Genomic DNA, 55,933 nt, shown 5'->3' with positions numbered 1-55,933 from the left:
TGCGCTCAAACGCCAGATCATCCTCGGGCGAGATCACCACGCGGAAATAGGCCATGGCATCGCGGATTTCCAACCGCTCGTAAAAGCGCGGACCGCCAATGACGCGGTAGGGCAGACCAATGGTCAGAAACCGGTCCTCAAAGGCGCGCATCTGATGCGAGGCGCGCACGAGGATCGCCATTTCATTGAGGCCATACTGGCGCATACCACGGGTGCCGCGCTGCATCGCCTCGATTTCTTCACCGATCCAGCGGGCCTCTTCCTCGCCGTCCCAATGGCCGATCAGGCGGACCTTTTCGCCGCCGTCGGCTTCGGTCCAGAGTTCCTTGCCCAAGCGGCCCTCATTGCCGCGAATGACGCCGGAGGCGGCGGAGAGGATATGTTTGGTGGAGCGGTAGTTTTGCTCCAGCCGGATTACCTTGGCGCCGGAGAAATCCTTTTCAAACCGCAGGATATTGCCCACCTCAGCGCCGCGCCAGCCGTAGATCGACTGGTCGTCATCACCGACGCAGCAGATGTTTTTGTGCCCCGAGGCCAAGAGCCGCAGCCAGAGGTATTGGGCGACGTTGGTATCCTGATACTCGTCCACGAGGATGTAGCGGAACCAGCGGTGGTATTGCGCCAGAAGATCCGGGTTGTTCTGGAAAATCTCAACGCAGTGCAGCAGGAGGTCGCCAAAATCGACCGCGTTCAGCTCTTTGAGGCGGGTCTGATACTGGTCATAGAACTCGGTGCCACGATGATTATAGGCCGCCGCATCCCCCGCGGGCACCTTGGCAGGCGTCAGCGCGCGGTTTTTCCAGTCGTCGATGATGTTGGCGAGCATCCGCGCGGGCCAGCGCTTGTCGTCGATGCCTGCCGCAGAGATGAGCTGTTTCAGCAGGCGGATCTGGTCGTCGGTATCCAGAATGGTGAAGTTGGATTTCAACCCCACCAGTTCCGCGTGACGGCGCAGGAGCTTGACGCAGATCGAGTGGAAGGTGCCGAGCCAGGGCATGCCCTCGGCGGGCTGACCAAGCATGCGGCCCACGCGTTCCTTCATTTCGCGGGCGGCCTTGTTGGTGAAGGTCACCGCGAGGATCTCGTTGGTGCGCGCCCTGTTGGTGGTCAACAGATGCACGATACGGGTGGTCAGCGCCTTGGTCTTGCCAGTGCCCGCGCCCGCCAGCATCAGCACCGGGCCGTCCAGCGTTTCCACCGCCTCGCGTTGGGCGTCGTTCAGACCGTCCATATAGCGTGTGGAGCCTGCGGCCATGGCGCGGGCGGACAGCGATGCGCCCTCAAAGGCGTCCATTTCGTCAAATGTGCTCATGCGGCGATCCTAACCTGTTTCACAGTGGACGGGAAGAGGTCTGTTCATGCTCCGTTCCGCGCAAATTCCGATACGGCCTTATGGTGCTGCGCCCCCGGCTCCGTAAGGCGCATAACAGCACGGGGGTGCGAAATAAAGCGGGGCCATGTCCCGCCATCGCGGCATGCAGATGGTCCAAAGGATAGGTAATCTGAGCCAAAGCAGCGCGCGCTGTTCCCATGCCAGAGTCAAGTGACGGCAAACACCGCCTATACTGAACGCACCACCACAAAGGTGTAAAACAGGCGGAGAACGCACGCCATGCGCAGAATAATGTACCTAAGCCGCGCCAGCAGCACCATGACAGCAGAAAAAGCCGCTGCCATTGCTGAAAAGTCGCGCCGCAAGAACGAAAGCCTCGGCATCACCGGGGTTTTGGCGCTTGAGGATGGGGTGTTTCTGCAAATCCTCGAAGGGCCGGACATGGCGGTGGCTCAGCGCTTTGACGCGATCCGCGGGGATTTCCGCCATCAGGCGTTTATTACGCTGTCGGACGGGCCGGTCCAGTCGCGCTGTTATCCGGGCCAGCCGATGCAAATTGTGGTATCGGAGGCGTTGCCACAAGTAGCGCGGGAGGCGCTGCTGTCGCTTTATGATCTGGCGCCGAAAGCGCCGCCCAAAACCCTGAGGCAGCTTCTGCCCTCGTTCACCCAGTGAGCTTTGCCAGTCATCTTATCCAGTGATCGGAGCTCCGCGCGGCCAGTTCTTTTTGCCCATCCCTTTGCCAGTCCTCTAATACCCGCGTCAGATGCGCAACCGCTGGACATGCGCAGTATTCTGGGAACAATGGCCGCATGAATTTGGATCAACGTTTCCCCGGCCTTGATGATCTGCGCGCCAAGGCCCGCGCGCGCCTGCCCCGCTTTGTTTGGGAGTATCTCGACAGCGCCACCGGGCGAGAAGCCACGCAGGCGCGCAATCGCCGCTGCCTTGACCGGATCGGGCTGATGCCTGCGATCCTGGGTGGCCCGCAGGAGATGGACCTGAGCACCACGCTGTTTGGCACCAGACTGCCGCGCCCCTTTGGCATTGCGCCGGTGGGGATGTCGGGGCTGATCTGGCCCGACGCCGAAGGTCATCTGGCCCGTCATGCGGCGGCAACCCAGATCCCCTATGGGCTCTCGACAGTGGCGAGCCAAAGCCCCGAGGATCTGGCCCCGCATCTGGGCGAACAGGGTTGGTTTCAGATGTATCCGCCCAAGGATGAGGGCATCCGCAAGGATATGCTGGCACGCGCCCGCGCGGCCGGGTTCAAGGTCCTGGTGCTGACAGTCGATGTGCCGGTGGCCTCGCGCCGGGAACGGCAGGTGCGGTCGGGGCTGACACAACCACCCCGGCTGACCCCGCGCCTGCTGGCACAGGTGGCGATGCGCCCTACATGGGCGCTGGGGATGGCGCGGCAACATCGCGGCGATGGCGGCATGCCGCATATGCGCACGCTGGACAAATACATCGAGGGCGCGGCCTCGGCGCTGTCGTCGACCGCGCATATTGGCTATTTGCTGCGCACCGCGCCCGATTGGGATTACTTGCAGTGGCTGCGCGACCATTGGGAGGGGCCTTTGGTGGTCAAGGGCGTGCTGGATGCGCGCGACGTGCCCCGGCTGGAGGCGGCAGGGGTTGATGCGATCTGGATCTCTAACCACGCGGGCCGTCAGTTTGATGCGGCCCCTGCCCCGATTGAGGTGCTGGAAGAGATGCGCGCCGCCACCCACCTGCCGCTGATCCTCGATAGCGGCATTGAGGGCGGGCTGGATATCCTGCGCGCCATGGCGCTGGGGGCGGATTTTGTGATGCTGGGGCGGGCGTGGCACTATGCGCTTGCAGCATTGGGGGCCGCGGGACCGGCGCATCTGCATGACATCCTGAGCAAGGATCTGAGCGCCAATATGGGACAGCTGGGCATCAGCACGCTGGCAGAGCTGCGCGACCTCAGGCGCCTGCATCTGGACTAAGCGCCAATAAGTTAAGGCGCGATCCTCGCCCAAGGACCGCGCCTCCCCCGCCTATCCCCCCGGGTCAGACTGGTTGTTATGGGTGTCGCGCTGACGCGCCCGATCTTAGGCCGCCAGCAATTGTTTAAAGCTGGCCAGGAAGTCGCGCACCACTTGGCGCACCGTCAGATCGCGACCACGCAGGGCGCTGTTGATCGGCAGCAAGGCACGCAGCGGGGCGATATTCTCGCCGCCCAGTAGCGGCAGTGCCTCGGGTGTCTCATGCACAAAAACCCAGTCTTTGAAGGCGCGCATCTGAATGTCGCGGGCTTGCAGCACCTCGAAATCGCGGTGGCGCGGATCGTCCTGAATTTTCTGGGCGCGGCGGCGGATTGCGGTCTCGTCGCCTTCGAGAATGTGCAGGAACCGGCCCTGATGCGCCACCAGCATGCCAGTTAACCCGGCCTTGCGGTTGTTGCGATGACACGCCCCCGCGATATCCGCGATCTGCTGCGCGGAGAGATCCTGAGAAGCGGTGCTGACAAAAACGAAGCGGTACATCTTTTGGGTTCCTTGGTGTGGTAGAACGAAGACCCTGCTTTGCGGTGGTCGTTGAGGATCGCGTTTTGCTGATCCGGTGCTGTTGATTAAAATTTATCCGAAATTCGCAAGAACAGAAGCACTATCCTAAAGAGTGGTTAACGCGCCAAAAGCTCAGGTTGAAAATGCTGCACTGCAAAAAAATGCGTGCGCTGGAGCCGTGGGGTGGCTACAACATCGCCAGCCCGCCTTCCCAAACGGCTTTCCGTGGCGGCAAAAACCGGGAGGTCCCGGCCAATGTTTCGCATTTCGGCAGCCTCATGCGCCGAAATTCAAGAATAAGGGACGCAAGTGAGCGCAATCATGCCGCAGATACCCAGAACCACGGATGGTCTGCGTGTCATACAGCCGTTACCACGTGCCCAACCTAGCAAGACCTCGGGGGAGAGATGACTGAGTTCAACAAAATCCTGATTGCCAACCGTGGTGAGATCGCCATCCGTGTGATGCGCGCCGCCAACGAGATGGGCAAACGTACCGTTGCTGTCTATGCGGAGGAGGACAAACTGGGCCTGCACCGCTTTAAGGCGGATGAAGCCTACCGCATCGGCGAGGGCCTCGGCCCGGTTGCCGCTTACCTGTCGATTGATGAGATCATTCGCGTCGCCAAGGAATGCGGCGCGGATGCGATCCATCCGGGCTATGGCCTGTTGTCGGAAAACCCCGATTTTGTGGATGCCTGCGCGCGCAACGGCATCACCTTTATCGGCCCCAAGGCCGAGACCATGCGCGCCTTGGGCGACAAGGCCAGCGCGCGCCGCGTGGCGGTAGAGGCCGGTGTTCCGGTCATTCCCGCCACCGAGGTGCTGGGCGATGACATGGACGCGATCCGCAAGGAAGCGGCTGAGGTCGGCTATCCGCTGATGCTCAAGGCGAGCTGGGGGGGCGGCGGACGCGGCATGCGTCCGATCCACTCGGAAGACGAGCTGGAAGAGAAGGTTCTGGAAGGTCGCCGCGAGGCCGAAGCCGCCTTTGGCAATGGCGAGGGGTATCTCGAAAAGATGATCACCCGCGCCCGTCACGTCGAGGTGCAGATCCTCGGCGACAAGCACGGCGAGATCTACCACCTGTTTGAGCGCGACTGCTCCGTGCAGCGGCGCAACCAGAAGGTCGTGGAACGCGCGCCTGCGCCCTATCTGACGGATGCACAACGGACCGAGATCTGCGATCTGGGCCGCAAGATCTGCCAACATGTGAACTATGAATGTGCGGGCACCGTCGAATTCCTGATGGATATGGAGACGGAGAAGTTCTACTTCATCGAGGTCAACCCGCGGGTGCAGGTGGAACACACCGTCACCGAAGAAGTCACCGGCATCGACATCGTGCAGGCGCAGATCCTGATTGCCGAGGGCAAGACCCTCGCAGAGGCCACCGGCAAGGCCAGCCAGGACGAGATCACCCTCAACGGTCACGCGCTGCAGACACGCGTCACCACCGAGGATCCGCTCAACAACTTCATCCCCGACTATGGCCGCATCACGGCCTATCGCTCTGCCACCGGCATGGGCATCCGTCTGGATGGCGGCACCGCCTATGCGGGCGGGGTGATCACGCGGTACTATGACAGCCTGCTGACCAAGGTGACGGCCAAAGCGCCGACACCGGAAAAGGCGATCGCCCGTATGGACCGCGCCCTGCGTGAATTCCGCGTGCGCGGTGTCAGCACCAACATCGCCTTTGTCGAGAACCTGCTGAAGCATCCGACCTTCCTGTCGAATGAATACACCACCAAGTTCATCGACGAGACGCCGGAGCTGTTCCAGTTCGCCAAGCGCCGTGACCGCGGCACCAAGGTGCTGACCTATATCGCGGATATCTCCGTCAACGGTCACCCGGAAACCGAAGGCCGCGCCGCCCCGCATCCCGACCTGAAAGAGCCGCGCGCCCCCAAGGTCGACAAGGGCAACACCCCCTATGGCGCTCGTAACCTGTTGGAACAAAAGGGTGCCAAGGCCGTCGCGGACTGGATGAAGGCGCAGCGGCAACTGCTGCTCACCGACACCACGATGCGTGACGGGCACCAGTCCCTGCTGGCCACCCGCATGCGCAGCCATGACATGATCAAGGTGGCGCCGGCCTATGCGCAGAACCTCAGCCAGCTGTTCTCGGTTGAATGCTGGGGCGGGGCGACGTTTGACGTGGCCTATCGCTTCTTGCAGGAATGCCCGTGGCAACGTCTGCGTGACCTGCGCGAGGCAATGCCGAACCTGATGACGCAGATGCTGCTGCGCGCCTCCAACGGGGTGGGTTACACCAACTATCCCGACAATGTGGTGCAGTTCTTTGTCAAGGAAGCCGCCAAAGGCATCGACGTCTTCCGCGTGTTTGACAGCCTCAACTGGGTCGAGAACATGCGCGTCGCCATGGACGCGGTGGTCGAGAGCGGCAAGATCTGCGAAGGCACCATCTGCTATACCGGCGACATCCTTGACCCTGAGCGCGCCAAATATGACGTGAAATACTACGTCGGCATGGCCAAGGAGTTGGAAACGGCGGGCGCCCATGTGCTGGGCCTGAAGGACATGGCGGGGCTGTTGAAACCGGCCTCTGCCAAACTGCTGATCAAGGCGCTGAAGGAAGAGGTCGGCCTGCCGATCCACTTCCACACCCATGACACCTCTGGCATTGCGGGCGCGACCATTCTGGCGGCTGCGGATGCGGGCGTCGATGCGGTGGATGCGGCAATGGATGCCTTCTCTGGCGGCACCTCGCAGCCCTGTCTGGGGTCGATCGTGGAAGCGCTGAAAAACACCGACCGCGACACCGGGCTGGACATCGGCAACATCCGCGAAATCTCGGAATACTGGGAAAACGTGCGCGCGCAATATGCAGCCTTCGAGAGCGGCCTGATGGCCCCGGCCTCCGAGGTCTATCTGCACGAGATGCCCGGCGGCCAGTTCACCAACCTCAAGGCACAGGCGCGCAGCCTTGGTCTGGAGGAGCGCTGGCACGAGGTCGCCCAGACCTATGCCGATGTGAACCAGATGTTTGGTGACATCGTCAAAGTGACCCCCTCCTCCAAGGTGGTTGGCGACATGGCGCTGATGATGGTCTCTCAGGGCCTGACCCGCGCGCAGGTCGAGGACCCGAAATCCGACGTCTCCTTCCCCGACTCTGTGGTGGACATGATGCGCGGCAACCTCGGCCAGCCTCCGGGCGGGTTCCCCGAAGGCATCGTCAAGAAGGTGCTGAAGGGCGAGGCCCCCAATCTTGAACGCCCCGGCGCGCATCTGGAGCCTGTCGACATTGAAAGCACCCGCGCGGAGCTGTCCAAAGAGCTCGAAGGCTTCAAGGTCGATGACGAGGATCTGAACGGCTATCTGATGTATCCCAAGGTGTTCCTGGATTACATGGGGCGCCACCGCCAGTATGGCCCGGTGCGGTCCCTGCCAACACGGACGTTCTTTTACGGCATGGAGCCGGGTGACGAGATCACCGCCGAGATCGACCCCGGCAAGACGCTGGAAATCCGCCTGCAAGCCATCGGCGAGACCGATGAACAGGGCGAGGTGAAGGTGTTCTTTGAACTGAACGGCCAGCCGCGTGTCATCCGGGTGCCCAACCGTCTGGTGAAATCCTCCACCGCGCAGCGCCCCAAGGCCGAAGTGGGCAATGCCAACCACATCGGCGCGCCGATGCCCGGTGTCGTGGCCTCCATTGGGGTGCAGGTGGGCCAGCAGGTGCATGAGGGCGACCTTCTGCTGACCATCGAGGCGATGAAGATGGAAACCGGCCTGCATGCTGAGCGCGACGCGGTGGTGAAGGCCGTGCACGTCCAGCCCGGCGGTCAGATCGACGCCAAGGATCTGCTGGTCGAGCTGGAGTAAACCAGCGCGTCTGCATCCAGACACAGACCACTGATACAAAATGCAAAGAGGGGCGGCCAAAGACCGCCCCTCTTCTATTAAGCGCGTGTACCGATCAGAACCGGTAGGACGCGCGCAATTGAACTTTGTCCGTATCAAGATCTGCGCCCGCGACGCCGCCGGCATCGCTGAAGTCGCTCTTGGTGTATTCAAGACCCACGCTGAACCGTTCGCTGACGAGGTATTCCGCGCCCACACCATAGGTGAACCCGTTCTCAGAAATATCTGCGCCACCCGAGGCAAGCGACAGATGCGACACACCTGCGGTCACGTAGGGCATGAACCGTCCCAGATCCATACCAGCGCGGGCGCGCAGCGAGGTCAGATCGCCATCACCGCCATTGTCGCCGCTGATGTCGTTATACATCAACTCACCGCCAAGCACGTAGCGGCCGAAGTCGTGGTTATAGCCGCCGTGCACACCAAAGGCGTCGAAATCCTCAGATGCAGAGGCACCGCCCAGCGACAGATCCGCTTCGCCCTGACCATATTGCAGACCGCCGTAAAAGCCGGTCCAGTCAGTATCTGGTGCAGCCGCAACCACAGGTGCGGGCGGGGTCGGCACGGGTTCGACGACCGGTTCTTCCAGATTGCCCGCCACAGCAGCGGAGGCCGAGATCGACAGGGTAGATGCTAGAATGATGCGCTTCATGATGTTGTCTCCATTTTATTGCAGCCTTTCGCTGTGTGCAGAACATGGTCTGCCGCCGGGCGGGGACAACCACTGCGCCCGTTCTTCCTGACCCCGAGCGCAAAGCCGGTATAAAATTGCCATTTTCCCAGATCTGCCTGTGCATATTCCTGCCGTTCACGCAGCTGTGTGCGCATCCCTATGGAACCTTTTGGCCCACCGCTTATCGCCAGCTGCATTCCAGCAAACCGCCGTGAGATGCGCTGAAATTGCCCCGCCTCGCATTTTCCGCTTGCAGCCTGCGACGAGATTTCCTAAATCCCGCTCACTGAATGGCAGCGCGGGCGTAGCTCAGGGGTAGAGCATAACCTTGCCAAGGTTAGGGTCGGGCGTTCGAATCGCCTCGCCCGCTCCATTCGGAACCGAAAAGGCCGCATCTTCGGATGCGGCCTTTCGCTTTTCCCTCTGGCCGCCTGCGCTCCGCACCAAGACCCAGAGGCGTGCCAATAAATTCACCCAATTCTCAATTTTTCTCTTGCAGCCTGTGACGGGATTGCCTAAATCACGCCTCACCGAATGGCAGCGCGGGCGTAGCTCAGGGGTAGAGCATAACCTTGCCAAGGTTAGGGTCGGGCGTTCGAATCGCCTCGCCCGCTCCATTCGAAATCGAAAAGGCCGCATCTTCGGATGTGGCCTTTCGCTTTTCTTGCTCCTCATCCCCGTCCTCCGCCCCTGACGAGACACAGAAGTTTTTGCCGTGATGCGCAAATTTTCCGCTTGCAGCCTCTGACAGGATTGCCTAAATCACGGCTCACCGAATGGCAGCGCGGGCGTAGCTCAGGGGTAGAGCATAACCTTGCCAAGGTTAGGGTCGGGCGTTCGAATCGCCTCGCCCGCTCCATTTGGAACCGAAAAGGCCGCATCATCCGATGCGGCTTTTCGCTTTTCAGAACAGGCGCTTGTAATTTTTGATCAAAATCCTTTGACTGGCTCTCAAATGCGCGCCAATCCTTGTCCCAACCTGTGACAGCAAAGGATTGGCCAGATGGCGAGCGTGATCTACCCGACGACGAATTTCACCGCGACGGAGCAGCTCTGCATCACCCATGGTGAGGGGATCTACGTCTATGATGACAGCGGCAAGGAATACATCGAAGGGCTCGCGGGCCTGTGGTGTACCTCGCTGGGCTATTCCAACACCGAGGTGGTGGAGGCGATCACCGAACAGCTGAACCGCCTGCCCTTCCAGCACACCTTCGGCGGCAAGACCCACGCGCCGGTGATGCAACTGGCCGAGAAGCTCAAGGCGATGGTGCCGGTGGAGGATGCTTATTTCTTCTTTGGCAACTCCGGCTCCGATGCCAATGACAGCCACTACAAGATGCTGCGCTATTACTTCAATGCGATCGGCAAGCCGCAAAAGCGCAAGATCATCACCCGAGAGCGCGGCTATCACGGCGTGACCGTGGCGGCGGGCTCGCTGACCTCCCTGCCCGCCAACCTGGCCCATTTCGACGCACCGCTGGAGGCACTGTCGATCCTGCGCGCCGATGCGCCGCATTACTACACCGGCCGTCAGGGCAATGAGACCGAGGCGCAGTTTGTCGAACGCATCCTGCAAAACCTCGAAGACCAGATCCTCGCCGAGGACCCGGAGACCATCGCCGCGATGATCGTAGAGCCGATCACCGGGGCCTCCGGCGTGATCGTCCCTCCCGAGGGCTACTACGAGGGGCTACAGGCGCTTTTGCGCAAACATGACATCCTGATCTGGGCGGATGAGGTCATCTGCGGCTTTGGCCGCACAGGTGCCGATTTCGGCTGCACCACCATGGGGATCAAACCGGATCTGATGACCTTCGCCAAACAACTGTCCTCGGCCTATTTCCCGATCTCCGCCTCGGTCATTCCCGGCTGGATGTATAAGGCGATGGTGGATCAGACCAATGAGGTCGGCGTCTTTGGCCACGGCTATACCTACTCCGGTCACCCCGCCGCCTGTGCCGCGGCCCTGAAAACGCTGGAAATCTACGAGCGCGACAAGATCTTTGACCATGCCGCCGAGGTGGGCGCATACATGCAAGCGCAGCTGCGCGAGATCTTCACCGATCACCCGCTGGTGGGCGAGGTGCGTGGCAAAGGTCTGATCGCGGCGTTGGAGCTGGTCTCCAACAAGACCACCGGCGCAACAATTGCTGGCGGCAAAGGTGGTGCTGCAGCTGTCAAAGCCTGCCAGGACGCGGGCCTGATCCTGCGCGCTGTGGCCGGAAACGCGCTGGCCTTCTGCCCGCCGCTGATCATCACAAAGGCTGAGGTGGACGAGATGCTCAAACGCACCAAGGTCGGCGTCGACACCGCCTATGAGTCCTTAAAATCCGAAGGCCTCCTGAACAGCTGACCTAAAACAAAAGGCGCCCCGACCAAAACGGGCGCCTTTCCTCTTCTAACTCTAAATATCCCGGAGCGCGAGGCAGCGCCTCGCAACAGGCTTTTCCCACAGGGAAAAGCGCACCCTGCGCGCCGCAAGGCGCTCTTTTTGGCAATCCTCAGAAGACCTTGAACGTCATTGTCGTCAGCGACCGTTCGATATTGGGGATCTGCAACAGGTGGTCATTGATATATTTGCCCACATCCTCGCCCGAGGGGATGTAGAGCTTCATCAGCAGATCATATTCCCCGCTGGTGGAATAAAGCTCCGAGTGGATCTCATGCAGCGCAATATCCTCGGCCACCTTATAGGTGGTGCCGGGTTTGCAGCGGATCTGGATAAAGACGCAGGTGGACATATCTCGCCTCAGCTTCTGTCAGGTCTGGTTGCCCGGCAACCTCGCACGCAGCGCGAAAAAGGGCAATCCCACCCCTGAGCGCCACTGATGCGCCACGAAGGCACTGCAGGGGCACAGCAATCCTGCGATCCCCCTTGAGCCTGCGCCACCCCGCACCCTATAAGCCTAGGCGACAGATTGAGGATTTCACCATGCGCACAGCCCAGGTTTCCCGCTCCACCGCCGAGACGGAGATCTCCGTCTCCGTCAACCTCGACGGCAGCGGCACATATGACAATCAAACCGGCGTTGGCTTTTTTGACCACATGCTGGACCAGCTGTCGCGCCACTCGCTGATCGACATGACCATCCGCGCCAAGGGCGATTACCACATCGACGACCACCACACCGTCGAGGACACCGGCATCGCGCTGGGTCAGGCGCTGGTGCAGGCGCTTGGTGACAAGAAAGGTATCAACCGCTACGGCGCGTGCCACTTGCCGATGGATGACGCACAGGTGCGTGCCGCGCTGGATCTTTCGGCCCGACCTTTCCTTGTGTGGAATGTGGATCTGCCCACGCAAAAAATCGGCACTTTTGACACCGAACTGGTGCGCGAGTTCTTTCAGGCGCTTGCGACCCATGGCGGCATCACCCTGCACATCGACCAGATCCATGGGGCGAACAGCCACCACATCGCCGAGGCCGCCTTCAAGGCCGTGGCCCGCGCGCTGCGCACCGCCGTCGAGGTCGACCCGCGCAAGGCCGACGCCGTGCCCTCCACCAAAGGCGCGCTCTGAGCGCTCACAGTGTGTTTTCTGATGCGAAGGCCCGGCACAGCCCGGGCCTTTTCGCTTTGATTACTTGCGTTGGTGCAGCGCTCAGCCCGCAGACACGGCACCGCGCGCCTCCCGACGCAGCAGCCACTCTGCCGCCAAGAGATTTGGCACCCAGCAGATCCATGCGATCACGGGATAGCTCGCCTCAAACCCCACAGTCGTCATGCCGATGGGCAGATAGAGCCGTAGTGTCACCGCTGCCAGCGTCAGGGCGGCAGAACGGATCATCCAGGCCCTGTGCCGGGCGAGCCTGCGTTGCAGGGCGGCGATCACCGCCATTGCCGTAGTAGCCAGCCAGACCACCGCCAGCAGCGCAAAACCAAGCCCCGCCACCACGCCTTCGGCCGTGGTATACGCCAGCCACAGGCTGGCAAGCCCGGACATGAGAACGCACAATGCATAGAGCCGCCCGCCCCATCGGTGCAGGCCCGGACGTCTGCCACGCAATCGGTGCGAAAACTGCACCGGCAACAGCGCCAGAGCCACCGGCGCCAGCCCGATATGCAGGTACAGCACCACCGGACGCGCCAGCAGGTGATGCACCATCGCCGGCATCACCAGTGACACCTCCGCCACGAGAAACCGCAGAGATCCCAATGCAATCAGAATCGACAGCGCCCAGAGTGTGCCAAGCCCCCATGCGAGGCGGCGCTTGGTCCAGAAGTGACATGTCATGCGGTGACTCCTTTACGGTCAACTTGACACTGTAAAGTAAAGATCCAACTTGACACCGTCAAGTTCCGCATCAATCCTGACTTTATGACGGCCTCACCTCCCCCCTCCCACTCCCGGCAACGGGACTTGCGCAACACCTTGGTGCGCGCCGGGATCGACCTCTTGGAAGAGGGCGGGATAGAGGCGCTGACCTTGCGCAAATGCGCCGCGCGGGCCGGTGTTTCCCATGCCGCCCCGGCGCATCATTTCGATGGGCTTGCGGGGCTGAAGGCGGCGATTGCGGCTGAAGGGTTTCGGATCTTTTCCAACTACATGCGCGAGGCGCGCGCGCAGGGCGACCAAAGCGCGCGCGGGCAACTCAAGTCGATTTGTCGGGGATATCTGCAGTTTGGCGTCGATCATGGTGGCATCCTGCGGGTGATCTTTGGCGACCGGGGGCTGGCGGGGCTGGTGCCCGGCGGCGCGCGCGAAGACGCAGACGCCTATCAGATCCTGCGCGAGGTCTGCGCGCCCTTTGTCCCCGAGGGCACCGCTGCGCGGGTGATCGAGCTGCAGGTCTGGTCGCTGATCCACGGTTTCACCATGCTGAGCCTGGCGGGCGAATTCGGTGCGCCGGGTGGTCCGCTGGAGGACGGGCTGTTTGACCAGATCCTCGGCTTGTTGAATGCGCTTGGAACATCGGGCACCGCGTGATCCCCTGCGCCTCTTGACCCTCGCGCGGTTTCCCGCCACTTCAGGGGCACATGACAATGAGGACGTCTTCCTATGCTGACCGCCATCATCGACTACGAATCCGGCAACCTGCACTCCGCCGAAAAAGCGTTTCAGCGCATGGCGGCTGAAGTCGGCGCTGGCGAGGTTGTGGTGACATCCGACGCCGATGTGGTCGCCCGCGCCGACCGGCTGGTGCTGCCGGGCGACGGTGCCTTTCCCGCCTGCGCGGCAGAGTTGCGCGGCCACAAAGGCATTTATGACGCGATGGTCGAGGCCGTAGAGGTCAAAGGCCGCCCCTTCCTTGGGATTTGTGTCGGCATGCAGTTGATGGCCACGACGGGTCACGAATATTCCGAGACGCCGGGCCTCGGCTGGGTGGGCGGCGACGTGGTGAAGATCATGCCTGAGGACGCGCGACTGAAAGTGCCGCATATGGGCTGGAACGATCTGGTGATCGACCACCCCCACCCGGTGTTTGATGGCATCTCCACGGGCGATCACTGTTATTTCGTGCACAGCTATCATTTCCGCGTCGCCACTCCCGCCGAACGGCTGGCGCATGTGGATTACGCCGGGGATGTCACGGCGGTGATCGGGCGCGACACCATGCTCGGCATGCAGTTCCACCCGGAAAAAAGCCAGCATGTCGGCCTCAGGATGATCGGCAACTTCCTCACCTGGACCCCCTGACACCCCGCTCTGATCTGGACGCCTGCCGCCCGAAGGGCGGCGCGCGCAAGGGGCCCTTGGCCGCTTGCGCGCCACCGGCAATCCCGCGCGCCCGCCCCATCGAGGGGCGGGCGCGCGGCGTTTGGCCATCACACTCAACAGATGTCAGAATACGCGACACCGGCCATGCCCATAGGGCACGTGCAGGGGGGCCAAACGCGGCCCAGCCTCAGGCCGCGCTTTGCCTCAGGGAGACCGGCGCCACGCCGTAAGCTTTGCGAAAGGCACGGGTAAACCCTTCGGGTGACTCATACGCATAGCGGCGAGCAACGGCCTCGACCCGGTCGCCCCGGAGCAGATCCTGTCGCGCCAGCGTCAACCGCCAGCGCCGCAAGTATCCCATCGGCGTCTCGTTCATTTGCGCTGAGAACAGCTCCGAGAACCGCGACAGCGACAACCCCGCCTCCTGCGCCAGATCAGCGGTGGTCCAGACCCGTCCCGGCTCATCATGCATCGACACAATCGCGCGGGCCAACCGCTGATCGGCAAGCCCTGCCAGCAGACCCGGCTCTGCGGTGCCTGCCTCGATCAGATGGCGCAGCAGCCGCACCATCAGCGCCTGTCCAAGACTGGACAGAACCGATTCCGCTCCGCAGCGATGAGCCTCAAGCTCCTGCCGCATCAGGTCCAGAATTGCGGCCAACTGCGGGGTTTGGGACAACGCCACCTCGACCCGCTGCGGCAATGCCGCCACCAAAGGGTTATGCGCCCCGTCCCAGTCCACCCGCAGCGCAAGGCAGACAGCACACGCGGCAGCCTCCGTGCCCTGCACTGTACTGCCGGGTGTAAACAGCAGGGTCTGCACCCCTGCGCGCCCTGTCAGAACACACAGATTTGCATGCGGACATGCCGCGACATCCACCCGCATCCGAAACCGAGAAATAAGACTGGTGAGACGGTCCATCACATCCTCCGCATACGCACATCCGGCGCACATCAGGATTCTAGGTCAGTTTTTTCGGAATTACCAAGCACAAATGCGTGCAATAGAGATGCCACACAGCCTACCGACCTCATGTCGGCCCCAAGCATACCGGAGTTGCCCATGCTGATCCCTCGCCAGAAAACCCCTGCCCTGTCGTTACCTTTGCTGGGCGGCGGCCAGTTCGACCTTGCCTCTGAAGTGTCCGAGCGCGGCACCGTCATCTGTTTCTATCGCGGCCTGCACTGCCCGATCTGCGCCACCTATCTGAAAGAGTTCGAAAAGCGCGCCGCAGATTTCGCCGAACGCGGCGTCAACTGCATCGCCATCAGCTCTGACGACGAGGACCGCACCCAGTTGATGGCCGAAAAGATCGAAGCCAAAAATCTGCGCTTTGCCTATGATCTGCCGCTGAATGTCGCCAAGGACTGGGGGCTTTATATCTCGACGTCGCGCGGCACCACTTCGATCGGCATTGAAGAGCCTGCGCTGTTTTCCGAGCCGGGCCTGTTCATGGTGACGCCGGAACAGACGCTCTATTATGGCTCCGTGCAGACCATGCCCTTTGTGCGCCCGCATTTTTCCGAACTGGTGGCGGCGTTGGATTTTGCCATCTCCAACAATTATCCGGCGCGCGGCGAATATACCGGCAGCGTCTGAACACTGCCGCAGTTGTCCTGCATCACCGGTCCCCTAAACCAATGTGAGCAATGGACATCGCCTTGGTAAAAAGGCATATGGGCCTGACCACTTTCACGGTCAGGCCCACTTAGACTTGTACTTGCGTTTCGAAAAATTCAGCCACCGGGACGGGCAGCATCGCTATCTGGTGCTGAGCCTGACGCCAACGCTGTTCGGCGACTGGTGCGTGGTGCAATCCACCGGCCCGATCGGCCAGCCCGGCGGGCAGGAACGACGCAACTACTGCCCCACCCTTGATGAGGCGCAATCACTGTTTGAGAGCACGCGGGAGCGGCAGGTCAAACGGGGCTTTGTACCGATCCCGGTGCAGATGGGGCTGTTCTGACCCCACCGCACTCAGGTTTGAACGCGCGTTACTTCACCCGCGTCCAGGTCTGTTTGGAACAAATCAGCCCACCCGCCACACAGCCGCGCAGGCGCAGGCTGTCGCCGCTCAGATCCATCTTGCCGATGTAGATCTTGTTGTTGGAGGGCCGCCAGACCTTGCCCTCATAGGCACCGCCGCCCTGCGGGACCATATCGATCACCAGCGTTTTTCCAAGGTTCGGGGATTTATACTCGCCGCTGTCGTTGAAGGTGCGCGCAATGGTGCCGCAAACGGCGCTGCCGCAGGGTTTCACCGCCACATGCGCGTAAGAGCCATCATCTGGCTGGGTCTTCCATGTGCCCTCGACCGGATCGGCGGCAAAGGCGGCTGTCGCCAGCCCGAGCGTCACAGCAAAGGTTGCAATCATTTGTTTCATGGTCATTCGTCCTCCCTATGGGTTTGAAGTCTGACCGAGGCGCGCGCATTCAGGCAAGATTGACCTCGGGTCGCCTTGCCTTTTGCGCCTCTCGGAACTGCCCAAGGGGTCCCTTGATGCGGCCTGCGTTGCAATTCGCCGCGACCTTGGGCAAAAGAGCAGCCGATATATCTCCTCCATGACCAAAAGGGCACAGCCGATGATCCTCTACCCTGCCATTGACCTCAAGGACGGCCAAGCCGTGCGGCTTCTGCATGGTGACATGGACAAGACCACCGTGTTCAACGACAATCCGGCCGCGCAGGCGCTGGAATTCGTGGCGGCGGGCTGTGAATGGCTGCATCTGGTGGATCTGAACGGTGCCTTCGCCGGGGAGCCGGTGAACGCCGCGCCGGTTGAGGAGATCCTGAAGCAGTGTCAGGTGCCCGCGCAGCTTGGCGGTGGTATCCGCGATATGGCGACCATCGAGCGCTGGCTCGACAAGGGGCTGGCGCGGGTGATCCTTGGCACCGTAGCGGTGGAGAACCCCGATCTGGTGCGCGAGGCGGCACGGGCGTTTCCGGGCAAGGTCGCGGTCGGAATCGACGCGCGTGGTGGCAAGGTCGCGACCAAAGGCTGGGCCGAGGAAACCGATGTCGACGTCACCGATCTGGCGAAGTCCTTTGAGGACGCGGGCGTTGCGGCGATCATCTACACCGACATCATGCGCGACGGCGCGATGAAAGGTCCAAACATTGACGCCACCGCCGCGCTGGCCAATGCGGTGTCGATCCCGGTGATCGCCTCTGGCGGCGTCTCCTCGCTTGACGATCTGCGCGCGCTAAAATCCTGCGGCGCGCCGCTCAATGGCGCGATTTCCGGTCGCGCGCTCTATGATGGCGCGATTGATCTCTCTGAGGCGCTGGCGGTCCTCAAGGGCTGATCGCCCCCTCCTAACACGACCGCGCCTGCAGCTGTCCAGTTGACCTATCGAAGCGACCGCGGAGGCGCGTGTCCTGCGGACACGCGCCTCCGCGCCCGGCCCAACGCCGAAAGATCCTCGCCAAAGGCGGGGATTGCATCGGGGGCGGGAGCCTTCCCCTCGCTGGAGAACACAGCGCTCGATCTGCGGCACCTTGCCCACTGGCGCCACACGCCTGAGCCTGTCACGCTCCCTAAAAAGGAGCCTCGCCATGCCGAAGATCGAGACCAGCTCGCTGCCAAAAACCTCCACCCTGTGGATGATGGTTCAACCGGGTGACTTCATCGATGGCTATGTGGTGGAGAGCCCCCTTGGCCCACGAGAGGCGGCGGATATCGGCCTCAGCATGCCCAAATGGGCCAGTGCCCTGCTGGCGTTGCGCAACCGCATCGTGCGCCCTTTGGGCCTCAAGACCGAAGTGAGCGATACCGGTGAAGGGGCGATTTTTCCGGTCACTTATGAAGATGCGCAGGAGGTGATCCTGGGAACCGATGACACCCACCTGAATTTCCGCATCTGCGTGCGTCAGGAGGCAGGTCGCATTCACATGGCGACTTGGGTGCACCGTAACAATTGGCTGGGACGGATCTACCTGATGGTGGTGATGCCGTTTCACATCCTGATCGTGCGCGATTCCATGCGCCGGATCGCGCGCGCAGACACGCCTGCTGCCTCAGCGCAAACGCCGCACTAACGCAGCGCTCACGCTGAGACAGGGCATTCCTCAAACCTGCTACTGCGTTGCGGCCTCCGAGAGTTTTTGCAGCGCAGCAGTCATGCCCGCGATGAATTCAGCGTTGGCTTTGATATCCAGCCCCTCGAACATCATCACCGGATCCTCATAGGTGAGCCAGACCTTGCCCTCGCTGTCCTCATAGGCCAGCGCCTTGAGCGGCAAAAACAGCCCCGCGCGCGCATCGGCCTGCATCGCCGGTGTGCCGATCTTGGGGTTGCCAAAGATCAGCAGTTGCGAGGCGGCAAGCTCTTCGCCAATGCCTTCGGCCCCTTTGGCATGATCGACGCGGGCAAAGACCGTCGCGCCTGCCTTGTCCAGCGCCATTTCGAGCGCATCCAGTGTTGCGGGCACGGAATGGCGGCTCTCGACTTTGACCAGATCCGCAAGGGCGGGCACGGCGCTCATCAGGGCAATCGCGGCAGCGGTTACAAAGGTTTTCATAAGATCTCCTCAATCACGAATGGACGATTTGGCGCAAAATCTGGCGCGCGCCACCGGGCTTCGCCAGTCACAAACGTGACAAGCGCTGAAATCGGCAAAGACCGGCCACCCTCTGGCCCGCATCTGCCCCGTGCCCCCTCGTGCAATTCGCACGCCCGCGCGCAATGCCCTCTTTTCCCGCCGCCGGTTCCGGTCCATAAGGCAAATATGCTTAAGACCCGTCTCATTCCCTGTCTCGATGTCGCCGATGGCCGTGTGGTCAAGGGCGTGAATTTTGTCGGCCTGCGTGACGCAGGCGATCCGGTGGAGGCCGCGCGCGCCTATGACGCCGCCGGTGCCGATGAGATCTGTTTCCTCGACATCCACGCGACCCATGAAAACCGCGGCACGATGTTTGACATGGTGCGCCGCACTGCCGAGCAATGCTTTGTGCCGCTCACCGTGGGCGGCGGCGTACGCACCAGGGACGATGTGCGCGCACTCCTGCTGGCGGGCGCGGACAAGGTCTCTTTCAACTCTGCTGCAGTGGCCAACCCGGATGTGATCCGCGAGGCCGCCGACCAGTTCGGCAGCCAGTGCATCGTCTGCGCCATCGACGCCAAATCCGTCGCCCCCGGTAAATGGGAGATCTTCACCCATGGCGGGCGCCGCGAAACCGGCATCGACGCGGTGGAATTTGCCCGTCTTGTAACCGCCAAGGGCGCGGGCGAGATCCTGCTGACCTCGATGGATCGCGACGGCACCAAATCGGGTTTCAACCTCGAGATGACCCGCGCGATTTCCGATGCGGTGGATGTGCCGGTGATTGCCTCTGGCGGTGTCGGCACTCTGGATCACCTCGTGGACGGTGTGACCAAAGGTGGCGCCAGCGCGGTCCTGGCTGCCTCGATCTTCCACTTCGGCGAATACACGGTGCAACAGGCCAAAGAGCACATGATTGCCAACGGCATCCCGATGAGGCTCCAATGACTCTTCTGCATGACCTCGAACAGACCATTCTGTCGCGCAAAGGCACCGATCCAGACACCAGCTGGACCGCGAAACTCTTGTCCAAAGGGCCGGAGAAATGTGCGGAGAAATTCGGTGAAGAAGCCATAGAGGCCATCATCGAGGCGGTGAAGGACAACAAAGCCGGGCTCGCGTCTGAGGGCGCGGATGTGCTCTATCATTTCCTGGTGATGCTGGCGGCGCGCGATGTGGCGCTGGATGATGTGCTTAAGGTTCTGGCCGAGCGTCAGGGCCTGAGCGGCATCGCCGAAAAAGCGGCCCGCCCCAAGGGATAGACCCTGCCGCTTTGCGAGCACTCCCCTGCCAGCAAGGAGCGACACCCTGAAGGCGCAGCAAGACGCGCCACCAAGGCCGTGGCGACTTGCGCGCGCCCCTCCGCCAGACACACCTCAGCATCGAAAACGCAGGCGATGTATTTGGCGCCGCTTGCCTCTGCTCGGTGGCGTGCGAACATAGTCTATGACGAGGGAAAGAGGGGTCAAAACCACGCACAGCATCGCCGGCGCAGGGATGCGATGTTCGTGCCCAATATCACAGAGCGCGCAAAAATCGGATAATTTTCAATCCGCTATACATGTATCATCGGGAGTTTAAATACCATCTCAAGAGTGAGATGGTGGGCGACCCTGGAATCGAACCAGGCGTGCGTCTCCGCGAGGGAGTTACAGTCCCCTGCCACACCTTGCGGCCTGTCGCCCACTGTCAGAAGCTTGTTGCACCTAACGTGGAGGCGTGATTACAAGCACCCCAATCGGGCGTCAACAGCAAAAGCACAACTTTTTTCGCCCACCTCGAATTTTGTTTTCCGGAGCGCGCCATGAACAAGAAACCCAGCAAGAAACCCTCTTGGGTGGTGGATAAAGAGAAGGCCAAGAAAGCTGCATCTGCCGAGACCGTCTGGCTTTTTGGTCTTCATGCTGTGCGCGACGCTCTGCTGAATCCAAAGCGTGAAAAACTGCGTCTTGTGGTGACATTAAATGCCCACAACAAACTGGAAGATGCGATCACCGCCTCTGGGGTCACCCCCGAAGTGGTCGACCCGCGCAAATTCTCAGTGCCCATCGATCCCGGTTCGGTGCATCAGGGGGCGGCGCTGGAAGTGAAGCCTCTGAACTGGGGGGGCCTCGATGAAAACTGTATCGGGGCTGAGGTCCCGCGTGTGCTCCTGCTGGACCGGGTGACAGATCCCCATAACGTTGGTGCGATCCTGCGCTCTGCCGAAGTATTGGGAGCCTCTGCGGTGATCGGCACCCGGCACCATTCGGCGCCAGAGACAGGCGCGCTCGCCAAGACCGCATCGGGTGCGCTGGAACGCCAGCCCTATCTGCGGATGCGCAACCTCTCGGACACCATCGTTGCACTGCAACAAATGGGGTATCTGGTGCTGGGGCTGGACGGTGAGGCCGAAGAAACCATTGAAGAGGCCGTGGCAGGGCGCACCAAAGAGCCGATTGCGCTGGTGCTTGGCGCTGAGGGGCCGGGTTTGCGGCAAAAAACCAAGGAAACCGTGGATAAACTGGTCAAAATCGACGCAGCGCGGGGTTTTGGCTCGTTGAATGTTTCAAATGCGGCTGCACTCTCCCTATATGCATCTCTGAAGGGTTGAGGCACACAGGAGGTCCCCATCGCACATAAGAGCATTCCCGGAGGCAAGCTGATCATTTGCTGCTATTGCGGCGTGCAATCGGCCTTTGTCCCTGATGCAGCCCTACATGCGCTGGTCTGTGGCACCTGTGGCGCGCCCCTCTCGGCCCAAAAACAACGCCCCCTCAGCGAACATAAGGGGGCGAAAATGCCAAAGGCGACAAAACCAGCCAAGGCGAAAAAGCCCAAGAAGTCCAAATCGGGCGACTGGGGCGCGCTCGCTTACGAGTTGGCCAATGCCAAGCTGATGAAGAAGCATAAGAAGAAAAAGAAGTCCTCCTGGAAGAAAGTCTTTGATGTGATCGAGGATATTTTCGACTGAAAGAGAGACGCGCCGGTTCAGGGCAATCGCATCTGCGCAGTTGCTGTGTCCTCAGGGCTGCAGTGGTGCGCCGCTTTGCGCACAGCGCATTCACTTTCCCGTTTAGTCCCTTTTCTGATGACGCGAGCTTGGGCATTCTCCGGCGCGATACGAACAAACGGAGACCTACCGGGTGCTGACCGACTGTCTGACATATATTCTGCGTGGCACGGGCCTTGCTTTTGCGCTTGGGGGGGCGGTGTCGCTTTTGCCCTCGACCAAAGCCAAGGCACAAACGGTGTATGTGGTGGTGCAGGATGGGCTGGCGATCGGGGGGTATGATCCGGTGTCCTTCCATGTGGCGCATGAACCGATGAAGGGGCATGAAGACCACGCCTTGATGTGGAAAGGGGCGGTCTGGCTGTTTCATTCAGCGCAAAATCAATCCCGGTTCGAGGCCAATCCTCGTGCCTTTGCACCGCGATTTGGCGGGCATTGCGCCTATGGGTTGGCGCGTGGGAAAGTTTTTGAAGGCGATCCTGACACATGGGAAATTGTGGACGGGCAGCTCTATCTTTTCCGCACGCCGCGTGGACGCAGCCTGTGGCTGGAGGATCAAAACCAGATGATTGAGGCCGCTCATGCAGAATGGCCCGACGCTCTGCATCAGGACTGATCCGCTCAGCCTGTTTTCCGCGCTGACGTCGCAGCGCGCGGTGTGGCAATGGCGCTCTTGTCAAGTTGCAAAGCTCGCACCTTATTCACGAAAACGAGAGCGCCCCTTTTTTTGGAATATAAACGCCCCAGATTCCTAATCAGACTGTGGCACTGGAACCGCCATAGATCTTTTTCACTGTCCCTCGTTCCACACCTCGCGCCCGAAGCAACTTCGGGCGCTTTTTTCTTGCTCTGTTGGGGGACCCGTTCGCCCACCCCGCGCGAGAGGGCTTGCGCGCGCTAGGCGGGGCTTACACAGTGTCTTTATGTATTCTGATGCGCTCCTGACCGATATCTTGCGCCGAACACGCAGCATTGCCGTGGTCGGGGTCTCTGCCAATCCCGTGCGACCGAGTTTTTATGTCGCCCGATACCTGTCGCTGAAAGGCTACCGGGTGATTCCGGTAAACCCCGGTCACGCTGGCAAGGAGCTCTTTGGTGAGACCGTGCGCGCGACACTTGCCGACATTGATGAGCCGGTGGATATGGTCGATATCTTTCGCCGCTCAGAAGCGGTCCCAGAGATTGTCGACGAGGCGCTTATGGCCTTTGCGTCGTTGCAAACGATCTGGATGCAGATCGGGGTCGAGCACAAAGACGCGGCGGCACAGGCTGAAGCGCGTGGCGTCACGGTGATCCAGAACCGCTGTCCCAAGATCGAATACCAACGCTTGTTTGGCGAGTTGCGGCAAGGGGGCTTTGCCACCGGGATCATATCGTCAAAGCTCTGATCCCGCCGGGGCGCTGCCCCGGACCCCGGGATATTTTTGAGAAGATGAAGGGTCTGGGCCTCAGACCGGTTGGGAAATTGCAGCCGCAACCCAAGCTACCAGCGCATCCAGATCCGGGGCGGCTTCTTGGGAGACGCCTTCGGCAAAGCTCTCGAAGGCGGCGACATTCATGCGATTGACGCCGCAGACCACGGGCAGCCCCATGGCCAGCGCCTCACCGATGAGGGGGCGCATGCCGCGCCCGTCGGCCTCGTGTTTACCGAATTTGTTGACGATCAGGACTTGTGGGGCCGGTGTTGCGTCCAGCGCGCTGGTCACAAGGCCAACGGCGCGTTCGAGCGCCTCTGGGTTGAGGCGACAGCCGCGGGCCCCTTCGCCCAGCGATTGCGAGATGCGGATGGTTTCGCCATCGGGCAACACGCGCACATCCATATCACAAAGCTTGTTGTCATAGCATTCGGTATTGGTCTGCACGATGCCTGCGGTGCGGATACCCTGTGCGGCGAGCCGCTCTGCCAGAGCGGTCAGCAGGCGATCCGTGGCGCCGCGTTCGGTGGTCATCACATAGGCAAGCTGCATGGGGTCGTCCTTTGCATGTCGTCCGCGCGAGCCTAGCGTGAAAGATATGCCGCCGCCAGAGCGCTGTTGTCGCAGATTAGCGCGTGCCGTGCGTTCCCGCGGCCATGGCGCTGAGGCCCAGCCGTTCAAACAGCGCCTCGTCCGCGTCCTCTTCTGGATTGTCCGCGGTCAGGAGCGTGTCGCCCATAAAGATGGAATTGGCCCCGGCAAAAATGCACATCGCCTGCAGTTCATCGCTCATTTCGGTGCGCCCGGCCGAGAGCCGCACATGCGCGCGCGGCATCAGGATGCGGGCCAGCGCAATGGTGCGGACGAATTCGATCGGATCGAGCGGAGGCGTGTCGGCCAGTGGCGTATCTGCCATCGGAATCAGCATGTTGATCGGCACCGATTGCGGATGTTCCGGCAGCGTCGCGAGGCTCAACAGCATGTCGATCCGGTCGCCGCGCTCTTCGCCCATGCCAAGAATACCGCCAGAGCAGACGTTGATGCCGGCCTCGCGCACCCGCGCCAGGGTTTCCAGCCGGTCCGCAAAGCTGCGGGTGGTGATGACCTCCGGGTAGTAGCGCTCCGAGGTGTCGATGTTGTGATTGTAGTAATCCAAACCCGCATCCCGCAGGCGCAGCACCTGATCCTGCTCCAGCATACCCAGCGTCATGCAGGTCTCCATCCCCAGCGCCTTGACGCCTTCGATCATCGCTTCCAGCTGAGCCATGTCGCGCGCCTTGGGGCTGCGCCATGCCGCGCCCATGCAGTAGCGCGTGGCACCAGCGGCGCGGGCCTTCTTGGCCTCGGCGATGACACGCTGCACCTCGATCAGTTTGGACGCCGGAAGCTGCGCGCCATTGCGTGCCGATTGCGAGCAATAGGCGCAATCCTCGGCGCAGCCGCCGGTCTTGATCGACAGGAGGCGCGATTTCTGCACCGCGTTGGGATCAAACATCTGGCGGTGCAGACTCTGGGCCTGAAACAGCAGATCCATGAAGGGTTGGGCATAAATCTCTTCTGCCTCCTGCCGGGTCCAGTCGGTGCGGATAAGGGGCGTATCGAGCATGGAGAAACCTCGCTGGGCAGATGGCAGGGAACACGTCAAAGGCGATTTCTAATTTTATAGATAATATATAAAATGAGTCGCAAGAGTTTAAATCCTTGATTTTTCGTCGCCTTGAAGACGTCTCGCGCGCCTGAGCGCCCGGCAGACGCGAAAAGGGGCCCATTGAAAGGGCGATGGAAAATCCGCTTGACGCACCACGTCCCCCTCCCCTACCCCTAAGGCACGCAGGGGAGTCCCGCCGAGGGGACTGAGAGGCAGACAGGGAAAAATCCCGGTGACGCGACCCTTAGAACCTGACCCAGTTGATACTGGCGTAGGAAGCTAGGACAGCCGCGCACCGCTCCCGTTCAGGGCGCGTTCGCGCTGATCTGATACGGCAGGATCTGAACACCCTGCCCCGTTTTCCTTAGGCCCGGCTCAATTGGTGTTTTTGAGAATGGACTCGAGGAGCACCAAGATGAACGTCCCCAACCCAAAGATCACCACAGGCGCATTGCCCGCCTCTCGTAAGATCTATGTGGCAGGCGAGATGCATGAAGGCATCCGCGTGCCGATGCGCGAAATTGCCACCCACCCCACCGCGGGCGAGGCGCCGCTGCCGGTCTATGACAGCTCCGGGCCCTATACTGACCCCGATGTGGTGACCGACATTCGCGACGGATTGGCCCCGTTGCGCGCGGCGTGGATCAAGGCGCGCGGCGATGTTGAGGCATACACTGGCCGGGATGTGACCGCTGCAGACAATGGCTTTGTCGCAGGCGACCGGCTGGTGCCGGAATTCCCTGTAAAACCGGCCCCTCTGCGCGGGGCGAATGATGCAGCACCAACCCAGCTGGCCTATGCGCGCGCTGGCATCATTACGCCCGAGATGGAGTTCGTGGCGATCCGCGAAAACCAACTCCGGGAGCTGTCGCCCTGTCATGGCGCCCGCGATGGGGAGGATTTTGGCGCAAACATTCCCGACTATGTGACGCCGGAATTTGTACGCGCTGAAATCGCCGCAGGACGCGCCATTATCCCCGCCAATATCAACCACCCGGAGTTGGAGCCGATGATCATCGGTCGCAATTTCAAGGTGAAGATCAACGCCAATATGGGCACCTCCGCCGTCACCTCCTCGATGGAGGAAGAGGTGGACAAACTGGTCTGGGCGATCCGCTGGGGCGCGGATACGGTGATGGATCTCTCGACGGGCCGCAATATCCACAACACCCGTGAATGGATCATCCGCAACAGCCCCGTGCCCATCGGCACCGTGCCGATCTATCAGGCGCTGGAGAAGGTGAACGGCATTGCCGAGGATCTGACCTGGGAGGTATTCCGCGACACGCTGATCGAACAGGCGGAACAGGGCGTCGATTACTTCACCATCCATGCGGGCGTGCGGCTGCATATGGTGCCGATGACTGTGGAACGCGTCACCGGGATCGTGTCGCGCGGTGGGTCGATCATGGCGAAGTGGTGCCTGCATCACCATCGCGAGAGCTTCCTTTATGAGCACTTCGAGGAGATTTGCGACATCTGCCGCCGCTATGATGTGTCGTTTTCATTGGGCGATGGGCTGCGTCCCGGCTCCATCGCGGATGCCAATGACGCCGCGCAATTTGCCGAGTTGGAAACGCTGGGAGAGCTGACCAAGATCGCCTGGGCCAAGGACTGCCAGGTGATGATCGAAGGGCCGGGCCATGTGGCCATGCACAAGATCAAGGAGAACATGGACAAGCAACTGGAATGCTGCCACGAGGCGCCGTTTTACACGCTGGGGCCGCTCACCACGGATATTGCGCCGGGGTACGATCACATCACCTCCGGCATTGGTGCGGCGATGATCGGCTGGTTTGGCTGTGCGATGCTCTGTTATGTGACACCGAAGGAACATCTCGGCCTGCCGGACCGCGATGACGTCAAAACCGGGGTCATCACCTATAAGATCGCCGCCCATGCTGCTGATCTGGCCAAGGGTCTGCCCGGCGCGCAGCGGCGCGATGATGCGCTCAGCCGCGCGCGGTTTGAATTCCGCTGGGAGGATCAGTTCAACCTATCGCTCGACCCGGAAACGGCGCAGAGCTTCCACGACGAGACCCTGCCCAAAGAGGCCCATAAGGTGGCACATTTCTGCTCCATGTGCGGGCCGAAATTCTGCTCTATGCGGATCAGCCACGACATCCGCGCCGAAGCTCAGAAAGAGGGGTTTGAGGCGATGGCGGCGAAATTCCGCGAGGGCGGTGAACTCTATGTGCCACTGAAGGAAACCGCGCCAGAAGAGGCCTGAGCGCAGCCGTGGCCACCCGCTGCGCTGCCTGTGCGCCTTTTTTGGCGCGCGGGCAGCGCCCGGCCCAACGGGAGGTCGGGTCCCACCTTGAAAAGGTGGGGCATTACCGACGGGCGGGAGCCTCCCCGCCGTAGCCAACCCAAATCAGGCCGAAATCAGCGCCTGATCAGAGCGGCTTGCCGTCGAACTGCTGCAAGGTGACACCCGCCGCCTCAAGCTGGCGACGCACCGCGCGCGCGATGTCCAGCGCCTCGGGCGTGTCGCCGTGCAGGCAAATGGTGTCGATGCGCGCCGGAATACGGCTGCCATCCTCGGCCAGAATTGCGCCCTCTTTCACCATCTGGGTGATCCGCTGTCCGGCGCGATCCGCATCATGGATCACCGCCCCCGGCAGTGCGCGATCCACAAGGGTTGCATCGGCGTTATAGGCGCGGTCGGCAAAGATCTCGCAAGCGACATTGCAGCCTAAGGCCTCGGCTGCGGCCTGTTGCTGGGTGCCCGCCATCACCATGATGATGATCTCCGGTGCCACCCGCAGGGCAGCCTCATAACAGGAGCGCGCCATGTCATGATCGGCTGCGGCCATATTGGCCATGGCCCCGTGCAGTTTCAGGTGACGCACCTTGCCCCCGGCGGCCTCTGCCATCGCCTGCGCCGCCCCCACCTGATATTGTACCAGATTGGCCAGGCTCTCATGCGGCAGGTGCAGCTTGCGACGGCCAAAGCCCTGCAGATCGGGAAAGCCCGGATGCGCGCCAATGCCAACACCGCGCGCCACCGCATCGGCCATGGTGCGCGCCATCACATCCCAATCGCCCGCATGCACACCGCAGGCCACATTGGCCGAGGTCACGACGTCCAGCACCTCAGCATCGCGCCCCATCACCCAAGGGCCAAAGCTCTCACCCATGTCGGCATTCAGATCAACGGTAGATGTCATGGCACATGGCCCTCCTCGGTCTTTGGTTTACAGGCCCTCATCCAGCTCACGGCCAGCGGTGACACCACCCACAAGCTGATAGGACAGAAGATCGCGCATGCTGGCCGGGTCGCGCAACAGCGGCGCAAGGCGCGACGGCAGACGCTCCAGATCCGCCAAGGCGCGGCGCTCCAGCTCTACGGCCTCGTCCAGCGAGACCAGCGTGAACCGGAACTCAGCCCCCGCCTGCGCCTGCGCCACACGCGGCATATCGCAGGGCAGCACCGAGCCGATGCGGGGATAGCCGCCGGTGGTCTGGCATTCGCTCATCAAAACATAAGGCGTGCCATCGCCCGTGACCTGAATATCACCGGGCGCGATCACCTCAGACAGGACACTCAAGCCCCCCTCAAGCGCAAACCCCTGCCCCTCTGGCAAGAGCCGCACGCCCATGCGATTGGCGCGGCTGTCGCGGCTGAACCGGACCTCTTGGAAGCGGGCCACCTCTGCATCGCCAAAAAGACCGGTCTGAAGGCTTGGCACCATGCGCAAACGGCCGCCCTCCAGACGTGGTTCCGGCTCAAGCGTCATATTGACCGCGCCACCTGCATCATGGCCCAAGGGCAGCTCGGTGCCATCCGCAAGTCGCGCGCCAAGACCTGACGCGAGATGTGCACTGCGCGCGCCAAGCTGCAATTCGCTTGCGACGCCACCGCCAAGGTGCAGATAGCCGTAAGAACCTGCCCGTACCGCGCCGATGGTCAGGTGCACCCCGGCGGGCAGCAGGTGGCTGGCGTTCCAGCGCAGCACCGTCCCATCCTGAAGTGTCGCCCCCATGGGCGCGCCGGTGAGGGCAATACGGGTGTCGTGCGTGACCTCAAAGGTGCCGCCCAATCCGGCCATTTCAATCGCCGCCGTGCCGGGGTCGTGGCCCAAGAGTGCCGCCCCCTCATAGAGGGCCAGCCGATCCGCTGCCCCGCCACGCGACAGGCCAAACACCAGATACCCGCTGCGGCCAAGGTCCTGCACGCTGAGGCCCGGCCCCGCGCGGTGAATAATCAGTCGCGCGCTCATGCCAGCACCTCGGATGTGGCACCACCATCTGCGCCCGCGTCTTCAAGGGCGGCGTAGCGCTCGGGCGAGATCGGCTCAAACAGCACCTCATCGCCGGGGCGCAGCACAAATGGCTCTGGTGCGTCGGGGCGGAACAAGCGAAAGCGGGTCTGGCCGATGTGACGCCAGCCAGTGGGGGTGGTGACAGAAAACAGTACGATCTGGCGGATCGCCACCACCACCGCACCCTCGGGCACCTGCGGCGTCAGCTCGGTCTGGCGCGGAATATCAAAGGCAGGTGGCAACTCGCCCAAGTAGGGCTGGCCGGGGGCAAAGCCGATGGTCTGCACCCGCAGCTGGGTCTGCGCGATCTGCTGGATTGCCTCATCTGGGGTCAGCCCCGCACGCGCGGCGGCCTCCGCTAACTGGGGAGCGAGATCGGTGCCAAAGACCGTCGGCACCCGCCAGAGCCTGCGCCCCTGCGGCAATGCTGCACCGTACCAATCGCGCGTTTTCAGCAATGCCCGAACCTGCGCCATCATTGCATCATGGGCGCATCCCAGCGGGTCAAACCGCAGATAGGTCGAGACCAACGAGGTGGAGGTTTCCTCAATCGCCGCCCAGCCAGCCGCCTCGATCGCGGCGCGAAACGCAAGGGCGGCGCGGTTGGCGGGTTCGCTCAGACTGTCGGCAAAGCGCACCACCACGCCGTCAAACCCGGCGGTTGCGACCTTGGGCCATTGCTTATCCCCTGTGGGGACCGGAGCAGATGAAGGGCTGTTTGTCATGGCATATGACTGCCAGCGGTTGCGTCGAAACACCAGACCCAAATGTCGGTAGTGACTGGCCTTTTGTCGGGAAGCCTCTCGCCAAGTGGCGGCTTGCGGCCCATAGTTGCAAGACCCTAGCCATGAGCACGCATGTATGTCTCGCCGCCATTATAATCTGCCGCCTCTGACAACGCTTACCGCTTTTGAAGCGGCGGCGCGGCATCTGAGCTTTAAACAGGCCGCCAAGGAACTGTCGGTAACCCCCGGCGCGGTCAGCCATCAGGTGAAGGCATTGGAGGGCGAATTGGGTGTGGCCCTGTTTCGGCGCAAACATCGTGGGGTGGAGCTGACGCCACCGGGGCGGACGCTCTATGACACGCTGGCAGCTTCGCTCACCAAAGTCTCCCAAAGCCTGCAGGCGATCCGCGATCAAGGCAGCGCGGGCGTGGTCACGGTGGGGTCGACCACGGCAATGGCCTCAATGTGGCTGTCGCCTGCGGTGATCCGGTTTTGGCGCGACCACCCGGAGATCAACATCAACCAAGTGGTGCGCGACCGCGCCTTTACCACCTCTGCCGAGATGGATCTTTATATCTGGTATGGGCGCGAAAAGGATCAGCGGCTCGATCAGTTTCCGCTTTATCGCGACCGGTTGCTGCCCGTCGCCACACCGGAAAAAGCCGCAGAACTGGCAGGGGCGGACCTGGAAGTGCTGGCGCGGCAAAGGCTGATCCACTTGGAGGGCGACGACATCAGCTGGACCAAATGGCACGATTGGTTCCGCCAGCTTGGCTACAGCGGCCCGGTGGCCTCGGGCATTCGGGTCAATAACTACTCCATCGCGTTGCAGGCCGCGCGCGACGGGGCTGGGCTGACGCTTGGATGGGAGCGGCTGATTTCGCCCCTCACCGACCGGGGCGATCTGCATGTGATCCCGCCGCATGTCCTATCCGCGCCAGAGCGGTTTTTTCTGGTCAGCAAACCCGAAGAGGAACTGACGCCCAGCGCGCGGATGCTGCGCGACTGGATCATCTCAGAGGCCAGCCAGATCACGGATGAACCAAGCTAACCTGTGAGTGAGATTTTCTGATATTGAGGGCATCCCCCTCGGGTCTCATCCTCGACGGAATATCCTTGCCACGTCAGTTCGCAGGAGAGCCTGATGAACAAGCCAAGCACGCTTCAGTCTGTCATGACTTCGGTCAACCGGGCCAATGGGCTGCCCAACGCCCATTATATTGACCCGGTGGTCTTTGCCGAGGAACGCGCCTCGGTGCTGTTTGCCAGTTGGTCCGGTGTGGGCTTTGGCAAGGACATTCCCGAACCGGGCGATGCCAAGCCCGTGGATTTCCTCGGCGTGCCGCTCTTGCTGGTGCGCGATCAGGACGGGGCCATTCATGTCTATCAGAACACCTGCCGCCACCGCGGGATGATCCTTGTGGAGGAGGCAAAGAACATCCGTGGCACCATTCGCTGCCCCTACCACAGCTGGTGTTACAGCCTCAAAGGGCAGCTGCGCGCCGCACCCCATGTGGGCGGTGTGGGGCAAAACACCCATGAGGACGTGAAGATGGCGGAGCTGGGCCTTGTCTCCTTTCGCGCGCATGTGTGGCAGGATGTGATCTTTGTGAATATCGACGGCAAGGCCGCACCCTTTGAGGAGGTGCATGCAGAGCTCTTGGACCGCTGGCAGGAGTTTGACCGCCCCCTGCATCACGGCGGGCCGGAAAGCTCGTTGAAACTTGAGGTCAACACCAATTGGAAGCTCGCCGTCGAGAACTATTGCGAGAGCTACCATCTGCCGTGGGTGCATCCGGGTTTGAATAGTTATTCCCGGCTGGAAGATCACTACAACATTGAATCACCCGGAAAATATTCGGGCCAAGGCACGCTGGTTTATCGCCAGTTGCGCGGCGCCGAAGGCGAGGTTTTCCCCGATTTCGACGCGCTCAGCGACAAATGGACGACCGGCGGTGAATATGTTGCCGTTTATCCCAACGTCCTCTTGGGCGTGCAGCGCGATCATACCTTTGCCATCGTGCTGGAACCTAGGGGCTGCGAGCAAACGGTCGAGCATATTGAGCTCTATTACGCAAAATCCAGCGCCGAGACGCCGGAACTCGACCCGTTGCGTCACCAGAACGCGCAGCTGTGGAAGACCGTCTTTGAAGAAGACATCTTTGTTGTTGAGGGCATGCAAAAGGGCCGTCATGGGCCAATGTTTGACGGCGGGCGGTTTTCGCCTGCGATGGACGGGCCGACGCATAACTTCCATCACTGGGTCGCCACCCAAGTCGAGGCCGGGCGCGCGTCATGAACGCAGAGTGGACGCAGATCTCCCCGCAGGAGGCCGCAGCGCTCCATGCAGCGATCCTTGCGGCCCATGCCCATCATGACCTGGAACAACTGGTCGAGCTCTACGCAATTGCTGCTGACAACAAAGAAAGAGAAGGCGATGTGGATGCCGCCTGTTTCTTTCTGACGCAGGCCTTTGTTTTTGCGTTGGAAACCGGAATTTCCCGCGCCCATGAGCTGAACCGACGCCTTGTGGCCTATGGCCGTGCATGGCCGCTGGAGCCGTAGGCGCGGGGCCAATCGCGGCGGGCACGGGCTGAGAGCGGCTTTCGCTATTGTTTTGCAGTTGAAATCTTGGTTCATTCGGCCCCGATAAGGGGACCCACTTGATAAAAATCCTTCATACCGCCGACGTTCATTTAGATTCACCACTGCGATCACTTGCCCTGAGAAACACCGGCTTGCGTGACACCATCGCGGCGGCGTCGCGGTCTGCTTTCAGCCAGTTGATTGATCGCGCGATTTCCGAAGAGGTGGCGGCGCTGTTGATCGCCGGGGATCTCTTTGACGGAAAGGAACGCACCGCACGCACGGGGGCATTCTTGCTGGCGGAACTGGATCGCCTCGGAGAGGCCGGGATCAAGGCGTTCTACATCAAGGGCAACCATGACGCGGAGAACCCGATCACCGGCACGCTCGACCTGCCCGGCCATGTTCATGTGTTCGACGCGCGGGGTGGCAAATATCAACTGACCGAAGATGTCTGGATACACGGGGTCAGCTTTGCGGATCGCCACGCGCCCGACAGCCTGTTGCCGCGCTTCAAATCTCCGGTGTCGGGGGCGGTGAACATCGCCATGCTGCACAGCTCTCTTGGTGGGGCGGCAGGTCACGATGAATACGCCCCCTGCAGCGTCACGGAGCTGGCGGGCATGGGGTTTGATTACTGGGCGCTTGGTCACATCCACAAGCGGCAGGTCCATTCCAGCGCGCCATGGGTGGTGATGCCCGGCATTCCCCAAGGACGCGACATTGGCGAGGCAGGTCCAAAATCCGCCACCCTGCTGACAATCGATGGTGGGCACATCGACATCAGCGAAGTGCCGACATCCGTTGTCGAATTTGTCCAGACCGAACTGGACGTCACAAATGCCGATAGCGATGAGGCGCTGCGGGCGCTGCTGAAGGACCATCTGACTGCGACGCGAAACGCGCTCGCGGCGCCTCAGGGTGTCCTGCGACTGACGCTGACCGGTCGCCCTGCCCGCCACTGGCAATTTCTCAGGGACCGTGATGTCTGGATCGAACAGCTGGAAGAGCTTGCCCAGAGCCAAGGCAGCCTCTGGATCGACAAGCTGCTGTTCGCCTTCTCGCCGCCAAACACGGACGAGCGCACCAGCAGCGCCGCAGATGAGCTGGCCGCGACAATGGCGACCATCCGCACCGAGCCGGGGTTTGCAGACCATGCCCGCGCTGAGGTGGAAACCGTCCTGCAGGATCTGCCTGCTGCCCTGCGCGACAAGCTGATGGCGGATGAAGCCGCCCGCGACGCCCTGATCGACCGGCTGACCCAAGCGGGCGCCGATCTTGTGCTGGCGCAGATGAAGGGAGTGGAAAACTGATGCGGATCCAACGGCTTTCTCTGGACCGTTTTGGCCATTTCACCGACCGGCAGTATGATTTTGGATCTGGGCGAGACGGGCATGATTTTCACATCATCTACGGCCCCAACGAGGCGGGTAAAACCACCACGATGGAAGCGGTCCTGCGGCTGTTTTACGGTTTTCCGATGCGCGAGAGTTATGCCTTCCGGCACCCGCGCAAGAACCTGCAAATCTCTGCCACATTGGAGATAGAGGGGGCGTTGCGCAATTTCATCCGCCTGCCATCACCCAGCCGGGCATTGGTGGATGAGACCGGGACCGCAGTGCCAGAAGCCGCCCTCTCTGCACATCTGGCGGGCCTGTCGGAGTTGGACTATCGCCGCCTCCTTTGTCTTGATGATGAGACGATCGAACGCGGCGGCGAGGAGATCGCAAACGCCGAAGGTGACATCGGGCGTCTGCTCTTTTCCGCCGCCGCGGGCGTCGCGGACCTCAGCAGTGTGTTGGATGGCATCCGCGAACGCGCTGATGCGCTCTGGAAAAAGCGCGCAAGCACCACCCGTATGGCCGAGTTGAAACGCGCCTTGGCGGAGGTCGACAAGGACATAAAGGCGCGCGACGTAACGGCCAGCGCGTGGAAAGCCCTGAAACGCGACCTCGCAAAAGCGCAGGACGCTGAACTGAGCGCGCGTGAGACCCGCAATGCGTTGAACACCGCCAAGGCCCGGACCGAGGCACAGCGGCGTGCCTTGCCAATGGTGGCGGAAATTGCCGAGCTGGAACAGGCTATTGCGCCATGGGCGAGCTACCCCACACACCTTGATTTCAATCCTGAACGTCTGATCGAACTGCGCAGTGATCGCGGTGTCGCCACACAGAATATCGCGCGGCTGAGCGACGAGATTACCACCCTTAAAGAAGAGCGCGCCCGCCTCTCGGTTGCGCCGGCAGGGCTTGAGCTTGCAGGTGCCTTGCAGGCACTTGAGGATCTGGCCGCACGCGACCGCACCGCACGGCTTGACCTCGGCAGACGGCAGGACGAGCAGCAGGCGGCTGAGGCGGCGATGCGGCAGGCGGCACGGGATCTTGGCATCGTATCGCCAGACGCGGATTTGCAGGACCTTGTCCTATCCAGCGCCAATATTGCGGAGCTGGAAACTGTCAGAGAGACCCTGCGCGCCGCCAGTGCCACCGCAGAAGCCGAGGCGCGTGAAGTCGCTGACCTGCAAGAACGGGTGAGTGCCGCAAGCCAAGCCCTGCAGGACGGCCAGCCCGTGGCTGATCCAGCCCCGCTGGTCGGGGATATCCTGCTCTGTTTCGATGCAGAGAGCCTTGCCCCCGCCCATGCCACCGCGTTGCAAGCCATTGAGACCGCGAAGATCAAGGCAGGTCGGTCCCTCTCGGCGCTGTCATTTGCGGGTGCTTCATTTGACAGCTTGCCCGCCTGCCCCTGCTCTCGTCCGCAGGCCGTACTCTGGTCCGAACGCCACCAAGAGGTGCAACGTGAGCTGCGTGCGACACAGGAAAAGCGCGACGCGCACCAAGAGGACGCAGAAGCGCGCGCGGCTCAGGCCCGTGTGCTGACAGAGGATGCAAAGGTCGTTTCTGACAGCGAGGCGGAAGAGTTGCGCGCGCGGCGGGATACCCGGTGGGCAGAGCATCTTGCGGCATTGACCCCAAGCACCGCCAGCGGTTTTCACACCGCGATGCAACTGCACGACACCGCCGCCGACGCGCGATTGACCCAATACCGCGAATTGGCGCAATTGCGTGAGATCCGGCAGGCGGAGGCCGAGGCCCGTGCACGCGCAGCGCAAGCGCAGGTGCGCATCACCGGCCTGCACGACGCGTGCAGCGATATTGAGCGGAACGTCCACGCGGCCGCGGCTCAGGTGGGGCTCGCCACTCCTCTGTCACCTGCCGAGTGGCTGGAGTGGGTGCAGTTCCATGAGGTTGCCAGCGAAGACGCGCGCACCCTTCGCGAGACACAGGAGGCTCATCAATCGACATTGCGGCGGGCGAAGGCCCTGATGACAGAGCTTGTCACCGTCTTGCCGTTTGCTCCGGCTGATCTGAACACGGCCCTGACCACCGCACGCCGCATGACTGAAGAAGAGCGCAAACAAGCTGAGGTTCGCACCAAGGCCCAGGACGCCCGGCAACAGGCACAACGGGATCTGGCCCAGCGCGAGGCACGCCACACACAAGCACAACACGCAAAAGAGGATGCAGAGCTGGCGTGGCAGACGCTGGTTCAGAACCTTCTTGGCGGAGGGTTTGCGCCCGAACGCCTCATGGCCTCGTTGGAGCCACTGCGCGCGTTGCGCGAACATGAGAAAACCCGCGCTGGCGCAGCCCGTAGGGTCGTGACTATGCAGACGGACCAATCGCAATTCGCCGAGGAAGTGGCCGCATTGGCCCGCGCCCACGACCTGCCCCCGCAGGCGACAGCAGCCGAAACATATGCCGCGCTCAAGGCTCTGGCAGAACATGCGCGGGCGACCCAAGAGAAACGAGACAGCCTCGACCATGCGCTTGAGACCGCCAAGGCGGACAAAGCCGATCACAAAAGCAGACAGGACGCCATTGATCAGGAGGTCGCGGCCATCGCGTCGGTCTTCCCGACCCCTGAGGCACTGCAGGATATCGACGCTCTGCGCGAGGTCGCAACCCGCGCGCAGCAGATCATCGAGAGCCGCGCCAAATTGGACGCCCTCACCCGCCAGGTGCGCTCCGAACTGGACACCGATGATATCGAGACCGCAAGAGCGCAGCTTGCAGAGACCTCGGTTGCAGAACTGGACGCAACGCTGGACAGCAACGCCTCCGACCTCGCGCACGCCGAAGAACAGCTGACCCGTGCGATCCAAGAGCGCGTCACCGCCGAACATGCTCTTGCCGAGATCAAGGGAGACGATGCGATTGCCACTTTGATCGAACAGAAGGCAACGCTGGAACTGCAACTCGAAGAGACCGCAGTAAAGCACCTTGAGCTTTCCTTGGGCCACCACCTCGCCTCGGATGCGATCCGACGCTACCGCGACAGCCACCGCAGCGGGATGCTCACGGCAACCGAGCAGTGTTTTGCCGGTCTGACACAAGGGGCCTATCCGTCCCTCAGCACCCAGATCGATAAGGATAGCGAGGTTTTGCTGGCCGTCGACAAATATGGCGTCAGCAAGAGAGCAGATGAGATGTCAAAGGGCACCCGGTTTCAGCTCTATCTGGCACTACGCGCCGCTGCGCATGAACAGCTCGTGGCCCAAGGCACGACGCTGCCGTTTTTCTGCGATGATATTTTCGAAACCTTTGACGAGGCGCGCACCAGTGCTGCCTGTCGCGTTATGGAAACCATCGGCGGGCGTGGCCAAGCAATCTACCTGACCCATCACCGCCATGTGGTCGACATCGCCAAATCCGTCTGCACGACACCGCCCATCGTTCATGAACTCTAGGGTCAGGACGTCGGAAACGGGGTCAGCCCAGTTAAGCGTTTTTGCGCAGCGCAGCGACCCCACCGGCGCGGGGGCCTTTGCGTTTCGGTTTACTTCACCTCATGCGAAGATGAGAATAATCTAGGTTGCCTGACGCCGGGTGGCGGTGGAACACTTTGCTCAAAGCCCCTTTTACAGCAGCAAAGCAAAGGCAGCCCATCATGCGTACAAAAGCCAAGGCCGTGGTGATCGGCGGCGGGGTCATTGGGTGTTCGATCCTCTACCACCTGACCAAACTCGGCTGGTCCGATGTGGTGCTGCTTGAGCGCGACGAGTTGACCTCCGGCTCCACATGGCATGCGGCGGCCAATATTCACGGCCTCCATGACAGCACCAATATTTCACGCATCCAGCACTATACCATGACCCTCTATAAGGAGCTGGAAGCTGAAACCGGTCAGGGCTGCGGGGTGTTTCAGCCCGGCTCGCTTTATCTGGCGCAGACCGAAGCGCGCGAACACCAGCTACGCCTGCAAGCGGCCAAGGCCAAGCTCTATGGGATGAATTTCTATGAAATCTCCATCGCTGAGGCGCAGGCGCTCAATCCGCTGGTGAATTTTGAGGGCATCCGCTGCGTGATGTATGAACCTGATGGCGGCAATGTGGACCCCTCGGGCGTGACGCAAGCTTATGCCACCGGGGCGCGTCAACGCGGCGCGGAAATCCATCGCTTCACGCCTGTCACCGCCACCGAACAACAGCCCGACGGCACGTGGATTGTGAAGACGCCGAAAGGCGACATTTATACCGAATGGGTGGTGAATGCGGCGGGCCTCTGGGGGCGCGAGGTGGCGAAGCTCGCGGGCCTTGATCTGCCGTTGCAGCCTACCGAGCATCAGTATTTCGTCACAGAGACCATCGCGGAGGTGGCGGAGATGGACCGGCGCCTGCCTTCTGTGTCGGACCGCGACGGCGAATATTACCTGCGCCAAGAGGGTCAGGGGTTACTGGTCGGCGCTTATGAAAAGGCAATGAAGTTCTGGGCCGAAGAGGGCACGCCGCTCGATTTTGCCCATGACCTGTTTCCCGATGATCTGGAGCGCATCGAGGAAAACATGATGAACGCTATTGAGCGCGTGCCGGTGGTGGGCGAAGCGGGCATCAAGCGGGTCATCAACGGGCCGATGATCTGGTCACCGGATGCGAATGTGCTGTTTGGTCCGGTGCCGGAGCTTCAGGGCTATTTTTGCTGCAACGGCATCATCCCCGGCTTCTCGCAGTCGGGCGGCATGGGGCTGATGGCGGCGCAGTGGATGATCGAGGGTGAAACCCAATACGATATGTTCGGCTGGGATGTGGCGCGTTTTGGCGACTGGGCCACCAAGGAGTTCACCAAGGCGCGGGTGCAGGATCAATATGCGCACCGGTTTGCGATCCATTTCCCCAATGAGGAACGCAGTGCGGGCCGCCCCGCCCGCACCCGCCCGATTTACGAGATGCAGCGCGAGATGGGCGCGGTTTTTGGCCTCAATGCGGGCTGGGAGCATCCCCTGTGGTTCGCGGATCAGCCCGGCACAGAGGACACCAATGGCTTCACCCGGCAGAACTGGTGGGAACCGGTGGGCGCGGAATGCAAAATGCTGCGCGAACGGGCGGGCATCATTGATATCTCAAATTTCGCCAAGTACCGCTGCAAAGGCCCCGGTGCCGAGGACTGGCTGAATGCGGTATTTGCCAATCACATGCCGAAGGCGGTCGGGCGGTCCTGCCTCACGCCCTTGATCTCAAAACGTGGCGGGATCGCCGGGGATTTCACGGTGACGCGCACCGAAGAGGATGAATTCTGGATCATCGGCTCCGGCATGGCGGAGCGCTATCACAAGCGGTTTTTTGGCGCGGTAGCTTTGCCAGAGGGCACATCGTTTGAGAGCCTCACCCAAGAGGTCTGCGGCTTTAACGTGGCCGGTCCCAAATCGCGCGAGATGCTCCAGCGCATGACCAATGTTTCATTGGATACCGCGTCATTCCCCTTCATGCGCAGCAAACGCCTGTTGCTGGCGGGGATCAATGTATTGGCGTTGCGTGTCTCTTTCACGGGCGACCTCGGCTGGGAGTTGCACTGCGCCACAGAAGATCAGGAAAAGCTTTATATCGCGTTGATCGACGAAGGCCGCCGCATCGGTGCTGGCCCCGTGGGCAGCCGCGCCCTGATGTCGCTGCGTGTCGAGAAGGGCTATGGCTCATGGAGCCGGGAATACAGCCCCGAGTATTTCCCGCATGAGGTGGGATTTCAGCCCCTGTGCAAGATGGACAAGGAGTTCCTCAACAAATCTGCTGCCGAGGCCGCATTGGCCACGCCCGCGCGCGAGGAATTGGTGCTGTTGCAGCTCAATGATGAGGACGTGACGGCCTCCAATGCCGATGCAACGGGGGGCGAGCCTATTTTCAAGGATGGGCACGGCATTGGTCGGGTGACCTCGGGCACCTATGGCTACACGGTCGGCATGTCGCTGGCGCTTGGCTATGTCAAAGGGGCCAAACCCGGCGATGAGGTGGAGGTGATGGTGCTGGGCCGCCCCCACCGGGCGGTGATCCTTGCTGAGCCGCCCTTTGACCCCACAGGCGAACGGCTGCGCGCCTAGACCGCCTGCGCTGTCACGACCAAGCGGTTACATTAAAACACTGGGGCGGTGTTCTGGCAGGAACGCGGCCACCGTCCCCTTGTCGCCGCCGTCGATCAGATTGGCGAGATGACGTGCGGTTGTGGGGCCGAGGGTAAACCCTTGGTGGCCATGGCCAAAATGAAACCAGAGGCGGTCATGTCGCGGGGCGGCACCGATCATGGGCAGCATATCTGGCAAGAAGGGCCGTGTGCCGCGCCAGATCGGCCCCGGTTCTGCCGCGCTGAGATCCATATAGGCCGGTATCCCCTTGGCCGCGCGATCAAGCTGGCGCACATCCGGCACCCGGCCCGAGGCTTCCAGCGCCACACCGCAGGTCATCCGCAAGCCGCCGCGCATACTGCAGAGCACAACCCCGTGGCGGGCATCAAAGATCGGGCGGCGCAGCGTTGGAGCCTGCGGATACATCCGGTGCGCGCCGTGTTTCATGATCATCCGCACCCGGTAGCCCAGTTGCGCCAGCAGTGGTGGTGTCCACGGCCCGAGTGCAATGACCGCATGTTCGCCGCTCACCTGCTCCGTGTCGGTCTGCACCTCCCAGGCGTGGCCCGCACGGCGCAGCGTGCTGGCATCGCCAATGCGGATGGCGCCGCCCTGTCTCTGGAACAGTTCTGCGTATCGCGTGACCAATTCGCCGGGGGCCGCACAGCTCCAGACTTCGCGCCAATGGATCGCGCCTGCGGGCGGGGTTTGATACACAGGCTCTGCTTTACAGAGGTCCGCACCGCTCAGGGTGGCGGTGTCGATGCCGTAACTTTGCCGCAGCCGGTCAAGATCATTCGCCATAGCGTCAAACTCTGCCGCGTCCTGAAACACCGACAGATACCCGTCCTGCGCCATCAGATCCTCAGCCCCCGCAAGCGTGATCCAGCGGTTGTGATCGGCGCAGGCGCTGCGAATGAGCTCTGCATTGGGCTGCGACAGCACCTGATGGCGACGGGGGTGCGAATAGCGGTAGTATTGCCAGAGTGCGGGCAATTGGCTGAAAACCCCGCGCGGCGACCACACCACATCGTTGCTGCGCCCCAGTATGATATCCAAAATCTCTGGCAGCGCGCGGGGCATCGCATAGGGCTCGGCGGCCTCGGCCTGAATGAGGCCCGCGTTGCCATAGCTCGTCTCTTGTCCCGGTGGCTTGCGGTCAACAACCGTGACCGCATGCCCCCGCGCCTGCAACTCCAGCGCGGTTGCGATACCCACCATGCCGCCCCCCAGAACCAGAATTTCGGACATGAGAGAGGGCTCCTCTAGGCAAAGGTTTCGGCGCATGCCCGCCAATCCTCGCGGGCATGCGTGTTGATTTCAAAACGCGGGCGCATTGCCCGAAAGGATCAGCCCTTGGCGGCGGTGATCAGGATCTCAACGGTGTATTCAGGGGTTGCGAGCTTGGATTCGCCACAGGCACGGGCGGGGGCGCGGCCTTCGGCAACCCATGCATCCCACACGGTGTTCATCTCGGCAAAATCAGCCATATCCGCGAGCCAGATGGTCGCTTGCAGGATACGCTCTTTGGAGGAGCCAGCCTCGGCCAGCAGCGCGTCGATCTTATCAAGGCAGTCCTGCGTTTGCTGGGTCACGCTGGCGCCAGCGGTGCCGACCTGACCGGCAAGGTAGATGGTGTCGCCATGGGTGACCATCTGGCTCATGCGTTGGTTGGTGTGGGCGTAGGTGATATCGCTCATGGAAGATCTCTATGGTTTGAGGATTGAAAGGAAATGCATCAGCGCGCAGCGGAGGTAAATCCGCCAAGCACACGGGTGAGGTTATGGCCGAGACTGTCGGAAATGTAACCGCCCTCTTGCACAAAAAGCGTCGGAAGTCCTGCACGGGCAATCGCCTCACCGACGCGCGAAAACCCGTCGCCAGTGACCTGAAAGCCCTGAAACGGATCATCTTCTGAGGCATCAAGGCCCAGCGCAATGACCAGCACATCCGCGCCAAAGGCATGCACCCGCTCAAGGCAGGTTTGAAGCGCTGCCAGGAACGGCGCATCATCGGTGCCACGCGGCAACGGCAGGTTGAGGTTATAGCCCCGCCCCCGGCCCTCGCCGCGTTCAGAACTATGGCCCCAGAAGAACGGGTAAAAATCCGCCGGATCAGCATGGATCGAGAGTGTGAGCACATCGTCGCGATCATAAAACAGCCCTTGCGTGCCATTACCGTGATGCACGTCCACATCCAAAATTGCCGGTCTGAGGCCCCGATCTCGCAAGAGCTGCGCGGCAATGCCGGAGTTGTTGAGAAAACAAAAGCCCCCCGCCATATCGCCAAAGGCATGATGCCCCGGCGGGCGGCACAGCGCGTAGGCCGCGTGTTCGCCATTCGCGACCAGATCGGCGGCGGTGATCGCGGTCTGCGCAGACCAATAGGCAGAGCCCCATGTCGCGGCATTGATCGGACAGGAGGTATCAGCCTGATGATAGCCCGCCTGCCCCAGCGCAGAACGCGGATAGCTGTCGCGGCGATCACCGGGCTTGATGTGGGAAATCACCTCCGGACCTGCGCCCTCAATCTCGGACCAGCGGGCATGGATCGTTTGTAGAAACGTCAGGTATTCCGGCGAATGCAGTGCAGCGATGGGGCCAAGGCCTGCGTCATCTGGGGCGGCAAATGCACAGCCCGCCGCTTCCGCGCCCGAGCGCAGGATCTCGGTGCGTTCGGGTTGTTCCGGGTTTGGCTTCATCACCCCATAGGCCATGAACTGGCTGGGATTATGGGCGCGCTGGCGGGGATCATAGATCGCTTTCATGTCGGTCTCCTCAGGCCTCAGCCAAAGACAAAATTGGGCAACCACAGCGCCACTTGCGGCACAAAGGTGGTGATCAGCAGCGTCGGCAACCATGCAAATGCGATCATAATGAAGGTGGGCTTCAACATCTCGCTGACTGGCGTGTCGGTAACCTTCGCGCCCAGATACAACAGCGGTGCCGTGGGCGGCGTGATATTGGCCATGCCGAGATTGACGCCAAGGACGGCGGCAAAATGCACCGGGTCCATGCCGGCACTCTGCACGATGGGCAACAAGAGCGGCGCCGACAGCAAAAGCCCCGAGATATCATCCATCAGCATGCCGATGAGGATCATCACCAGATTGACCATCAGCAGGATCACGATCGGGTTGTCCGAGATCGAGAAGATCAGATCCTTGGCCATGCCGGGGATGTCTTCGAACACCAGGAACCGGCTGACGATCACCACCACAAAGACCATCAGCATCACCACGCCAATCGTGGTGCCCGCATAGCGCAGGGTCGGCCAGATGTTATGGGGCGTGAGGCCACGATAGATGAACAGGCCGACGGGAATGGCATAGATTACCGCCACGCCTGCGGCCTCGGTCGGGGTCATGATGCCGCCGTAGATACCGCCTAGAATGATGATCGGCATCAACAGTGCCGGGAAGGCGCGCCCCCCGCGCCGCACAAATTCCTGCGGGTAGCTTGCGGGGCGTTCCAGCAGTTTCAGATCCGCCTTGCGCATCAGCACATAGTTCACGATGCACAAAAGCGTAATGAGGATCAGCCCCGGCACCACCGTCGACAGGAAACATTTGAGCACCGATTGCTGCGCGACCCAAGCGTATAGGATCTGCGACGAGGATGGCGGGATCAGCAGCCCCAACGGACAGGCCGCCACAATCAGCGCCGCTGCCGGGCCACGCGGGTAGTTTGCCGCCTTCAGATGCGGCATCATGATCGACCCGATGCAAGTGAGCGTTGCCGCTGCCGAGCCGGAGATCGACCCGAAGATGCCGCTGGCAAAGACCGCCGCCGCACTCAGCCCACCGTGAAGACGTCCCACCAAAAGCTCCGCAACGGAGACCAGCGGCGCTGCAATCCGCCCCCGCTCCATGATGGCACCGGCCAGGATGAACAGCGGGATCGCAAGCAGGACGATGGAGTTCATCTTCCAATGGCCGGTGGGCATGAACCCGGTCACATCATGGCCGCCAAACACACCGATAAAGACCAGCACGCCCCCAAAGGCCAGAGGCACGCTCACACCGATCAAAAGCAACACACATAGGATCAAAAGACTGCCGAGGATAATCATAGCTTCAGGCTCCTGCGGCAGGGTCGCTATCGGCGGGCACGGCAAAGCGCGCCGCCGGAAGTTTCAGGAAAACAAAAAGCCGCAGCGCGCTGTAGAACCCCATCAGGCCAAAGCCGACAAAGATCGCCGCACGCGGCACAAAGAACGGAATTTGCAGGGCAATCGTGGTTTGATAGCGGGGATAATCCCCGATCTCTTCGATCATCATCACCGTGGCCCAGTAAAACAGCACCAAGGTCACCAAAAGCTCGATCCCGGTGATCAGGATCGCCCGCGCACGCCGTTTGACAGGATCAATGATCACAAAATCCAAGAGATCGGCGTTCACATGCGCCCCCTCCCATGTGCCAATGGCGGCAGCGATGAAATAGAGCCAGAAACAGATGATCAGCAACCATTCCTCATAGGCGAACAGATCGGCGTTAAAACCATATCGGAACACCACCACGAGGAAGAAGGTCAGCGCCATGGCGATACAGCCAAAGCACACGTAGATCGTTTGCAGCCGCAACAGGATGCGGACCAGCTTGGCCAGCCCGGGCGGCAAATCCCGGCTCAGGTCTTTCATGATGTAGTCACCGTCTGGAGATCAAGGACAGGCCCCGGATGCCGGGGCCTGCGCGCTGTCAGATCATTGGGATCAGTTGCTGGGGGCCATCAGGCGGTCGATCACATCCTGACCGACGATCTCTGCAATGCCGGGCCAGACGTCCTTGCGCACGGTCTCGGCAATGGCGCTGCGCTCGGCGTCAGAGACCTCGACCACCTCGTAGCCGGTTTCCTTGAGCTTATCGATATAGCCCGCTTCATTGGCCTTGGCCTCGGCAAAATAGCTCTGCGCGGCCTTATCAAACGCAGCCTGCACAGCGGCGCGCTGTTCGTCGTTCATCTCCTCCCATGTCTCCATGGAGGCGTAATAGGTGGTGTTCTCGACCACCGCGCCATAGGGGATGAAATACTTGCCCACATCCGAGGTCGCAAAGGCGCTATAGGCCAGTTGCGCGGTGCAGCAGATCGCACCATCCACGACGCCGGACTGGATCGCCGGGAAGACCTCGCCCCAGTTCATTGTGGTGGCGTTAAAGCCCATGGCCTCCACGGTGTTCTTGATCACCTGACTGGACCAGACACGGATGTTGACGCCCTTGTCGCCCACGGTGGTTGCGTTTTCGGGCAGGGTTTCGGCCACCACACCGATAAACCCTTCGGGCGCATTGGCGAGAAGTTTCAGCCCCAGTCCTTCAAGCCGCTCGGCAAAGATTGCGTTAAAGGCGCTGTCCTTGTTGAGGTAGATATTCTCCATCTCGTCAAAGCTCGACACCAGATAGGGTAAGGAGTTGATCTCCAGCACCGGGTCGCGGTGGGCATAGATCACGGAATGCACCAGATCGACATTGCCGCGCGCGGCGTCCTCGAACAGCTCTTCGCCAGAACCAAGCTGCCCGGCCTCAAACAGCGTCACCGAGAGGCCCACATCGGCGCCTTCGATATCGGCTTCGATCTGTTTCAGGATGTCATTGCCGAAGTGTTCAACCGGGACAACACCCGCGAGTTTGAGCCGCATATCGGCCGCCTCCGCCGCGCCCAGCGACAGGGTGAAAGCAACCGCCGTGGCGGCGGTGGTCCATAGTGACTTACGCATGAGAAAAACTCCGTTCCCTGTTGTCGTTGCAGCGCATTGACCAAATGCCCCCTCTGTCGGCTCTTACCGCTTCTGCCGAGGGTAGCTGCGCTGCGTTGTATTTCAGCGAAATCTGCGGAGGGATCTGGAATAGATCAAATAGATAATTGATTATCTCAACATAGATTTTAATAATGCAAGCGTGTGGCGCGGTGATTTGGCGCCATAATCCGACCCACAAAAGTCGCCATAAGGATTTGTTTTTAAAAGAATGTCACAAACCCAACCGGCCCCGCACCACATCGACCCCGAACGCCTCACCCGTGAGATGAACTGGAACCTGTTGCGCACCTTTGTGGTGCTCGCTGAGAGCGGTTCTGTGACCGAGGCGGCAGAGCAATTGCGGCTAAAACAGCCCACGGTTTCGGTCGCCCTGAAAAAACTGGAAGACCAGCTGGGCCAGCGCCTGATCGACCGTTCGCCGGGACATTTCGCGCTCACCGAAGCGGGGGAGCTCCTCTATCGCGAGGCGGTAAACATCAACGGCTCCATCCTGCGGCTCGCCACCCTGATGCGCACCGTCGCCCCCGAAATCAGCGGCCATGTGCGCATTGCCGTGGCCAGCCATGTGCTCTGCCCGCTGTTTGATTCGGTCATTGGCGATTTTTATGCCGAGCACCCAAAGGCAAGCCTCGCCATCGACGTCATCACCAGCGGCGATGCCATCGCTGCGGTAGCGGCAAAGCGGGTGAGCTTTGCCCTCGCCCTAGTGCGCGAACCGGACCCCAACCTGCGCTATATCCCCGTTTACCGCGAGACATTTGCGCTGTTTTGCGGCCCGCGCCATCCGCTGTTTGGTCGCAGCGACCTGACGCTTGATGATCTCAAAGGTCACGCTGCGGTGGTGTTTGACAATGATCGCCTGCAAGACGCGTTGCAGGACGTGACCCTCCTGCGCGCCCGCGCCGCACTTGCAACGCAGGTAACAGGCGTATCGGAAAATCTGGAAGAGGTGCGGCGCATGATCATGGCAGGCCTTGGTATCGGCCCCTTGCCCAAACATGTGGTGGCCCGCGACCTGCGCGACGGGCTGCTGTGGCAGGTGCCCCCGTTCGAGGATCTGCCAGAGGTCGATGTCTATCTGGTCTGGAACCCCGACACCGTGCGCAACCGTGCCGAGGAAAAGCTGTTGAACAATCTGATCGCCCGACTGGAAACTGTTCCCTACAAAGACCGCTCTTATGCATGATCGCAGACGCATCTCGCGCGGGGCTTCATCTTTTTACAAATACCTAAATTCCACATCATCCCCCTCACTGAACGTCACTCGGGCACAGCACCCTTGCGCCATCCCCCACTCAGAGCTAGGGAAACGCCATGCGCATCATCCGTGATTATCAATTTGTTGACGACCAGGATCGCGGGGCCACCGTCGCGATCGGCAATTTCGATGGCGTTCACCGCGGCCATCGCTCGGTCATTGATCTGGCGCGGCAAGCCGCACCAGAAGCGCCCCTGGGTGTCATGACCTTTGAGCCGCATCCGCGCGAGTTCTTTGCCCCCAATGCCCCGCCCTTTCGCCTGATGTCGGCAGAAGCCCGCGCGCATCGGCTGGAAAAGATCGGCGTTGAAAAGCTCTATCAGCTGAATTTCAACCACGCGCTCTCGTCGCTGACGCCTGAGGAGTTTGCCCGCAAGGTCATCGCCGAGGGGCTTGGGCTTCGACATGTGGTGGTGGGTGCTGATTTCTGCTTTGGCAAGGGCCGCGCGGGCACCGTCGAGGATCTCCAGCGCTTCGGGCAGGAGATGGGCTTTGGCGTCACCATCGCGCCTTTGATGGAATATTCCAAACACACGGTTTCTTCCACCGCGATCCGCACCGCCCTGAGCGAAGGCCGTCCGCGCGACGCCGCCGCCATGCTGGGCCATTGGCACCGCATCGAGGGCGAGGTGATCGGCGGCGAGCAGCGCGGCCGCGAGCTTGGCTTTCCCACCGCGAACCAGTCCATCGACGGGCTGCACCCGCCTGCTTTTGGCGTCTATGCGGTTCTGGTGGATGTGCTCGACGGCCCCCATAAGGGCAGCTACCACGGTGCCGCCTCCGTTGGGGTGCGGCCGATGTTTGACGGCGAGCAGCCCAACATCGAGACCTATCTCTTTGATTTCAAGGGCAATCTTTATGGCGTGCATCTGTCCGTCGGGCTGGTGGACTATCTGCGCCCGGAGATGACTTTTGACGGGCTGGAGCCCTTCATCGCCCAGATGCAGGCCGATTGCGATCAGGCCCGCGCCATCCTCAAAACGCTCTGAGAGGGCCGACATGACCAATCAGATCGACCGGGACGGGCTTGCGCCGAAGTTCTGGGAAAAGAAACCGCTCAAGAAACTCTCGCCGCGCGAATGGGAAGCGCTGTGTGACGGCTGCGGCAAATGCTGCCTCAACAAGCTGGAAGACGAAGACACCGGCGAGGTGGCGCTGACGCGCGTGGCCTGCCGCCTGCTGGACGACCAGTCTTGCCAATGCGCCCATTACGAGACGCGGCACAGTTTCATTCCCGAATGCATCGTGCTGAAGCCCGAAAACCTTGATACCCACGCCTATTGGATGCCGCAGACCTGCGCCTATCGCCGTCTGTGGGAGGGCAACTCGCTGCCCGATTGGCACCCGCTGGTGACGGGCGATCCGGACAGCGTGCATCGCGCCGGGGTCTCGGTGCGCGGCATGACGGTGTCGGAATTCGACACGCCGCTGGAGGACTGGGAAGACTACATTATCGAGGAACCCGTCTAAGGGGCTGACCGGCGCAAAAGCCGATCAGCAGAGGCTTATCCCTCGGGCCAGAAAGTTCCGATCACCTCGGCCACAGCCTCGGGGTGGGTCACTGGCACCATATGGCCGGCGCCCTCGATGACCGCGACCTGCGCCTCCGGCATCCGCGCCGACAGCGCCTTAGTCACCGCAGACATGATCGGCTGGGTCGCGCCGCCCTGCATCACCAGCACCGGCATCGGCAGCGCTTCCAGCGCGCCCGGTGCCAGCAGCCCCACCGCGTCATCATAGACCTGACTGTCACACTCCATCACCGCCGGAAAAGACCGCACCATCGCCGCGCGGGCGCGCTCCGGCAGGTCCGGCCATTTGGGATAGCCCGTGCCCCACGCACGGTTAAAAAGCCGCGTGGCATGGTCCACATCACCCGCCTCATAAGGGGCGCGCACCGCCTGATGATCGGCCCGCATCTGAACCAGTGCCTCGGGGTTTTGCGCTTGGGCCGCGGCAAACAGAACCGGCTCGATCATCACAAGGCTGCGCACCAGATCCGGGCGCATCTCGGCCATCGCCAGCGCCACCGTGGCACCAAAAGAATGCCCGACCAAATCCACAGGACCACCCGCGCGCGCGGCCTCCGCCTCCAGAAGGAGCAACCCGGCCTCGGCATTGCGCTGTTGCAAAAGCCCCTGCCCATCCCAATCAGGGCTCTTGCCATGCGAGAGCATGTCAAAGGCCTCGAACCTCACCTGATCTTCGCCCAGCGCCGCCACCAGCCCCCGCCACGCGCCCGAATGCGCCAGCGAGCAATGCACTGCCAGAACCGCGCGCGCGCCCTTGCCAAAGCTGCGATGGTATACCTCTTGCGGCAGGGAGGTCATATCCAGACTCACGCGCCCTGCCCCCCAAGATGCCAGTCGAGATCCTCCAGCCGGTCCTGCCCCCAGAATTTCGCCCCGTCTGCGGTCACGTAGAAAGGCGCGCCAAAGACGCCTGCGTTCACCGCATCCTCGAGGTTTTGCGCATAGATCTCCGCGCCGGTCAGCAAACCGCTATCCGCCAGCGCGGGGTCGAAACCGGCGCTCTGCAACAGAGATTTCACCACATCATCCTGTGCGATATCGCGCTCCTCGGACCAGATCGCACGCAACGTGGCATGCACCAATGCCCCAAGATCACCGCCACCGGCCTTTTGCGCGGCAATGATCGCATAGGAAGAGGGCGCCGCATTGGTGGGCCAATGCGCAGGCTTCAGATGAAGCGGCAGACCGGTGCGTTTGGACTGACGCTCAATCTCGATCAGCCGGTAGTCTTGCCGCGCCGGGTGACGGTCCTTGGGCGGTGTGCCCCCGGTGCGCGCAAACAGCGCCATAATGTCAAACGGCTTATAGGTCACCGCCGCGCCATGGCGGGCGGCAATTTCTTCCAGACGTTGCCCGGCAAGGTAGCTGAAAGGCGACAGTGTGGAAAAATAGTAGTCGATTGAGGGGGCGGAGGCGGACATGGCGAGAATTCCTCGTGCTTAGAACTAGGCCCGAGACTATGTGCGTGTTAAGCGGGGTTCAATATCACGAATCTGTCACATTGCTGCCTGGGGATAATCAGCCAATGCCGACCTTGAACGAACCCAAGCTCATCGCTGGGAACGCCAATCTTCCGCTTGCCAAATCAATCTCGCGCCGCATGAGCATGCATCGCGGCGTCGACCAAGAACTCGTCAGCGCCCGTGTTGAGCGCTTTAACGACGGTGAGATCTTTGTCGAAGTCTACGAGAACGTGCGCGGCGAGGATATGTTCATCATCCAGCCGACGTCGAACCCGGCCAACGACAATCTGATGGAGCTGCTGATCATCGCCGATGCGCTGCGCCGCTCCTCGGCTCAGCGCATTACAGCGGTTATTCCATACTTCGGCTATGCCCGTCAGGATCGCCGCACCAAGGCCCGCACGCCGATCTCGGCAAAGCTGGTCGCCAATATGCTGACCGGTGCAGGCATTGAGCGGGTTCTGACCCTCGATCTGCACGCCGCGCAAATTCAGGGCTTTTTCGACATTCCGGTGGACAACCTCTATGCCAGCCCGATCTTCGCGCTGGACGTAAAGGCCCAGTTCAAGGACAGCATGGACGACCTGATGGTGGTCTCTCCCGATGTGGGCGGCGTGGCCCGCGCCCGCGAGCTGGCCAAACGCATCAATGCGCCGCTCTCCATTGTCGACAAACGCCGCGAGAAGGCTGGCGAAATCGCAGAGATGACCGTAATCGGCGATGTAAAAGACAAGATCTGCTTGATCGTCGACGACATGTGCGACACGGCCGGGACGCTTTGCAAGGCCGCGCAAATCCTGCTGGATAACGGAGCCAAAGAGGTCCACGCCTACATCAGCCACGGCGTCATGTCCGGCCCTGCCGTGGAGCGCGTGACCAATTCGGTGATGAAATCGCTGGTCCTGACCGATTCCATTCAGCCTTCCGAGGCGGTTCTGAATGCACCTAACATCCGCATCCTGCCGACCGCACCGCTGTTTACCCAAGCGATCCTGAACATCTGGCACGGCACTTCTGTGTCCTCGCTGTTTGAGGATAAGACCCTGATCCCGATCTACGAGTCGCTCTATAACAGCCAGAGCTAAGGTCCCTCAGATCTCATCAAAACACCCCGCGAGATGTCGTGGGGTGTTTTTTTGTGGACGGCCCTCAAATGCAACCCGCGATTCGTGCGGCTGTTCGTTGAGCGCGCTGAGGGCGGGATTGAGGCCAAACACTCGATTAGACCGAGTCTCCAACTGGCGCTAGCAGGCGGTCGTTAAAACTAATCGTCACAGTTCGACCCCAGGACCATGCGACTGGGTAAAATATCCAATAGTATGAATTCAGCTTCAGCTCGATTGTTCCTGCACCAGCATAATTCACATTCTGCCTTACTTCTTCGATTTCATGGGATTCAATATGCACCCCGAAGGGCATAATGCTAACGCCGCGCTCGTCAATCCTCACTTCTTTAAATCGTCGCGCAACAACAAATGAAGACCATGAAAGGTATGGCCCAAATAGCAACATTGCATACATCTTTGTTGTGGCTATTGACGAACTTTCGCTCTCCGCGAAATAGTCACGAACAGAGATAAAAAAACCGGCAAGGCTTAAGACGGCGAGCCCGAGCATAAACTTGCTGGCCAACGGACGATAGCGATAAACGCCCGTATGATTGGATAGAAACGTTTTCACGTTTCCCCTCTGCCGAAGTGTATCGCTCACAAAAATTCCCACTGTAGGTTGGCTAGTCTCAGGTTGCTATGGCATCGCTTTGTGGCAAATGTTTGAACGTTAGTTTTGTCTGCACAGCCGACAGTCAGCTTAGTGCGAGCCTGCTGCCAACGCTGTCTCCGCATTGAGGCATCTCTCCGCCGCACATGCCGGGCCAGTCTGATATTCTCTCGGAAGACCCGATTGGCCTTCATGCGCAGGACACCTTCCTGATCCGCTATCAAAGCGCCTCAACTGGGTCTGAGAGTGTCTGCGCCTTTGGGCCGGCCTCGTCAACTCCGCACACACTCCACAACATTGCGCAGAGAGCGCTTTGAAGCGCCCGCAGCACCTGATAGGCCCTTCTCATCCGCCCCTGTATAAAGTTGCCCTCATGAGAACCACCGACCTGCTGCGCCTTGCCGCTCTTGTATTCACTGCCGTTACCTGTGTGGTGATGGGCGACACCGCCGGAAAGCTGCTGACGGCGCGCGGAGTTGATCCGGTGGTGGTGGCATGGTCACGCTTTGCGCTTGGGGCTTTGGTTCTGCTGCCGCTCAGCGGAATGCGTCTGAGCGAGCTCTACATCGCCCGTGACTGGCGGGTCTGGCTGCGCGCCGGATTGGTCACCGGTGGCATCTCCTGCATTCTCACCGCGCTCAAGACAGAGCCGATCGCCAATGTGTTTGGCGCATTTTTCGTCGGACCCATCGTGTCTTATGTCATTGCGGTGCTGTTTTTGGGCGAACGTCCTTCGCTCCAACGCAGCTTGCTGCTGGGGTTGGGGTTCATCGGTGTGATGCTGGTCGTAAAACCCGGTTTCGGCGCGAGTTTCGGTCTGCTTTATGCGCTGGCCGCCGGGTGCTGCTATGGGACCTATCTGGCCGTGACGCGCACCGTTGCAGGCAGCTACCGCCCGCGCCTGTTGCTGATGTCGCAACTGCTGATCGGGTCGCTTTTGCTGACGCCTGTCGGGATCAGCGCGAATCTGCCTGCGCTAAGCTGGCCGATCATGGCGCTGCTCACCATCAGCGCGCTTGGGTCGGCGGTCGGGAACTACATTCTGGTGGTTGCCAGCAAAACCGCCGAGGCCTCGCTCATTGCGCCACTGGTCTACAGTCAGCTGATTTCGGCAACCGTGCTGGGCGTTGTGGTCTTTGGCGATTGGCCGGATGTGATCTCGCTCTGCGGATTGGCACTGATCGTATTGTCGGGCTTTGGCTCACTGGTGGTCCATCAACGCAGCCATGCTCCGGTGTTGGCGGCAAAATAGGGGCGGCGGAGGCATCGCCTCACCGCCCCGGCGATCAATGTGAACGCCCCGCAGACCAGTTTCCGCAGTCTCTTTCGGCAGAACTGCCCTACCCTTCGATTTCTGGTTCAGGATTGTCGAGCCCCTGTGTCGGCGCGTAGGGGTCTTCACCAAATTTCAATGCAGCAAGCTCGGCCTCCATCTTTGCGATTTGCTCCTTGCGATCCTTCACTTGCTTTTTGAACCAGTCTGCCTTTTCCGGCAGAAGGTGATTGGGGTCAGCCTCAAAAACCGCAAGATACGCCTTGGCCGCGTCGATTTCTTTTTGCTTGAGAGCTGTAAGCTCCGCCAGATCAGCCGCATCAGATTGCAGCCCTAGCGCCTTGATCGTCGACTGTTTCAACTGATCCTTGAGCGCATCATTTTCTTTTACAAAGTCATTCAGGAAGGTGACGATCTGTGAGGCTTCGGTGCTCTCTTCAAATGAAACGGAAATATTCATCGGTTTGTAGGTGAATGGACCACCCTGCAAGCGTTTTGCTTCGCTGACGAAATCCGCAAATTCAGGAATATTCTCCAGCGTCGGCAACGCGCTAAAATTCAAAAGTTCCACGATATTCCGTGGCAGCGCCGCATCTGGCATCGCGAACTTAGACCATGCCCCCCGCCCTAGCACCGCCTGAACTGTTGCCGGGCCAAAACCGCCGAAGGCTTTACTCGATTGTGCGCTCAAACCGGCGTTGTTACCGTTGCCGTTGATCGAAGCGAGCTGATTGGCGTGAAAACTCGCCAATGCGATATTGTTCTCTGCCGTCTGGCCGAGGCTTGCGAGTTTGATCGTGAAACCGATGTCGCGTTTTTCTTTGCCCTTGGTCGCGAAATTCATCACGTCGAAATAGACTGGCACATAGCGAAACGCGCTGCCATCGGCGGATAGCTCCAACCGCAACTCTAGGATCGCGCCCAAAGCGCCTCCCTCAAACATCGCAATGCCGGCCTTGGCGAGGCGGTAGTTGACCGTGTCGTCAGTTAAGCCGTTGACCAGAGTGTCGTCATCCCACTCATCAATCGTTTCCTTATCATCGGCAATCTTTTGGAGCAGATCAGCAGTGCTGATCACCTCTGCCTCAGTCCGGATCGGAGCAGATGCTGTGACAATCGTCAGGCACTTCAACGCTGGATTCAAGAACACGGGTCGGACTGTCTTTGTCTTGGCTGGGTCTTTATCTGTTGGCGCGAGCACTTTCATGTCCTCCGCCACCCGAAACAGGTCAACCGCAAGGGTCCGCTCCGCTGTCTCCGGTTCCGGGTTCGCTTTCTTGTTCAGATAGCTCACACCGGATTCAAAAGCCGTCTCCACAAGCTTCACCGCAAGCGCCGTTGCGATGGGCGTAAGAGCGCTCTTGTCCACCGTTGCGGGGGGCGCACGATCTATGTCGATGAATTTAACTGGCAGTGCAAAGCCGGGACTTGTGTCTACATCGCGCCCGATGGTCAAAATGCAATCATCAGAGGCGACGACAGCCATGTCCGTGGCACGCGCAATACCCGGCAGGCTGGTTGCGGCGACCACTGCGGTCGCGAGCGCTGAAATGACTTTCATAGAAAACTCTCCAACTCACATATTACATGTCGAATATGGAGAGCGTACATGCGGAGGGGGAAATTTCAATGAATTTCCCCCACTCGCGACTGGCATTGTCCGCCGGTGACAGCGCAGGACCGCTAGGCCCGCCGCAGCCGCAGAGCGTTGGTCAGCACCGACACCGACGACAGCGCCATCGCCCCGGCGGCAAACACTGGCGAGAGCAATATGCCGAACGCGGGATAGAGCGCGCCCGCCGCCAGCGGGATCAGTGCCGCGTTATAAACAAAGGCCCAGCCGAGGTTCTGACGGATGTTCACCAGCGTCTTGTGCGAGATATTGATCGCCGTCACCACGCCTCCCAGATCACCTGACATCAGCACCACATCGCCTGCCTCAATCGCCACATCGGTGCCGGTGCCAATGGCGATCCCCACATCCGCCTGCGCCAAGGCCGGTGCGTCGTTGATCCCATCCCCGACAAAGCCCAGCTTGCGCCCGCGCGACGCAAGATCCTTGAGCGCGGCCACTTTGCCCTCGGGCGCGACCCCTGCGACCACATGGGAGATGCCCAGATCGCGAGCGATGGCCTCTGCCGTGGCCGGGGCATCGCCCGAGATCATCGCCACATCCTTGCCCATCGCCCGCAGCGCTTTGATGGCCGCGGCACTGGTCGGTTTGACCGGGTCTGCCACCGCCAGCAACGCCGCAAGCTGGCCGTCGATGGCGGTGTAGAGCACGCTTTCGCCCCGGTTGGCGCGCTCGAGCGCCTCGGCCGCCAGCGCATCGACGCTGATCCCGGCCTCGGACATCAGCCGCGCGCTGCCGATATGGATCTCGCGCCCGGTAACATTGGCGGTGACACCGCGCGCTGTGTGGCTCTGGAAATCGCTGACCTCCGCGAGGGTCAGGCCCTCGTCCTGCGCGGCGGTGACCAGCGCACGGGCGATGGGATGCTCAGAACGTGCCTCCACCGCGGCCACCGCGCCCAACACCTCGGCGCGCTCAAAGCCTGCGGTCGGGTGCAGCGCCACCAGTGATGGGCGGCCCTCGGTCAGGGTGCCGGTCTTGTCAAAGGCGATGATGTCGACCTCGTTGAGGGATTGCAGCGCATCGCCCTTGCGAAACAGCACGCCAAGCTCTGCCGCGCGCCCCGTGCCCACCATGATCGAGGTCGGCGTTGCCAGCCCCATGGCGCAGGGACAGGCGATGATCAGTACCGACACCCCGGCCACCAGGGCGTTGGTCAATGTGGGCTCGGGTCCCAACATCAGCCAGATCGCCACCGTCAGCAGCGCCAGCCCCATCACCACTGGCACAAAGCGCAGGGTGACCTTATCCACGAGGCTCTGGATCGGCAGTTTGGCGCCCTGCGCGTCCTCCACCATGCGGATGATCTGCGCCAGCGTGGTCTCGGCACCGGTGCGGGTCACGCTAACGGTAAGACTGCCCTCGCCGTTTACAGTCCCGCCGGTGACTGCAGCGCCTGCGGTTTTCTCCACCGGGATCGGCTCGCCCGAAATCATGCTCTCATCCACATGGGCGCTGCCCTCCAGCACCTCGCCATCGGTGGGGATGCGTTCGCCGGGACGCACAAGGATGCGATCACCGGGCGCAAGATCATCCACATCCACATCCTCGGGCTGACCATCCTTGGTCAGTCGCCGCGCATGCCGGACCTGCAAGCCCACCAGCGCCTGAATGGCAGCCCCGGTGCGGCCCTTGGCGCGGGCC

At 61.2% G+C, this 55,933-nt stretch carries 53 protein-coding genes, 4 tRNA genes and 1 riboswitch (2 of these 58 only partly in view); of the genes, 32 read left to right on the top strand and 25 right to left on the bottom strand.

Translation table 11 applies throughout. The features are described from left to right. Positions 1–1,312: the 5' portion of an ATP-dependent helicase gene (locus tag K529_RS03750; protein ID WP_005653670.1), read on the bottom strand. It extends 1,124 nt beyond the left edge of the window; the window shows 1,312 of its 2,436 coding nt (coding positions 1–1,312); it begins with the start codon at positions 1,310–1,312; its stop codon lies beyond the left edge, outside the window. 339 nt (positions 1,313–1,651) lie between these two features. Here K529_RS03750 and K529_RS03745 point away from each other — a divergent pair, with 339 nt between their 5' ends. After that, positions 1,652–2,008, top strand: a complete 357-nt coding sequence (locus K529_RS03745) for a BLUF domain-containing protein (RefSeq protein ID WP_235858801.1) — start codon at positions 1,652–1,654, stop codon at positions 2,006–2,008. Positions 2,009–2,145: 137 nt separating this feature from the next. Beyond that, positions 2,146–3,306: an alpha-hydroxy acid oxidase gene (locus K529_RS03740; protein WP_046002856.1), complete on the top strand. Its 1,161-nt coding sequence runs from the start codon at positions 2,146–2,148 to the stop codon at positions 3,304–3,306. A 105-nt stretch (positions 3,307–3,411) separates the two neighbouring features. On the opposite strand, the gene K529_RS03735 is transcribed toward K529_RS03740, so the two are convergent. Then, positions 3,412–3,846, bottom strand: coding sequence for a BLUF domain-containing protein (locus K529_RS03735; RefSeq protein WP_005652383.1), 435 nt, complete (start codon positions 3,844–3,846; stop codon positions 3,412–3,414). A 428-nt stretch (positions 3,847–4,274) separates the two neighbouring features. Here K529_RS03735 and K529_RS03730 point away from each other — a divergent pair, with 428 nt between their 5' ends. After that, on the top strand, positions 4,275–7,715 hold the full coding sequence (locus K529_RS03730) for a pyruvate carboxylase (protein WP_005652387.1): 3,441 nt from the start codon (positions 4,275–4,277) through the stop codon (positions 7,713–7,715). Between the two features lie 94 nt (positions 7,716–7,809). Here K529_RS03730 and K529_RS03725 read toward each other — a convergent pair whose 3' ends face one another. Beyond that, the gene (locus K529_RS03725; RefSeq protein ID WP_005652389.1) at positions 7,810–8,406 is read right to left on the bottom strand and encodes an outer membrane protein; all 597 of its coding nucleotides are present in this window, start codon (positions 8,404–8,406) and stop codon (positions 7,810–7,812) included. Positions 8,407–8,725: 319 nt separating this feature from the next. Here K529_RS03725 and K529_RS03715 point away from each other — a divergent pair. The 4 genes from K529_RS03715 (at position 8,726) to K529_RS03700 (ending at position 10,783) form a co-directional block, all read left to right on the top strand. Further along, a tRNA-Gly gene (locus K529_RS03715) sits at positions 8,726–8,800 on the top strand. A gap of 169 nt (positions 8,801–8,969) precedes the next feature. After that, a tRNA-Gly gene (locus tag K529_RS03710) sits at positions 8,970–9,044 on the top strand. A gap of 167 nt (positions 9,045–9,211) precedes the next feature. After that, positions 9,212–9,286, top strand: a tRNA-Gly gene (locus tag K529_RS03705). Between the two features lie 144 nt (positions 9,287–9,430). Next, the gene (locus tag K529_RS03700) at positions 9,431–10,783 is read left to right on the top strand and encodes an aminotransferase (protein WP_005652392.1); all 1,353 of its coding nucleotides are present in this window, start codon (positions 9,431–9,433) and stop codon (positions 10,781–10,783) included. Positions 10,784–10,931: 148 nt separating this feature from the next. Here K529_RS03700 and K529_RS03695 read toward each other — a convergent pair whose 3' ends face one another. Then, positions 10,932–11,171 (bottom strand): Lrp/AsnC family transcriptional regulator, encoded by a 240-nt coding sequence (locus tag K529_RS03695; RefSeq protein ID WP_005652398.1) that lies wholly within the window; start codon positions 11,169–11,171, stop codon positions 10,932–10,934. Between the two features lie 191 nt (positions 11,172–11,362). On the opposite strand from K529_RS03695, the gene hisB reads away from it, so the two are divergent. After that, a complete protein-coding gene (gene hisB, locus K529_RS03690) occupies positions 11,363–11,950 on the top strand; it encodes an imidazoleglycerol-phosphate dehydratase HisB (protein WP_046002456.1) in 588 nt (195 codons plus the stop codon). Between the two features lie 81 nt (positions 11,951–12,031). Here the strand turns inward: hisB and K529_RS03685 are convergent, their stop codons facing one another. Then, positions 12,032–12,664, bottom strand: a complete 633-nt coding sequence (locus tag K529_RS03685) for a DUF2306 domain-containing protein (RefSeq protein ID WP_046002455.1) — start codon at positions 12,662–12,664, stop codon at positions 12,032–12,034. Between the two features lie 126 nt (positions 12,665–12,790). Between K529_RS03685 and K529_RS03680 the strand changes: the two genes are divergently transcribed. Beyond that, positions 12,791–13,357 carry a TetR/AcrR family transcriptional regulator gene (locus K529_RS03680; protein ID WP_227512283.1) on the top strand — a complete coding sequence of 189 codons (567 nt, stop codon included), beginning with the start codon at positions 12,791–12,793 and terminating at the stop codon, positions 13,355–13,357. Positions 13,358–13,429: 72 nt separating this feature from the next. Then, positions 13,430–14,068 carry an imidazole glycerol phosphate synthase subunit HisH gene (hisH, locus tag K529_RS03675; protein ID WP_046002453.1) on the top strand — a complete coding sequence of 213 codons (639 nt, stop codon included), beginning with the start codon at positions 13,430–13,432 and terminating at the stop codon, positions 14,066–14,068. A 208-nt stretch (positions 14,069–14,276) separates the two neighbouring features. Here hisH and K529_RS03670 read toward each other — a convergent pair whose 3' ends face one another. Then, positions 14,277–15,011: a helix-turn-helix transcriptional regulator gene (locus tag K529_RS03670; protein WP_046002452.1), complete on the bottom strand. Its 735-nt coding sequence runs from the start codon at positions 15,009–15,011 to the stop codon at positions 14,277–14,279. Between the two features lie 141 nt (positions 15,012–15,152). Between K529_RS03670 and K529_RS03665 the strand changes: the two genes are divergently transcribed. Next, a complete protein-coding gene (locus K529_RS03665) occupies positions 15,153–15,689 on the top strand; it encodes a peroxiredoxin-like family protein (protein WP_005675378.1) in 537 nt (178 codons plus the stop codon). 115 nt (positions 15,690–15,804) lie between these two features. Next, positions 15,805–16,056, top strand: a complete 252-nt coding sequence (locus tag K529_RS03660; protein ID WP_005675380.1) for a WGR domain-containing protein — start codon at positions 15,805–15,807, stop codon at positions 16,054–16,056. A gap of 28 nt (positions 16,057–16,084) precedes the next feature. Here the strand turns inward: K529_RS03660 and K529_RS03655 are convergent, their stop codons facing one another. Continuing rightward, positions 16,085–16,474 (bottom strand): DUF2147 domain-containing protein, encoded by a 390-nt coding sequence (locus tag K529_RS03655; RefSeq protein ID WP_005675382.1) that lies wholly within the window; start codon positions 16,472–16,474, stop codon positions 16,085–16,087. A 199-nt stretch (positions 16,475–16,673) separates the two neighbouring features. Between K529_RS03655 and hisA the strand changes: the two genes are divergently transcribed. Then, entirely contained in the window at positions 16,674–17,396 is a 723-nt protein-coding gene (gene hisA / locus K529_RS03650) for a 1-(5-phosphoribosyl)-5-[(5-phosphoribosylamino)methylideneamino]imidazole-4-carboxamide isomerase (RefSeq protein ID WP_009176662.1), read from the top strand. Positions 17,397–17,646: 250 nt separating this feature from the next. Further along, entirely contained in the window at positions 17,647–18,129 is a 483-nt protein-coding gene (locus K529_RS03645; protein WP_005683020.1) for a DUF2867 domain-containing protein, read from the top strand. A gap of 39 nt (positions 18,130–18,168) precedes the next feature. On the opposite strand, the gene K529_RS03640 is transcribed toward K529_RS03645, so the two are convergent. Next, positions 18,169–18,612 (bottom strand): DUF302 domain-containing protein, encoded by a 444-nt coding sequence (locus tag K529_RS03640; RefSeq protein ID WP_005683018.1) that lies wholly within the window; start codon positions 18,610–18,612, stop codon positions 18,169–18,171. A gap of 207 nt (positions 18,613–18,819) precedes the next feature. Between K529_RS03640 and hisF the strand changes: the two genes are divergently transcribed. Next, the gene (hisF, locus tag K529_RS03635; protein WP_046002451.1) at positions 18,820–19,581 is read left to right on the top strand and encodes an imidazole glycerol phosphate synthase subunit HisF; all 762 of its coding nucleotides are present in this window, start codon (positions 18,820–18,822) and stop codon (positions 19,579–19,581) included. After that, positions 19,578–19,895 (top strand): phosphoribosyl-ATP diphosphatase, encoded by a 318-nt coding sequence (locus K529_RS03630; RefSeq protein WP_005612644.1) that lies wholly within the window; start codon positions 19,578–19,580, stop codon positions 19,893–19,895. The genes hisF and K529_RS03630 overlap by 4 nt, the downstream gene beginning before the upstream one ends. 339 nt (positions 19,896–20,234) lie before the next feature. Here K529_RS03630 and K529_RS23410 read toward each other — a convergent pair. Next, a tRNA-Tyr gene (locus tag K529_RS23410) sits at positions 20,235–20,318 on the bottom strand. 119 nt (positions 20,319–20,437) lie between these two features. Between K529_RS23410 and rlmB the strand changes: the two genes are divergently transcribed. The 4 genes from rlmB (at position 20,438) to K529_RS03610 (ending at position 23,013) form a co-directional block, all read left to right on the top strand. After that, positions 20,438–21,226, top strand: coding sequence for a 23S rRNA (guanosine(2251)-2'-O)-methyltransferase RlmB (rlmB, locus tag K529_RS03625; RefSeq protein WP_005612641.1), 789 nt, complete (start codon positions 20,438–20,440; stop codon positions 21,224–21,226). Positions 21,227–21,412: 186 nt separating this feature from the next. After that, a complete protein-coding gene (locus tag K529_RS23790) occupies positions 21,413–21,586 on the top strand; it encodes a hypothetical protein (protein WP_225265153.1) in 174 nt (57 codons plus the stop codon). A gap of 172 nt (positions 21,587–21,758) precedes the next feature. After that, complete coding sequence (locus tag K529_RS03615; RefSeq protein WP_005612634.1) at positions 21,759–22,241, top strand: YHS domain-containing (seleno)protein; 483 nt, start codon at positions 21,759–21,761, stop codon at positions 22,239–22,241. Between the two features lie 307 nt (positions 22,242–22,548). Further along, a complete protein-coding gene (locus K529_RS03610) occupies positions 22,549–23,013 on the top strand; it encodes a CoA-binding protein (RefSeq protein WP_005612631.1) in 465 nt (154 codons plus the stop codon). Between the two features lie 60 nt (positions 23,014–23,073). Here the strand turns inward: K529_RS03610 and K529_RS03605 are convergent, their stop codons facing one another. Together K529_RS03605 and bioB are read right to left on the bottom strand one after the other, a co-directional pair. Further along, positions 23,074–23,592 carry a DUF2478 domain-containing protein gene (locus K529_RS03605; RefSeq protein WP_005612629.1) on the bottom strand — a complete coding sequence of 173 codons (519 nt, stop codon included), beginning with the start codon at positions 23,590–23,592 and terminating at the stop codon, positions 23,074–23,076. Positions 23,593–23,668: 76 nt separating this feature from the next. Further along, positions 23,669–24,646, bottom strand: a complete 978-nt coding sequence (gene bioB, locus K529_RS03600; RefSeq protein WP_046002450.1) for a biotin synthase BioB — start codon at positions 24,644–24,646, stop codon at positions 23,669–23,671. Positions 24,647–24,862: 216 nt separating this feature from the next. Continuing rightward, a riboswitch (TPP riboswitch) is annotated at positions 24,863–24,983 on the top strand. A 120-nt stretch (positions 24,984–25,103) separates the two neighbouring features. On the opposite strand from bioB, the gene thiC reads away from it, so the two are divergent. Next, positions 25,104–26,918, top strand: coding sequence for a phosphomethylpyrimidine synthase ThiC (thiC, locus tag K529_RS03595; RefSeq protein ID WP_005671381.1), 1,815 nt, complete (start codon positions 25,104–25,106; stop codon positions 26,916–26,918). 166 nt (positions 26,919–27,084) lie between these two features. Here thiC and K529_RS03590 read toward each other — a convergent pair whose 3' ends face one another. Genes K529_RS03590 through K529_RS03580 form a run of 3 tightly spaced genes read right to left on the bottom strand, consistent with a single transcriptional unit; the run spans position 27,085 to position 29,678 of the window. Beyond that, complete coding sequence (locus K529_RS03590; RefSeq protein ID WP_046002449.1) at positions 27,085–27,858, bottom strand: LamB/YcsF family protein; 774 nt, start codon at positions 27,856–27,858, stop codon at positions 27,085–27,087. Between the two features lie 27 nt (positions 27,859–27,885). Then, positions 27,886–28,911: a 5-oxoprolinase subunit C family protein gene (locus tag K529_RS03585; RefSeq protein WP_046002448.1), complete on the bottom strand. Its 1,026-nt coding sequence runs from the start codon at positions 28,909–28,911 to the stop codon at positions 27,886–27,888. After that, a complete protein-coding gene (locus tag K529_RS03580) occupies positions 28,908–29,678 on the bottom strand; it encodes a 5-oxoprolinase subunit B family protein (protein WP_046002447.1) in 771 nt (256 codons plus the stop codon). The genes K529_RS03585 and K529_RS03580 overlap by 4 nt, the downstream gene beginning before the upstream one ends. Before the next feature lie 136 nt (positions 29,679–29,814). Between K529_RS03580 and K529_RS03575 the strand changes: the two genes are divergently transcribed. The 6 genes from K529_RS03575 (at position 29,815) to K529_RS03550 (ending at position 39,635) form a co-directional block, all read left to right on the top strand. Then, positions 29,815–30,729, top strand: a complete 915-nt coding sequence (locus K529_RS03575) for a LysR substrate-binding domain-containing protein (RefSeq protein ID WP_005621274.1) — start codon at positions 29,815–29,817, stop codon at positions 30,727–30,729. Positions 30,730–30,822: 93 nt separating this feature from the next. Beyond that, positions 30,823–31,977, top strand: coding sequence for an aromatic ring-hydroxylating oxygenase subunit alpha (locus tag K529_RS03570; protein WP_005621276.1), 1,155 nt, complete (start codon positions 30,823–30,825; stop codon positions 31,975–31,977). Beyond that, positions 31,974–32,243, top strand: a complete 270-nt coding sequence (locus K529_RS03565; RefSeq protein WP_005621278.1) for a hypothetical protein — start codon at positions 31,974–31,976, stop codon at positions 32,241–32,243. The genes K529_RS03570 and K529_RS03565 overlap by 4 nt, the downstream gene beginning before the upstream one ends. 98 nt (positions 32,244–32,341) lie before the next feature. Next, the gene (locus K529_RS03560) at positions 32,342–33,577 is read left to right on the top strand and encodes a metallophosphoesterase family protein (protein WP_080929603.1); all 1,236 of its coding nucleotides are present in this window, start codon (positions 32,342–32,344) and stop codon (positions 33,575–33,577) included. Beyond that, a complete protein-coding gene (locus K529_RS03555; protein WP_046002446.1) occupies positions 33,577–37,014 on the top strand; it encodes a YhaN family protein in 3,438 nt (1,145 codons plus the stop codon). The genes K529_RS03560 and K529_RS03555 overlap by 1 nt, the downstream gene beginning before the upstream one ends. 200 nt (positions 37,015–37,214) lie before the next feature. Further along, a complete protein-coding gene (locus K529_RS03550; protein ID WP_046002445.1) occupies positions 37,215–39,635 on the top strand; it encodes a GcvT family protein in 2,421 nt (806 codons plus the stop codon). A gap of 27 nt (positions 39,636–39,662) precedes the next feature. On the opposite strand, the gene K529_RS03545 is transcribed toward K529_RS03550, so the two are convergent. From K529_RS03545 to dctP, 6 genes are all read right to left on the bottom strand, one after another. Continuing rightward, positions 39,663–40,907 (bottom strand): NAD(P)/FAD-dependent oxidoreductase, encoded by a 1,245-nt coding sequence (locus K529_RS03545; RefSeq protein ID WP_046002444.1) that lies wholly within the window; start codon positions 40,905–40,907, stop codon positions 39,663–39,665. 98 nt (positions 40,908–41,005) lie between these two features. Beyond that, entirely contained in the window at positions 41,006–41,356 is a 351-nt protein-coding gene (locus tag K529_RS03540; protein ID WP_005642433.1) for a RidA family protein, read from the bottom strand. A 38-nt stretch (positions 41,357–41,394) separates the two neighbouring features. After that, on the bottom strand, positions 41,395–42,423 hold the full coding sequence (locus tag K529_RS03535; protein WP_005642434.1) for a histone deacetylase family protein: 1,029 nt from the start codon (positions 42,421–42,423) through the stop codon (positions 41,395–41,397). A 17-nt stretch (positions 42,424–42,440) separates the two neighbouring features. Beyond that, positions 42,441–43,727: a TRAP transporter large permease gene (locus K529_RS03530; protein ID WP_005642436.1), complete on the bottom strand. Its 1,287-nt coding sequence runs from the start codon at positions 43,725–43,727 to the stop codon at positions 42,441–42,443. A 4-nt stretch (positions 43,728–43,731) separates the two neighbouring features. After that, the gene (locus tag K529_RS03525; protein WP_005642437.1) at positions 43,732–44,295 is read right to left on the bottom strand and encodes a TRAP transporter small permease; all 564 of its coding nucleotides are present in this window, start codon (positions 44,293–44,295) and stop codon (positions 43,732–43,734) included. A gap of 72 nt (positions 44,296–44,367) precedes the next feature. Beyond that, positions 44,368–45,369: a TRAP transporter substrate-binding protein DctP gene (gene dctP, locus K529_RS03520; RefSeq protein ID WP_005642439.1), complete on the bottom strand. Its 1,002-nt coding sequence runs from the start codon at positions 45,367–45,369 to the stop codon at positions 44,368–44,370. A gap of 250 nt (positions 45,370–45,619) precedes the next feature. Between dctP and K529_RS03515 the strand changes: the two genes are divergently transcribed. The 3 genes from K529_RS03515 (at position 45,620) to K529_RS03505 (ending at position 48,139) form a co-directional block, all read left to right on the top strand. Continuing rightward, the gene (locus K529_RS03515; RefSeq protein WP_005642441.1) at positions 45,620–46,597 is read left to right on the top strand and encodes a LysR family transcriptional regulator; all 978 of its coding nucleotides are present in this window, start codon (positions 45,620–45,622) and stop codon (positions 46,595–46,597) included. 128 nt (positions 46,598–46,725) lie between these two features. Beyond that, the gene (locus tag K529_RS03510) at positions 46,726–47,658 is read left to right on the top strand and encodes a bifunctional riboflavin kinase/FAD synthetase (RefSeq protein ID WP_046002443.1); all 933 of its coding nucleotides are present in this window, start codon (positions 46,726–46,728) and stop codon (positions 47,656–47,658) included. 10 nt (positions 47,659–47,668) lie between these two features. After that, complete coding sequence (locus K529_RS03505; protein ID WP_005685598.1) at positions 47,669–48,139, top strand: YcgN family cysteine cluster protein; 471 nt, start codon at positions 47,669–47,671, stop codon at positions 48,137–48,139. Positions 48,140–48,174: 35 nt separating this feature from the next. Here the strand turns inward: K529_RS03505 and K529_RS03500 are convergent, their stop codons facing one another. Together K529_RS03500 and K529_RS03495 are read right to left on the bottom strand one after the other, a co-directional pair. Continuing rightward, positions 48,175–48,999, bottom strand: coding sequence for an alpha/beta fold hydrolase (locus K529_RS03500; RefSeq protein ID WP_046002442.1), 825 nt, complete (start codon positions 48,997–48,999; stop codon positions 48,175–48,177). Positions 49,000–49,007: 8 nt separating this feature from the next. Further along, positions 49,008–49,622: a 2-hydroxychromene-2-carboxylate isomerase gene (locus K529_RS03495; protein ID WP_005642529.1), complete on the bottom strand. Its 615-nt coding sequence runs from the start codon at positions 49,620–49,622 to the stop codon at positions 49,008–49,010. 104 nt (positions 49,623–49,726) lie between these two features. On the opposite strand from K529_RS03495, the gene K529_RS03490 reads away from it, so the two are divergent. Continuing rightward, positions 49,727–50,749 carry a ribose-phosphate pyrophosphokinase gene (locus tag K529_RS03490; protein WP_005642531.1) on the top strand — a complete coding sequence of 341 codons (1,023 nt, stop codon included), beginning with the start codon at positions 49,727–49,729 and terminating at the stop codon, positions 50,747–50,749. Positions 50,750–50,885: 136 nt separating this feature from the next. On the opposite strand, the gene K529_RS03485 is transcribed toward K529_RS03490, so the two are convergent. Further along, positions 50,886–51,374 (bottom strand): hypothetical protein, encoded by a 489-nt coding sequence (locus K529_RS03485; protein ID WP_131664989.1) that lies wholly within the window; start codon positions 51,372–51,374, stop codon positions 50,886–50,888. 382 nt (positions 51,375–51,756) lie between these two features. Here K529_RS03485 and K529_RS03480 point away from each other — a divergent pair, with 382 nt between their 5' ends. Continuing rightward, positions 51,757–52,635, top strand: coding sequence for a DMT family transporter (locus K529_RS03480; RefSeq protein ID WP_005642535.1), 879 nt, complete (start codon positions 51,757–51,759; stop codon positions 52,633–52,635). An 88-nt stretch (positions 52,636–52,723) separates the two neighbouring features. On the opposite strand, the gene K529_RS03475 is transcribed toward K529_RS03480, so the two are convergent. After that, complete coding sequence (locus K529_RS03475; protein WP_005642537.1) at positions 52,724–54,217, bottom strand: hypothetical protein; 1,494 nt, start codon at positions 54,215–54,217, stop codon at positions 52,724–52,726. Between the two features lie 122 nt (positions 54,218–54,339). Then, positions 54,340–55,933 carry the 3' portion of a heavy metal translocating P-type ATPase gene (locus K529_RS03470; protein ID WP_046002441.1) on the bottom strand. It continues 851 nt past the right edge of the window, so the window shows 1,594 of its 2,445 coding nt (coding positions 852–2,445); the start codon falls outside the window, past its right edge; its stop codon occupies positions 54,340–54,342.

It is taken from the genome of Tritonibacter mobilis F1926 (assembly GCF_000376545.2).
Classification (GTDB): Bacteria; Pseudomonadota; Alphaproteobacteria; order Rhodobacterales; family Rhodobacteraceae; genus Epibacterium; species Epibacterium mobile.
The sequence above is the reverse complement of the archived record's forward strand: the minus strand, read 5'-3'. Positions and strand labels throughout refer to the sequence as shown.

Bases quoted from the DNA above. Each gene is read 5' to 3' on its own strand.
- hisF (WP_046002451.1), top strand. From the start codon at position 18,820: ATGCTTAAGACCCGTCTCATTCCCTGTCTCGATGTCGCCGATGGCCGT.
- K529_RS03610 (WP_005612631.1), top strand. From the start codon at position 22,549: ATGTATTCTGATGCGCTCCTGACCGATATCTTGCGCCGAACACGCAGC.
- K529_RS03495 (WP_005642529.1), bottom strand. From the start codon at position 49,622: ATGTCCGCCTCCGCCCCCTCAATCGACTACTATTTTTCCACACTGTCG.
- K529_RS23790 (WP_225265153.1), top strand. From the start codon at position 21,413: ATGCCAAAGGCGACAAAACCAGCCAAGGCGAAAAAGCCCAAGAAGTCC.
- K529_RS03745 (WP_235858801.1), top strand. From the start codon at position 1,652: ATGACAGCAGAAAAAGCCGCTGCCATTGCTGAAAAGTCGCGCCGCAAG.
- K529_RS03555 (WP_046002446.1), top strand. From the start codon at position 33,577: ATGCGGATCCAACGGCTTTCTCTGGACCGTTTTGGCCATTTCACCGAC.
- K529_RS03505 (WP_005685598.1), top strand. From the start codon at position 47,669: ATGACCAATCAGATCGACCGGGACGGGCTTGCGCCGAAGTTCTGGGAA.
- K529_RS03570 (WP_005621276.1), top strand. From the start codon at position 30,823: ATGAACAAGCCAAGCACGCTTCAGTCTGTCATGACTTCGGTCAACCGG.
- K529_RS03475 (WP_005642537.1), bottom strand. From the start codon at position 54,217: ATGAAAGTCATTTCAGCGCTCGCGACCGCAGTGGTCGCCGCAACCAGC.
- K529_RS03535 (WP_005642434.1), bottom strand. From the start codon at position 42,423: ATGAAAGCGATCTATGATCCCCGCCAGCGCGCCCATAATCCCAGCCAG.
- K529_RS03640 (WP_005683018.1), bottom strand. From the start codon at position 18,612: ATGAAAACCTTTGTAACCGCTGCCGCGATTGCCCTGATGAGCGCCGTG.
- K529_RS03735 (WP_005652383.1), bottom strand. From the start codon at position 3,846: ATGTACCGCTTCGTTTTTGTCAGCACCGCTTCTCAGGATCTCTCCGCG.
- K529_RS03700 (WP_005652392.1), top strand. From the start codon at position 9,431: ATGGCGAGCGTGATCTACCCGACGACGAATTTCACCGCGACGGAGCAG.
- hisB (WP_046002456.1), top strand. From the start codon at position 11,363: ATGCGCACAGCCCAGGTTTCCCGCTCCACCGCCGAGACGGAGATCTCC.
- K529_RS03575 (WP_005621274.1), top strand. From the start codon at position 29,815: ATGTCTCGCCGCCATTATAATCTGCCGCCTCTGACAACGCTTACCGCT.
- K529_RS03550 (WP_046002445.1), top strand. From the start codon at position 37,215: ATGCGTACAAAAGCCAAGGCCGTGGTGATCGGCGGCGGGGTCATTGGG.
- K529_RS03585 (WP_046002448.1), bottom strand. From the start codon at position 28,911: ATGAGCGCGCGACTGATTATTCACCGCGCGGGGCCGGGCCTCAGCGTG.
- K529_RS03525 (WP_005642437.1), bottom strand. From the start codon at position 44,295: ATGAAAGACCTGAGCCGGGATTTGCCGCCCGGGCTGGCCAAGCTGGTC.
- K529_RS03490 (WP_005642531.1), top strand. From the start codon at position 49,727: ATGCCGACCTTGAACGAACCCAAGCTCATCGCTGGGAACGCCAATCTT.
- rlmB (WP_005612641.1), top strand. From the start codon at position 20,438: ATGAACAAGAAACCCAGCAAGAAACCCTCTTGGGTGGTGGATAAAGAG.
- K529_RS03540 (WP_005642433.1), bottom strand. From the start codon at position 41,356: ATGAGCGATATCACCTACGCCCACACCAACCAACGCATGAGCCAGATG.
- K529_RS03630 (WP_005612644.1), top strand. From the start codon at position 19,578: ATGACTCTTCTGCATGACCTCGAACAGACCATTCTGTCGCGCAAAGGC.
- K529_RS03665 (WP_005675378.1), top strand. From the start codon at position 15,153: ATGCTGATCCCTCGCCAGAAAACCCCTGCCCTGTCGTTACCTTTGCTG.
- thiC (WP_005671381.1), top strand. From the start codon at position 25,104: ATGAACGTCCCCAACCCAAAGATCACCACAGGCGCATTGCCCGCCTCT.
- K529_RS03725 (WP_005652389.1), bottom strand. From the start codon at position 8,406: ATGAAGCGCATCATTCTAGCATCTACCCTGTCGATCTCGGCCTCCGCT.
- K529_RS03510 (WP_046002443.1), top strand. From the start codon at position 46,726: ATGCGCATCATCCGTGATTATCAATTTGTTGACGACCAGGATCGCGGG.
- K529_RS03530 (WP_005642436.1), bottom strand. From the start codon at position 43,727: ATGATTATCCTCGGCAGTCTTTTGATCCTATGTGTGTTGCTTTTGATC.
- dctP (WP_005642439.1), bottom strand. From the start codon at position 45,369: ATGCGTAAGTCACTATGGACCACCGCCGCCACGGCGGTTGCTTTCACC.
- K529_RS03590 (WP_046002449.1), bottom strand. From the start codon at position 27,858: ATGACATCTACCGTTGATCTGAATGCCGACATGGGTGAGAGCTTTGGC.
- K529_RS03645 (WP_005683020.1), top strand. From the start codon at position 17,647: ATGCCGAAGATCGAGACCAGCTCGCTGCCAAAAACCTCCACCCTGTGG.
- K529_RS03545 (WP_046002444.1), bottom strand. From the start codon at position 40,907: ATGTCCGAAATTCTGGTTCTGGGGGGCGGCATGGTGGGTATCGCAACC.
- K529_RS03655 (WP_005675382.1), bottom strand. From the start codon at position 16,474: ATGAAACAAATGATTGCAACCTTTGCTGTGACGCTCGGGCTGGCGACA.
- K529_RS03685 (WP_046002455.1), bottom strand. From the start codon at position 12,664: ATGACATGTCACTTCTGGACCAAGCGCCGCCTCGCATGGGGGCTTGGC.
- hisH (WP_046002453.1), top strand. From the start codon at position 13,430: ATGCTGACCGCCATCATCGACTACGAATCCGGCAACCTGCACTCCGCC.
- K529_RS03515 (WP_005642441.1), top strand. From the start codon at position 45,620: ATGTCACAAACCCAACCGGCCCCGCACCACATCGACCCCGAACGCCTC.
- K529_RS03695 (WP_005652398.1), bottom strand. From the start codon at position 11,171: ATGTCCACCTGCGTCTTTATCCAGATCCGCTGCAAACCCGGCACCACC.
- K529_RS03670 (WP_046002452.1), bottom strand. From the start codon at position 15,011: ATGGACCGTCTCACCAGTCTTATTTCTCGGTTTCGGATGCGGGTGGAT.
- K529_RS03480 (WP_005642535.1), top strand. From the start codon at position 51,757: ATGAGAACCACCGACCTGCTGCGCCTTGCCGCTCTTGTATTCACTGCC.
- hisA (WP_009176662.1), top strand. From the start codon at position 16,674: ATGATCCTCTACCCTGCCATTGACCTCAAGGACGGCCAAGCCGTGCGG.
- K529_RS03580 (WP_046002447.1), bottom strand. From the start codon at position 29,678: ATGACAAACAGCCCTTCATCTGCTCCGGTCCCCACAGGGGATAAGCAA.
- K529_RS03500 (WP_046002442.1), bottom strand. From the start codon at position 48,999: ATGACCTCCCTGCCGCAAGAGGTATACCATCGCAGCTTTGGCAAGGGC.
- bioB (WP_046002450.1), bottom strand. From the start codon at position 24,646: ATGCTCGATACGCCCCTTATCCGCACCGACTGGACCCGGCAGGAGGCA.
- K529_RS03605 (WP_005612629.1), bottom strand. From the start codon at position 23,592: ATGCAGCTTGCCTATGTGATGACCACCGAACGCGGCGCCACGGATCGC.
- K529_RS03565 (WP_005621278.1), top strand. From the start codon at position 31,974: ATGAACGCAGAGTGGACGCAGATCTCCCCGCAGGAGGCCGCAGCGCTC.
- K529_RS03740 (WP_046002856.1), top strand. From the start codon at position 2,146: ATGAATTTGGATCAACGTTTCCCCGGCCTTGATGATCTGCGCGCCAAG.
- K529_RS03730 (WP_005652387.1), top strand. From the start codon at position 4,275: ATGACTGAGTTCAACAAAATCCTGATTGCCAACCGTGGTGAGATCGCC.